General features: G+C 73.5%; 40 protein-coding genes (2 of these 40 only partly in view). 14 read left to right on the forward strand and 26 right to left on the reverse strand.

Annotated features, from left to right (window positions below; all coding sequences use genetic code 11):
• From ACFVUY_RS08400 to ACFVUY_RS08420, 5 genes are all read right to left on the reverse strand, one after another.
• Positions 1 to 1,127, reverse strand: the start of a protein-coding gene (locus tag ACFVUY_RS08400; RefSeq protein WP_387728299.1) for a hypothetical protein. The gene continues 2,140 nt to the left of window position 1, outside the view; 1,127 of the gene's 3,267 nt are visible here — the first part of the coding sequence; it begins with the start codon at positions 1,125 to 1,127; its stop codon lies beyond the left edge, outside the window.
• Between the two features lie 180 nt (positions 1,128 to 1,307).
• Entirely contained in the window at positions 1,308 to 7,568 is a 6,261-nt protein-coding gene (locus tag ACFVUY_RS08405; RefSeq protein WP_387728301.1) for a beta-ketoacyl synthase N-terminal-like domain-containing protein, read from the reverse strand.
• A gap of 279 nt (positions 7,569 to 7,847) precedes the next feature.
• Positions 7,848 to 9,563, reverse strand: a complete 1,716-nt coding sequence (locus tag ACFVUY_RS08410; protein WP_387728303.1) for a SulP family inorganic anion transporter — start codon at positions 9,561 to 9,563, stop codon at positions 7,848 to 7,850.
• Between the two features lie 28 nt (positions 9,564 to 9,591).
• Entirely contained in the window at positions 9,592 to 12,357 is a 2,766-nt protein-coding gene (locus ACFVUY_RS08415; RefSeq protein ID WP_387694139.1) for a cation-translocating P-type ATPase, read from the reverse strand.
• Positions 12,358 to 12,506: 149 nt separating this feature from the next.
• On the reverse strand, positions 12,507 to 13,424 hold the full coding sequence (locus ACFVUY_RS08420) for a polyphosphate kinase 2 family protein (protein WP_387728305.1): 918 nt from the start codon (positions 13,422 to 13,424) through the stop codon (positions 12,507 to 12,509).
• A gap of 312 nt (positions 13,425 to 13,736) precedes the next feature.
• Between ACFVUY_RS08420 and ACFVUY_RS08425 the strand changes: the two genes are divergently transcribed.
• The gene (locus tag ACFVUY_RS08425; RefSeq protein WP_387728307.1) at positions 13,737 to 14,228 is read left to right on the forward strand and encodes a DUF1269 domain-containing protein; all 492 of its coding nucleotides are present in this window, start codon (positions 13,737 to 13,739) and stop codon (positions 14,226 to 14,228) included.
• Between the two features lie 81 nt (positions 14,229 to 14,309).
• Here ACFVUY_RS08425 and ACFVUY_RS08430 read toward each other — a convergent pair whose 3' ends face one another.
• From ACFVUY_RS08430 to ACFVUY_RS08455, 6 genes are all read right to left on the reverse strand, one after another.
• Entirely contained in the window at positions 14,310 to 14,936 is a 627-nt protein-coding gene (locus ACFVUY_RS08430; RefSeq protein WP_387728309.1) for a hypothetical protein, read from the reverse strand.
• A 267-nt stretch (positions 14,937 to 15,203) separates the two neighbouring features.
• On the reverse strand, positions 15,204 to 15,953 hold the full coding sequence (locus tag ACFVUY_RS08435; protein ID WP_387694136.1) for a nicotinamide riboside transporter PnuC: 750 nt from the start codon (positions 15,951 to 15,953) through the stop codon (positions 15,204 to 15,206).
• 213 nt (positions 15,954 to 16,166) lie between these two features.
• A complete protein-coding gene (locus ACFVUY_RS08440; protein ID WP_359898440.1) occupies positions 16,167 to 16,592 on the reverse strand; it encodes a riboflavin kinase in 426 nt (141 codons plus the stop codon).
• A complete protein-coding gene (locus tag ACFVUY_RS08445; protein ID WP_387728311.1) occupies positions 16,585 to 17,160 on the reverse strand; it encodes a flavin reductase family protein in 576 nt (191 codons plus the stop codon). The genes ACFVUY_RS08440 and ACFVUY_RS08445 overlap by 8 nt, the downstream gene beginning before the upstream one ends.
• Before the next feature lie 32 nt (positions 17,161 to 17,192).
• Positions 17,193 to 18,539 (reverse strand): NtaA/DmoA family FMN-dependent monooxygenase, encoded by a 1,347-nt coding sequence (locus ACFVUY_RS08450; protein WP_387694132.1) that lies wholly within the window; start codon positions 18,537 to 18,539, stop codon positions 17,193 to 17,195.
• Positions 18,540 to 18,643: 104 nt separating this feature from the next.
• Complete coding sequence (locus ACFVUY_RS08455) at positions 18,644 to 19,603, reverse strand: ribokinase (RefSeq protein ID WP_387728313.1); 960 nt, start codon at positions 19,601 to 19,603, stop codon at positions 18,644 to 18,646.
• 124 nt (positions 19,604 to 19,727) lie between these two features.
• On the opposite strand from ACFVUY_RS08455, the gene ACFVUY_RS08460 reads away from it, so the two are divergent.
• A complete protein-coding gene (locus ACFVUY_RS08460) occupies positions 19,728 to 20,720 on the forward strand; it encodes a LacI family DNA-binding transcriptional regulator (RefSeq protein ID WP_387694130.1) in 993 nt (330 codons plus the stop codon).
• 119 nt (positions 20,721 to 20,839) lie between these two features.
• Here the strand turns inward: ACFVUY_RS08460 and ACFVUY_RS08465 are convergent, their stop codons facing one another.
• The 7 genes from ACFVUY_RS08465 to ACFVUY_RS08495 form a co-directional block, all read right to left on the reverse strand.
• On the reverse strand, positions 20,840 to 21,871 hold the full coding sequence (locus tag ACFVUY_RS08465; protein ID WP_387728315.1) for an NAD-dependent epimerase/dehydratase family protein: 1,032 nt from the start codon (positions 21,869 to 21,871) through the stop codon (positions 20,840 to 20,842).
• Between the two features lie 16 nt (positions 21,872 to 21,887).
• Positions 21,888 to 22,364, reverse strand: coding sequence for a flavin reductase family protein (locus ACFVUY_RS08470; protein ID WP_387728738.1), 477 nt, complete (start codon positions 22,362 to 22,364; stop codon positions 21,888 to 21,890).
• A 98-nt stretch (positions 22,365 to 22,462) separates the two neighbouring features.
• Entirely contained in the window at positions 22,463 to 22,960 is a 498-nt protein-coding gene (locus tag ACFVUY_RS08475) for an acyl-CoA thioesterase (RefSeq protein ID WP_387694128.1), read from the reverse strand.
• Positions 22,960 to 28,836 (reverse strand): SDR family NAD(P)-dependent oxidoreductase, encoded by a 5,877-nt coding sequence (locus tag ACFVUY_RS08480; RefSeq protein WP_387728317.1) that lies wholly within the window; start codon positions 28,834 to 28,836, stop codon positions 22,960 to 22,962. The genes ACFVUY_RS08475 and ACFVUY_RS08480 overlap by 1 nt, the downstream gene beginning before the upstream one ends.
• A gap of 400 nt (positions 28,837 to 29,236) precedes the next feature.
• Positions 29,237 to 30,298 (reverse strand): carboxymuconolactone decarboxylase family protein, encoded by a 1,062-nt coding sequence (locus tag ACFVUY_RS08485; RefSeq protein ID WP_387694127.1) that lies wholly within the window; start codon positions 30,296 to 30,298, stop codon positions 29,237 to 29,239.
• Positions 30,299 to 30,338: 40 nt separating this feature from the next.
• Positions 30,339 to 31,994, reverse strand: a complete 1,656-nt coding sequence (locus tag ACFVUY_RS08490) for a GMC family oxidoreductase N-terminal domain-containing protein (protein WP_387728319.1) — start codon at positions 31,992 to 31,994, stop codon at positions 30,339 to 30,341.
• Positions 31,991 to 32,521, reverse strand: coding sequence for a DUF5987 family protein (locus tag ACFVUY_RS08495; RefSeq protein ID WP_387694125.1), 531 nt, complete (start codon positions 32,519 to 32,521; stop codon positions 31,991 to 31,993). Before ACFVUY_RS08495 ends, ACFVUY_RS08490 begins: the two co-directional genes overlap by 4 nt.
• Before the next feature lie 451 nt (positions 32,522 to 32,972).
• Here ACFVUY_RS08495 and ACFVUY_RS08500 point away from each other — a divergent pair, with 451 nt between their 5' ends.
• Entirely contained in the window at positions 32,973 to 33,749 is a 777-nt protein-coding gene (locus ACFVUY_RS08500) for a helix-turn-helix transcriptional regulator (RefSeq protein ID WP_387728321.1), read from the forward strand.
• 122 nt (positions 33,750 to 33,871) lie between these two features.
• Here the strand turns inward: ACFVUY_RS08500 and ACFVUY_RS08505 are convergent, their stop codons facing one another.
• The 3 genes from ACFVUY_RS08505 to ACFVUY_RS08515 form a co-directional block, all read right to left on the reverse strand.
• The gene (locus ACFVUY_RS08505) at positions 33,872 to 35,230 is read right to left on the reverse strand and encodes a cytochrome P450 (protein ID WP_387728741.1); all 1,359 of its coding nucleotides are present in this window, start codon (positions 35,228 to 35,230) and stop codon (positions 33,872 to 33,874) included.
• Between the two features lie 2 nt (positions 35,231 to 35,232).
• The gene (locus tag ACFVUY_RS08510) at positions 35,233 to 36,207 is read right to left on the reverse strand and encodes a DUF1702 family protein (RefSeq protein WP_387694123.1); all 975 of its coding nucleotides are present in this window, start codon (positions 36,205 to 36,207) and stop codon (positions 35,233 to 35,235) included.
• Positions 36,208 to 36,298: 91 nt separating this feature from the next.
• Positions 36,299 to 37,315, reverse strand: a complete 1,017-nt coding sequence (locus ACFVUY_RS08515; protein ID WP_387728323.1) for a DUF1702 family protein — start codon at positions 37,313 to 37,315, stop codon at positions 36,299 to 36,301.
• 252 nt (positions 37,316 to 37,567) lie between these two features.
• Between ACFVUY_RS08515 and ACFVUY_RS08520 the strand changes: the two genes are divergently transcribed.
• Positions 37,568 to 38,296 (forward strand): maleylpyruvate isomerase family mycothiol-dependent enzyme, encoded by a 729-nt coding sequence (locus ACFVUY_RS08520; RefSeq protein WP_387728325.1) that lies wholly within the window; start codon positions 37,568 to 37,570, stop codon positions 38,294 to 38,296.
• 114 nt (positions 38,297 to 38,410) lie between these two features.
• On the opposite strand, the gene ACFVUY_RS08525 is transcribed toward ACFVUY_RS08520, so the two are convergent.
• The 4 genes from ACFVUY_RS08525 to ACFVUY_RS08540 form a co-directional block, all read right to left on the reverse strand.
• On the reverse strand, positions 38,411 to 39,427 hold the full coding sequence (locus ACFVUY_RS08525) for an enediyne biosynthesis protein (protein WP_387694120.1): 1,017 nt from the start codon (positions 39,425 to 39,427) through the stop codon (positions 38,411 to 38,413).
• Positions 39,424 to 41,352: a CRTAC1 family protein gene (locus tag ACFVUY_RS08530; RefSeq protein ID WP_387728743.1), complete on the reverse strand. Its 1,929-nt coding sequence runs from the start codon at positions 41,350 to 41,352 to the stop codon at positions 39,424 to 39,426. The genes ACFVUY_RS08525 and ACFVUY_RS08530 overlap by 4 nt, the downstream gene beginning before the upstream one ends.
• A gap of 528 nt (positions 41,353 to 41,880) precedes the next feature.
• The gene (locus ACFVUY_RS08535) at positions 41,881 to 43,257 is read right to left on the reverse strand and encodes an FAD-binding oxidoreductase (protein ID WP_387728327.1); all 1,377 of its coding nucleotides are present in this window, start codon (positions 43,255 to 43,257) and stop codon (positions 41,881 to 41,883) included.
• Positions 43,258 to 43,285: 28 nt separating this feature from the next.
• Positions 43,286 to 44,527, reverse strand: coding sequence for an acyl-CoA dehydrogenase family protein (locus ACFVUY_RS08540; protein WP_387728329.1), 1,242 nt, complete (start codon positions 44,525 to 44,527; stop codon positions 43,286 to 43,288).
• A 192-nt stretch (positions 44,528 to 44,719) separates the two neighbouring features.
• On the opposite strand from ACFVUY_RS08540, the gene ACFVUY_RS08545 reads away from it, so the two are divergent.
• Complete coding sequence (locus tag ACFVUY_RS08545; protein ID WP_387694117.1) at positions 44,720 to 46,108, forward strand: condensation domain-containing protein; 1,389 nt, start codon at positions 44,720 to 44,722, stop codon at positions 46,106 to 46,108.
• Positions 46,109 to 46,162: 54 nt separating this feature from the next.
• On the opposite strand, the gene ACFVUY_RS08550 is transcribed toward ACFVUY_RS08545, so the two are convergent.
• A complete protein-coding gene (locus ACFVUY_RS08550; RefSeq protein WP_387728331.1) occupies positions 46,163 to 47,500 on the reverse strand; it encodes an extracellular solute-binding protein in 1,338 nt (445 codons plus the stop codon).
• A 213-nt stretch (positions 47,501 to 47,713) separates the two neighbouring features.
• Here ACFVUY_RS08550 and ACFVUY_RS08555 point away from each other — a divergent pair, with 213 nt between their 5' ends.
• The 9 genes from ACFVUY_RS08555 to ACFVUY_RS08595 form a co-directional block, all read left to right on the forward strand.
• Positions 47,714 to 49,288: a 4-hydroxyphenylacetate 3-hydroxylase family protein gene (locus ACFVUY_RS08555; protein WP_387694952.1), complete on the forward strand. Its 1,575-nt coding sequence runs from the start codon at positions 47,714 to 47,716 to the stop codon at positions 49,286 to 49,288.
• A 38-nt stretch (positions 49,289 to 49,326) separates the two neighbouring features.
• A complete protein-coding gene (locus tag ACFVUY_RS08560) occupies positions 49,327 to 51,081 on the forward strand; it encodes an amino acid adenylation domain-containing protein (protein WP_387728333.1) in 1,755 nt (584 codons plus the stop codon).
• Positions 51,078 to 51,299: an MbtH family protein gene (locus ACFVUY_RS08565; protein ID WP_387728335.1), complete on the forward strand. Its 222-nt coding sequence runs from the start codon at positions 51,078 to 51,080 to the stop codon at positions 51,297 to 51,299. Before ACFVUY_RS08560 ends, ACFVUY_RS08565 begins: the two co-directional genes overlap by 4 nt.
• 15 nt (positions 51,300 to 51,314) lie before the next feature.
• Positions 51,315 to 52,406 carry a 4-hydroxyphenylpyruvate dioxygenase gene (gene hppD / locus ACFVUY_RS08570; RefSeq protein ID WP_387694955.1) on the forward strand — a complete coding sequence of 364 codons (1,092 nt, stop codon included), beginning with the start codon at positions 51,315 to 51,317 and terminating at the stop codon, positions 52,404 to 52,406.
• A complete protein-coding gene (locus ACFVUY_RS08575; RefSeq protein WP_387728337.1) occupies positions 52,396 to 53,238 on the forward strand; it encodes a hypothetical protein in 843 nt (280 codons plus the stop codon). Before hppD ends, ACFVUY_RS08575 begins: the two co-directional genes overlap by 11 nt.
• Before the next feature lie 107 nt (positions 53,239 to 53,345).
• On the forward strand, positions 53,346 to 54,512 hold the full coding sequence (locus tag ACFVUY_RS08580; protein WP_387728339.1) for an LLM class flavin-dependent oxidoreductase: 1,167 nt from the start codon (positions 53,346 to 53,348) through the stop codon (positions 54,510 to 54,512).
• Between the two features lie 122 nt (positions 54,513 to 54,634).
• On the forward strand, positions 54,635 to 56,188 hold the full coding sequence (locus ACFVUY_RS08585) for an FAD-binding oxidoreductase (RefSeq protein WP_387728341.1): 1,554 nt from the start codon (positions 54,635 to 54,637) through the stop codon (positions 56,186 to 56,188).
• Positions 56,181 to 56,954, forward strand: a complete 774-nt coding sequence (locus ACFVUY_RS08590; protein ID WP_359915586.1) for an SDR family oxidoreductase — start codon at positions 56,181 to 56,183, stop codon at positions 56,952 to 56,954. Before ACFVUY_RS08585 ends, ACFVUY_RS08590 begins: the two co-directional genes overlap by 8 nt.
• Positions 56,955 to 56,988: 34 nt before the next feature.
• Positions 56,989 to 57,671: the 5' portion of a DUF2306 domain-containing protein gene (locus ACFVUY_RS08595; protein WP_387728343.1), read on the forward strand. 34 nt of this gene lie beyond the right edge of the window; only the first 683 of its 717 coding nucleotides appear in the window; it begins with the start codon at positions 56,989 to 56,991; its stop codon lies off the right edge, out of view.

Consider the following 57,671-nt stretch of genomic DNA (forward strand, 5'->3'; position numbering starts at 1 on the left):
CCCCGGTCCCAGGCGTCGGCCACGCGGGTCTCGGCCAGCAGCCCCGGCCGGGCCTCGGCGACCGGCAGCAGGACGAGCGGGGCGACGTCCTCGCTGTCCGCCGCCAACCGGGCCCGCGCCCGCACGTGCCGCTCCTTCGCGGGCAGCACGGCGAGGACGTCGACGGAGTACCAGGAGCGGTACGGCCCGGGCTGCGCCGCCACCTCGTCGTAGAAGGCGGCCCGCCGGGCCGGGGGCAGCTGCCGCAGCAGCGCGAGGTGGCTCCCGTGGTCGCGGTGCGCGAGCGCGGCGAGTCCGTCCGGCCGGGCCGCGGCCAGCCGACGGGCCACGCCGGCGCGCAGCGGCGGCTCGTGGCGGTGCCGGTCGATCGCGAGCAGCAGGCGGACGGTCCGCTCGGCGGAGACGGCGGCGAGGCCGGCGAGCCGGTCGCGCAGCGGGCCGGGCAGGCCCGCCACGGGGTGGCGCTCCAGCAGCTCCAGCATCCGGGCCGGTTCGCGGCCGGCGGCGGCGGCCAGGCCGAGGGCGTGCCGCTGCCAGAAGGCGCTCCTCAAGCCGTAGGGCAGGTCGACGAGTTGACGCTCGGCCTCGTCCAGCACCGCGCCCGGGTGGCGGTGTCCGAGCGAGGTGGAGAAGGCGATCGCGTGGGCCAGCGCGGGCAGTTCGGCGGCGACGACCTCGGCCGAGCAGACCGGCAGCAGCCGAGCCGCCTCGGCGGCGCCCCAGCGCTCGCGGACGATCGGCACCAGCCGCTCGGCCACCGCTGTGCGCCCGGCCCGCAGGACGGCGCGGGCCAGCTCGTCGCGGACCGCCTTCGGGGCGGTGAGCATCGCGGCCTCGAGGTCGCCGTCCGGGAACGGCAGCTCCCCGATCGCCCGGTGCGCGTAGCGCCGCACGACGGGGTCGGGGTCGTCGATCCGGTCGATCAGATGGCGCGCCTGCCGTCCGGCGAGGGCGGCCAGCGCGGCGAGTCGGCGTTCGTACGGGCCGCGGCCGTCCAGCTCGGCGAGCAGGGCCGTCAGGTCGGAGGGGGCGAGGGCGGCGGCGGTACGGGCCGCCTCGCGCAGCCGGAGCGGGTGGGGCAGTGGTTCGACGGCGGCGAGCAGCCGGTCGGCAGTCAGGTGAGGCATCGGCGCCGATTGTGCCCGACGGGTGCGGCCCGGGCATCCGGTTTTTCACGGCGGTGCGCCAGCCGGCGGCCCGGACCGGTCCGGGTCGGGTTCGGGCCGGCCCGGGTTCAGGCCGGCCCGGGTCCGGGTCGGTTCGGCGGGGTCGGTTCGCTCCGGGGCTGCACGCCGACGAGCGTCCGGTCACTCCGGCTCGGTCGGCAGGGTCCGGGCGAGCCACTCCCGGACGGCCTTCGCCGTCGTGCTCACGTGTTCGTCGAGGATGGAGTAGTGGTCTCCCGGCACGTCGCCGACGCGCAGGTGCAGGGTCGGGACGGTCGGCTCCGGCTCCTGGCGGTCGAGGAAGATGCGGGCGTAGGCGCCCATGGCGGCGAGGGCGGGCTCGTCGAGCCTAGTGGCGCTGCGGACGGCCAGTTCGGCGAGCCGGCCCTCGTCGCGGACGGGGTGGGTGTCGAGCAGGACCACCGCCTCGGCGCCGACGCGTTCCGCGACGGCTCGGGCGACCAGCCCGCCGGTGGAGCGGCCCAGGAGCACGACCGGGCGGTCGAGCAGCCCGATCGAGGCGGCGTGCGTCCGGACGAGGCTCTCCACGTCCTCGGGGACGGGACCGCCGTCGTACCCCGGGTGCGGGAGCAGCCACAGGCCGGGCAGGTGCCGGGCGAGGAGGGCGTACTCCCCGGGCGAAGAGGCGAGGGCGGGGAAGCAGACGACGGCCGGGCCTTCGCCGGCGCTGAGCCGCTGCGGGGCGACGGACGGGAGGGTCGCCGCCGACGGCAGCGCCCAGGAGGCGGAGACGAGCAGGTGCATGGCCTCCCGGGGCCGGCCCAGCTCGCACAGTGTGCGGTACAGGTACGTGAGCGTCCCCGGGGCCGGCGGTGGGCGCAGCTGCTTGGCGAGGGCCCTGGGCGTGGCGGCGTCGAACACCACCGTGGCGGGGAGGCGCAGGCCGGTCCGTTCCTCCAGTCGGTTGCGCAGTTCGATGGAGGTCAGTGAGTCGAAGCCGAGGTCGGGGATCGGGGTGTCCGGGTCCACGTCCGGGTAGCTGAGGACGGCGGCGACCTCGGCGCGCACCATCTCCAGGGTGCCGGCCGGCGGGGTCGGTTCCGGTGTGCTCCGCGGTTCCGGTGTGCTCCGCGGCTCCGGTGTGCTCCGCGGCTCCGGTGTGCTCCGCGGTTCCGGACGGTGCGATTGGTGCGGGTGGTGGGGATGCTCGGGCTCGTTCGGACGGTTCGGGTGGTCGAAGGCGATCGGCACCAGGACGGGTTCGTCGGTGCCCAGTGCCGCCTCCAGGAGTGCCAGGCCCTCGGCGGGCGCGAGGGGCAGCAGGCCGGCGGCTGCCGTCCGGTCGGCCATCATGCCGATCGTCCAGGGTCCCCAGGCCAGGGAGAGCGCGGGGAGGCCCAACCGCCGCCGGTGGCGGGCGAGTTCGTCGAGAGAGCTGTTGGCCGCCGCGTAGTTGGCCTGCCCGGCGTGGCCGAGCACACCGGACGCCGAGGAGAACAGCACGAAGGCGTCCAGGTCCCGGTGTGCGGTCAACTCGTGCAGCTGCCAGGCGGCTTCGGCCTTGGGGCGCCACACCGTCGCCAGGCGGGCCGGGGTCATCGATGTCAGGACGCCGTCGTCGAGCACCCCGGCGGTGTGCACGACGGCCCGCAGGTCCTCGATGGAGTCGACCAGTGCGGCCAGCGCCGCCCGGTCGGTGACGTCCAGGCGCGTCTCGCCGCTGCGGCAGGCGACGACGACACGCACTCCCCTGCCCCGCAGGTGCTCGGCGACCGCCCGGCCCAGTGCGCCGCCGCCGGTGACCAGCACGGTGCCGCGCCAGGTGAAGGTGCCGCCCGGCACGGGGACCAGGTCCGCGCGTTCGGCCACCATGTCGGTCTGCCCGTCGCCGAGTTCGGCCAGGGTGAACCGGCCCGGGTGCTCCGTCTGCGCGACCCGCACCAGGCCGGCCACCGCCGCTCCGGCCGGATCTCCCGGCCGTACCAGGACGGTGAGGTGCTCGTGGTCGGCCTGCAGTTCCCGCAGTGCGAGCGCCAGGGCGGCGGGGGCGTCGCCGGGCCGCACCTCGTGGACCCGACCGTGCGTCCGGCCCGGGGTCCGCTGCCACTCCGGGCGGAACAGCGCGCCCCGGCCGGCCCCCGGCACGAGGTGGCCGGTCGGACGCGGTCCGGTCGAGCCGGTACCGAGCGGACCGGTGCCGACCGGAGGGATGCTCGTCGAACGGGGCCCGAGCGCGCGCACGGTGAGTGATTCGACGCAGGCCACCGGCCGGCCCTCGTGGTCGGCGACGGCGATCCGCCCGTCGCGGATGCGGACCCGCAGCCCCGTGGCCCCCCGCGCCAGCAGGTGCACCCCGCGCAGGGCGAACGGCACTCCCCTGCCGAGCAGCCGCGCCGGGTGCAGCGCCGCGTCGAGCAGGGCGGGGTGGAGCGCGAAGCGCCCCGCGTCCGGGAAGTCCCCGCGCACCTCGCCGAAGAGGTCGTCGCCGCGGCGCCACACCCTGGACAGCCCGCGGAACGCCGGTCCGTACTCGGCGTGGTCGACGTCGAGCTCCTCGGCCTCCGGTGGGGGCCACGGGCCGATGTCCACCGGCGGCGCGGGGCGGGAGTCCAGCCGGCCGCTGGCACAGAGGACGCCGTTCGCGTGCACTTCGAACGGCCGTACACCGTCGATCCCGGGACGTACGACGATCTCGGCGCGCCGAGTCTCCGGCAGGCGCATCACCGTGTGCAGGACCAGGTCGTCGACGGTGCAGCAGCCGGCCCGCTCCCCCGCGTACAGCACCAGTTCCAGGATCGCCGTGGCGGGCACGACCGCCGTTCCGTCGACGACGTGGTCGAGCAGCCACACGGGGGTGAGGTCGGCGGTGCACACCACCTCGCCGGAGCCGGGCACGACAACGGTCGACTCGATCAGGGGGTGCTCGGCGGCGCGGTCGAGCCAGTAGCGCCGGCGCTGGAAGGCGCGGGTGCCCCGCAGCCGGGCCGCCGTCCGCTCGGGGTCGGTGGTGGGGATGACACCCTCGATGCCCTCGATGCCCTCCATGCCCTCCAAGTCGCCGACGCCCGGGCCCAGGTCGACGAGGGTGACGCCGTCGACCGCGGCCACCTGCTCGGCGAGGCCGACCGCCTCGTGCCGGCGCCGCACCCAGTGCTCCGGATCGTCGGGGTGGGCGCCGATGACCGGAATGAGCGGCGGGCGGTACGTCAGGCTCCGTGCCGTCTCCGCGAACTCCTCCGGGCCACGGGCGGTGAGCAGCCTCGCCGCGTCGGGCAGGGACAGGACGCCGGCCACGTGAGCCGCCGCGATCTGCCCGGCGCCGTGCCCGATCAGCGCGTCCGGGCGGTACCCCCAGGACTCCAACAGGCTGAACAGCGCCACCTCGTGGGCGAACAGGGCCGCCGGGGCGAGGTCCGTCCGGTGCGCCGGGTCCGGTGTCGTGTTCAGCACCGGATCCAGCCGGGCGCGCGCCTCCTCGAACGCGGCGGCGAACACCGGGTACTCGGCCGCGAGGGCCCGGGTCGTCCCGCGCTGCTGCGCCCCCTGCCCGGGGAACAGGAACGCCACGCGCAACTGCTCGTACTCCTCGACGATCACATGCGCGTTGGTCCCCGAGATCCCGAAGGCCGACACCGCGGCCCGGCGCGGACGGTTCTGCGTCGGCCGGGACGCCGACCGGCCCGTCGGCCAGGGCGTCGGCCAGGGCGTCGGCTCGGTGACCAGACGGACGGCCCCGGGGGACCAGTCGACCTGCGGGCTGAGCTCGTCGACGTGCAGCGTGGCGGGCACGGTGCGGTGCCGCATCGCCATCACGGTCTTGATCACGCCGGCTACCCCGGCGGCCGCCTGGGTGTGCCCGAGGTTGGACTTGACCGTACCGACCAGGAGCGGCGCCGACCGGTCCCGGTCCTGGCCGTAGGTGGCGAGCAGCGCGGCCGCCTCGATCGGGTCGCCCAGGGCGGTGCCGGTTCCGTGGGCCTCGACCACGTCCACGTCGGCGCCGGTCAGCCCGGCATCGGCCAGGGCCTGCTGGATCACGGCCGCCTGGGCGGGGCCGCTGGGCGCCGTGAGGCCGTTCGACGCCCCGTCCTGGTTGACCGCGGAGCCGCGCAGCAGGGCCAGGACCGGGTGACCGTTGCGCAGCGCGTCGGACACCCGCTCCAGGACCAGCAGTCCCACCCCCTCCGACCAGGCGGTGCCGTCGGCGGCGGCGGAGAACGGCTTGACCCGTCCGTCCGGGGCCAGGCCGCGCTGCCGGCTGAACACGACGAAGCTGTCCGGCGTGGCCATGACGGTCGCGCCGCCCGCCAGGGCCAGGTCGCACCGGCCGTCGCGCAGGGAGTCCGCCGCGAGGTGCATGGCGACCAGCGAGGAGGAGCAGGCGGTGTCCAGGGTGAGCGCCGGGCCGTGCAGCCCCAGGTGGTAGGCGATCCGCCCCGAGGCCACGCTGCCCGCCGCGCCCAGCGCGATCTGGGCCTGGAGAGGGTGGGCGCTGCCCCGGAAGCGGCCGGCGTAGTCGTTGTACATCAGGCCGACGAAGACGCCGGTGTTGCTGCCCCGCAGCGATTCCGGCGCGATGCCCGTCCGTTCGAACGCCTCCCAGGCCGTCTCCAGCAGCAGCCGCTGCTGCGGGTCGGTGGCCAGGGCCTCGCGCGGCGACATGCGGAAGAACGCCGCGTCGAAGTCGGCCGCGTCCTGGAGGAAGCCGCCGCGGGTGACGTAGCTGGTGCCGATGTGGTCGGGGTCGGGATGGAACAGCTCGTCCAGGGGCCAGCCCCGGTCGGTGGGGAACTCCGTGATCGTGTCCTGGCCGGCGGCGACCACGCGCCAGAGGTCCTCGGGGCTGCTGATCCCGCCGGGGTAGCGGCAGGCCATGCCCACGATCGCGATCGGCTCGGTGGCCGTGGCCCTGCGGGCGGGCGGTGGCGGGCCGGCGGCCGCGCCGGTGAGGTAGTCGGCCACCGCGCGGGGCGTGGGGTGGTCGAACACCAGGGACGGCGGCAGGGCGACACCCAGGTCCGCGCCCAGCCGGTCCCGCAGCCGTACGGTGCCGAGCGAGTCCAGACCGGCTTCGGCGAACGGCTGGTCCGCCCCGGGCGGCCGGCCGGTGATCCCCGCGGTCTCCCGCCGGACCACGTCGAGCAGGTACTGGTGGCGCAGCCGCCGCCGCGCCGGCTTGCCCGAGGAGGTCTGCGGGATCCGGCTGACGGGGCGGATCTCCTGCGGCACCCGGTGCGGAGGCAGCAGACCGCGGCAGAAGGCCAGGAGCGCCGCCGGATCCGCGTCGCCCACCACGTAGGCGACCGGCACCTCGCCGAGCACCGCGTCGGGCTCTCCCGCCACGGCCACCTCCCGGACGCCGGGATGGCGGGCCACGATCTGCTCGATCTCGGCCGGGTGGACATTCTCCCCGCCCCGGATGATCACGTCGCCCGCCCGCCCGGTCACCACCAGTCGGCCGCCCTCCTCGTGGCCGAGGTCCCCGGTCGCGTGCCACCCGTCGGCGCCGGGCATCCGCAACCACAGCTCGCCGTCGACGAACCGGGTGTCGATCCCCGGCAGCACGACGCCGTCGACGGCGACCTTCCCGGACGCCTCCGTGCTGCCGTAGCCGTCGTGCAGCTCACGCCCGAACGTACGGCGGAACCTGTCCCGCAGCTCCTCCGGCAGCGGGGCGCCGGCGGACAGGCAGCGCGGCGGCAGCGGCGCCCCGGCGTCCAGGAGCTGGGTGAAGACCGTCGGGACGCCGCCCAGGGCCGTGAACGGCGTCCGGCGCAGCAGGGCGGCCGCCCGGTCCGCGGAGAAGCGGTCCATCACGTAGGCGCTCGCGCCCAGGGCCAGCACGCCCACCACGCACATCGAGTGCCCGAACGCGTGGAACAACGGCAGCGGCCAGAGCAGGTGGTCGTCGCCGGACATGCCCAGCAGGCCCCGGTAGGCGAGATCGGCCGACCGCAGCCAGGCCCCCTGCGCCGACAGCACGCCCTTCGGGTCCCCGCCGGTCCCCGACGTGTAGTGCAGCCAGGCGGGCTCGTCCGGTCCGAGGTCGTCCCGTGGCGGCGTACGGGTGGCCCCGAGCAGCTCGTCGACGGTCACCGCGCGGGCGCCGGCCACCCGCCGCACCCGCGCCAGGTGCTCGCGGTCGGTGACCACCAGCTCGGCGCCGCTGTCCGCCACCCGGAACCGGAGGTCGTCCTCGCCGCTTCGCGGGTCGAGCAGGACACCGACCGCGGCCGCGCGGGCGACCCCGAGGGCGGCCGTGACGGCGGGCACCCCGCCGGCCAGGCACAGCGCCACCCGGCCGCCGCGCCCGACCCGGAGGTTGCCCGCCACCCGGGCGGTGCGGCGGGCGAGTTCGCCGTAGTCCACCGAGCCTTCGGCGTCGGCGAAGGCGGTCTTGCCCCCGCGATCCGCTGCGTGACGGAGGATCAGTTCATGCACCTTGCACCCCTGCGGTCGGTCACGTGGCTACTCCGTCACTCGGTAACCCGGTGACGCGGCAACGGTGTTCACCGTAGCGAATTCGGCGCCCTGGTCACTGCGCACGCCGAGCCCGTGTCTCCCGGCGGCCACCGCGACGACATACGGGAAGGCGAAGCCGTCGGCCCCGCGGCCCGATCAGGCCCGCAGGCCCGCGAGTTCGGCCGCGACCGACGGCGCCTCCCGGGCGCCGCTCCGCCCGCGACGGGGCGGACGGGGTCAGGGGGCGCCGCCGGCCGATCAGCCTTCGCCCCGGGCCCAGGTGCGGTAGGCGGCCACCGCCGTGGGCAGGGTGGGGAAGATCCGGTCGGCGCCGACGGATTCGCTCAGGCCGTACGCGTCGAGTTCGTCGCGCAGGTCCTGCTTGACCCGGGCCAGGGCGAACACGATGCCGCGGGCTTCGAGTTCGAGGCGCAGGGCGTCCAGCGAGTCCAGCGCGGTGATGTCCACCTCGACGTTCGCCTCGGTGTTGAGGACGAACCACCGCACCGGCTCCGGCTGTTCGGCCAGGGCGGCGAGCGCCCGGCGGCGCAGGTTTTCCGCGTTGGCGAAGAACAGCGGGGAGTCGTAGCGGTAGACGAGCAGGCCTGGGACGGTCCGCGCCTCGGGGTAGTCGTCGACGTCGTGCATCCCGGCCACGCCCGGTACCAGGCCGAGCACCGCGTCGTGCGGCCGAGCGACCCGGCTGAGCAACTCGATCACCGACAGTCCGACCGCGACCAGGACGCCGTAGAGGATGTCCAGGGTGAGCACGCCGACCATGCAGCCGACCGCCAGCAGCAGTTCGCGGCTCCGGAAGGAGGCCAGCCGGCGGAAGCCGGCGAGGTCGATCATCCGGAGTGCGGCGAACACGACCAGGGCCCCGAGTACGGCGTCCGGGGTGTCGTGCAGCAGCGGGCTGAGGAACAGCAGCACGGCGACCACGCCGAGGCCGGCCGTGAGCGCGTACAGCTGGGTGCGTCCGCCGGCCGATTCGGCGAGCGCGGTACGGCTGGCGCTGCTGCTCACCGGGAAGCCCTGGAAGAAGCCCGCGCCGAGGTTGACCGCGCCGAGGCCCAGCAGTTCCTGGTTGGCGTCCAGCCGCCGTTCCTCCCCCGATCCTTCGAAGGCGCGCGCGGTGAGGATGAAGTCGGTGTAGCCGACCAGGAGGATCCCCAGTGCCGGCAGCAGCAGCCGGTCCAGCTCGGTGAGGTCCGGCAGCACGGGACGGGGCAGCCCGGCCGGGATCTCGCCGATCACCGCGAGGCCGTGGTCCTTGAGCGAGAACGCGGCCGAGACCGCGGTGCCGAGCACGACGGCCAGCAGCGGGCCGGGCAGGCGCGGGAGGAAGCGGGCCACCAGGAGGAGGAAGAGCAGGGTGGCGGCGCTGAAGGCGACCGTCGGCAGGTGGGCCTCGGTGAGGTTCGACGCGAACGACGTCAGCTGCGGGAAGAACCCCTCTCCCCGCACGTCGATCCCGGTGAGTTTGGACAGCTGGTCCACGATCATGATCAGTGCCACGCCTGCGAGGTAGCCGATCAGCACCGGTCGGGAGAGCAGGTCGGCGACGAAGCCGAGCCTGGCCAGCCAGGCCAGCACGCACAGCAGGCCGACCACCACGGCCAGGCTCGCGGCCAGGACGGCGTAGCGGGCGGTGTCGCCGCCGGCCAGCGGGCCGATCACGGTGGCGGTCATCAGCGCCGTGGTCGACTCGGGCCCGACCGACAGCAGCCGGGACGAGCCGACCAGGGCGTACAGCACGATCGCGGGCAGGATCGCCCACAGCCCGGTGACCGGCGGCAGCCCCGCCACGCTCCCGTACGCCATGACCTGGGGCACCAGGTAGGCCACCACCGTGGCGCCGGCCACCAGGTCGCCCCGCAGCCAGTTGCGCCGGTAGGCGCGGAGCACCGCGAGTCCCGGCAGGGCCGGCACGACGCGGTGCCGTCGTCGTTCGGGGGGAGCACCGGCGGCCATGGATCTCCTCAAGGGCTCCGGAACGCCGTCACGGACGCGGGCCGGCCGTCGCGGCGCCGCGGGCGGCCGCCGCCCCGCCGCCGGCGCCGGACACTCTGCGGGCGACGAACTTGCCCAGTTCCCAGAGCAGCAGGAGCGCGACGGCGGCCAGCAGGGCCCAGCCGAACTGCCGGGCGGTGATGTCGGTGGTTCCGAGGAGGCGGTGGAACGCGTCCATCTGGGTGACCAGCACCGCCAGGACGAACTCGCCGAGGGCCGCCCTGTTCATCTGCTTGCTGTCGAAGGTGCTGACGCTCAGCGCGGAGCCGCGCTCGCTGCGGCACTCGAAGGCCGCCACGATCAGGCAGAGCGCGAAGGCGGTGAACGCGATCGAGTTGCCGGTCTGCGCGCTGTGGTAGTGCGCCTCGCCCAGCTTGGTCAGCCCGAGCAGGGCGACCGTGACGGCCAGCCCGGCGAGTCCTACGGTGATCATCACCGGTCGGGTCAGCACCGTCTCGCCGCGCGGGCGCGGGGTGCGCCGCATCAGGCCGGGGCTCTCCTGGTCGAAGCCCAGGGCGAAGCCGAAGGGGGCGTTGACCACGAAGTGGACCCACAGGACCTGCGCCGGGGTGAACGGCTCGCCGGCGGCGATGTTCAGGAGCGCGGCGCCGAGGAAGGTCAGCACGAACGTCACCAGCAGCACCAGGACGAACCGGATGTACTTGGTGAGGTTGTCGTAGAGCTTCCGGCCCTCCTCGACGGCGTACACGATGGTGGCGAAGTTGTCGTCGGCGAGGACCATGCGGCTCGCGTTCTTCGCCGCGTCGGTGCCGCTGCCCATGGCGATGCCGATGTCGGCGGCCTTGATCGCCGGCGCGTCGTTGACGCCGTCGCCGGTCATGGCGACCACGTCGCCCTTGCGCTTGAGCGTGGCGGCGAGCAGCACCTTGTGCTCGGGCGCGACCCGGCCGAGGACTCCGATGCCGTCGATCCGGGACAGCCGCTCCTGCTCCGGCAGGGCGGCGAAGTCGGCGCCGAGGACGGCCTCCCCGTCGATGCCGAGCTGGCGGGCGATGGCCGCTCCGGTGGTGACGTCGTCGCCCGTCACCATGCGGACCCGGATGTGGGCGGCCTGCGCGCTGGCGATGGCGGCCCGTGACTCCTCGCGCGGCGGGTCGACCATGGCCACCAGGCTGGTCATCCGCAGGTCCTCGACGAACGCCAGCAGGTCGCCGTCCGGGTCGAAGTCCGCCGGGTCCAGGTCGCGGACGGCCCCGGCCATCACCCGCAGCCCTTCGCCGCCCATCCGCTCGGTCTGCGCCCGGGCGCGTCCGCCGAGCTCCGCGTCCCAGGGGACGACCACGCCGTTCGAGTCGGCCGAGGAGGCCCGGGCCATGACCGCGGGGGCCGCGCCCTTGACGAAGCACCGCACCACCGCCCGGCCGTCCGCGTCCTTCGCCTCGTTGAAGCTGGCCATCAGCTTGTAGGTGGGGTCGAACGGCAGTGTGGCGAGCCGGGGGAAGCGCTCCCGGGTGGCCTCGATGTCCAGCCCGGCCTTGTGGCAGAGGACGAGCAGCGCGCCCTCGGTCGGGTCGCCGACGACCTCGCCGTCGACCAGTTTCGCGTCGTTGGCGACCAGGTGGGGCAGGACGGCGTCCTCGATGCTCGGGGCGGAGCCCGCGGCGTGGTGGATCCGCCCGTCGAGGCGGTAGCCGGTGCCGGAGACGGTGTAGCGGTCGGCGGGGGTGAGCACCTCGACGACCGTCATCTGGTTCATCGTGAGGGTGCCGGTCTTGTCGGAGTTGATGGCCGAGGTGAAACCGAGGGTCTCGACGGACGGCAGTTCCTTGACGATCGCGTGCCGTTTGGCCAGGTTGAGGCTGCCGACGGAGAGGATGACCTGGCTGACCGTCGGCAGCGCCTCCGGGATCGCCGCGATGGCCAGTGAGACCGCGCTGACGAAGAGGGCGTCCCACGCCTGGTCGCGGCTGCGGCCGAGCGCGAACATCACGACCATGGTCAGGCCGGCCGCCGCCGCGATCCACAGCGTCAGCGTGTTCAGCTCCTTGGTGAGCGGCGACTGCTCCTTCTCGGTGGCCGACAGCATCCCGGAGATCTTGCCCAGTTCGGTGCCGGAGCCCGTCGCGGTGATGACGAGCAGTCCGCTGCCGTGGGTGACCGGGGTGTCCATGAACGCCATGTTGGTCTGGTCGCCCGGGCTCAGCGCCCCGGCCGGCAGGGTGCCGGTGTCCTTGGCGGCGGGGACGCTCTCGCCGGTCAGCGCCGACTCGTCGATCTGCAGCGCGCTGGCCTCGACGATCCGTCCGTCCGCCGGGACCTCGTCGCCCGCCCTGACGAGCACCACGTCGCCCACGACCAGCTGTTCGGCCGGGATCTGCGCCTCCGTCCCGTCCCGCCGCACCCGCGCGGTGGCCTTCATCATCGACCTCAGCGCGTTCATCGCGCTCTCGGCCTTGCCCTCCTGCCGCAGGCCGACCACGGCGTTGAGCAGCGTCAGGACGATCAGCAGGATCCCGGTGGTCCACTCCTTGATCGCCAGGGAGACCACCGCCGCCGCCAGCAGGATGATCTGCATGTAGCTGCGGTACTGGTCGAGGAAGCGCAGCCAGTCGGGCCTCGACTTCTCCTCGGGCAACGCGTTCGGCCCGTTCGCGGCGAGCAGTTCGGCCGCCCGGGCGGCGCTGAGCCCGGTCGCCGGGTCCACCCCGAGCGAGGACGCGACCTCGCGGGGAGGTCGCGCGTACCACGGGTCCGGGGACTCCTGCGGGCCGGACGGCCCAGCCTGCTCCGCCATTCTTCACTCCTCGGGATCCGGGAACGTCCCCCCTTGGACGTCGGACGGTCCGACGCGTCGACACGGACGGGTCACGCCCGGACGGGTCACGCCCGGACGGGTCGCGTCCGGACGGGCCACACGCGAACGGGTCACGCGCGGCCGCCGGATCACGTACGGCCGCCCCGGGGGGCCTCCGCCTCCAGCAGGCGCTTGGCCGTGCGCAGGTCCTTGCGGATCCGCTCGTCGACCGTGGGGAACTGCGGATCGATCCCGATCAGCGTGTGCGCGAGCACCGCCGCCGCGCAGATGCGCGCGAACCACTTGCGGTCGGCCGGTACGACGTACCAGGGCGCCCACGGCGTGCTCGTGGCCGACAGCATGTCGGAGAACGCCTCCTGGTAGTCGTCCCAGCGCTCGCGCTCGCGGATGTCCGCCTCGGAGAACTTCCAGTTCTTCTCGGGCAGGTCGATCCGCGCCAGGAAGCGCTTGCGCTGCTCCTCCTTGGAGAGGTTCAGGAAGATCTTCACCACCTTGAACCCGTTGTCGGTGAGGTAGCGCTCCCAGTCGTTGATCTCCCGGTACCGGCGGTGCCAGACCCCGGGGCCCTTCGCCTCCTCCGGCAGCTTCTGCCGGTCCAGGTTCTCCGGGTGGACGCGCACCACGAGGACCTCCTCGTAGTGCGAACGGTTGAAGATCCCGATGTCCCCGCGCGCCGGGAGCCGCTGCGCGTACCGCCACAGGAAGTCGTGGTCGAGCTCCTCCGAGGAGGGCACCTTGAAGCTGCTCACGTGGACGCCCTGCGGGTTCACCCCGCTCATGACGTGACGGATCGTTCCGTCCTTGCCGCCGGCGTCGAGCGCCTGGAGGCAGAGCAGCACGCCGTAGGTGTCCTGGGCCGCCAGCCGGGCCTGGTACTCCGAGAGCAGCGACACGCCGGTGCGCAGCAGTTCGACGCCCTCGCGCTTCTTCATGCCCGCCTTGTACCGGGGGTCGAAGTCCTCCGCGAGGTCCACCCGCGACCCCGGTTTCACCCGCAGCGGCTTGATGAACTTCGCAATGCGCCTGGCCGACCGTCCGTCCGACATCGCCTGCTCCTCTCGGGTCCGGCGGGCATCGGGAGGCCTGCCGTGCGTCCCGTCCGCGCGGGCGTCCTCGACGCGGCGCGGACCGGGACCGACCAGCACGGAAGAGTGCTACCTGCCACGCTGTGGCCGCCGGTCGGCCGTGTCAATCCGACGGTGTCCTTCCGGGGCGGGCCCACCCGCGCCGCCCGGCCGGGGCGGCCGGCCGGGACGCTTGCGGCCGGTTCGCCCGTCCGGCGTCCGCGTGTGGCAGCGCCCGCGGCCCGTGCCGACGATGGGGCTGCCGGTGCAGTACCCCCGCGATCGGAGGCCGTGATGGCGACCCTGACGGTATGGCGCTTTCCCACCGCGAACGGAGCCGACGAGGCGCTCGCCACACTGAGGAGGCTGGGGCGCCAGGAGCTGATCAAGGTCCAGGACGGAGCGGTGGTCACCTGGCCGGAAGGGGCCAGGAAGCCGAGGACCCGCCATCTGAGCGACATGACCGGCATGGGTGCCGTGGGCGGCGCCTTCTGGGGCTTCTTCCTCGGCATGGTCTTCTTCGTGCCCGTGCTCGGCGCGGCCCTGGGCGCGGCCGGCGGCGCGCTGGGAGGCCACCTCGCCCATGTCGGCATCGACGAGGACTTCGTCAAACGGCTGCGGGAGAAGGTCACTCCCGGCACCTCGGCCCTGTTCGTGCTCAGCTCCGACGCCGTGCTCGACCCGGTCAGGTCGGCGTTCGAGGGCCTGCACGCAGAGCTGCTGGAGACGAACCTCTCCGCGGACGAGGAGGCCCGGCTGCGCGAGGCGTTCACCGAGGGCGAGTGAAACGGTTGGCGCGCCTTCGGGAACGGCCCTGACCACTCGGAGAATCGAGCAGACCTGTCCCCGCGGCCGTGACCGGCCCGGTCAGCCGTTCCAGGAGCCGGCCGTGGTGGTCGTCCCGGAGGTGCCGGTGGTCCGGCTCGCGCCTCCGGTGCCGGTGACCCGGCCGCCCGGGGCGGCGGCGGGCCGCAGGAAGTCCGCCCCGGCGCCCGAGGTGGTCGTCCGTACGCCCGGCGACGAGTTGCCGGTGGTGCTCGTGGTGCCGCTCGCCGGACCGGCCGAGGTGCGCGGCGCCGAGCCGGCCGGGACCGCCGGAGCGAGGTGCGCCGCGGTGGTCCGGCGCGCGGCCGGGGCGGCGGGGGCGGCCGACGGGTCGTCACCGGCCGGCGAGACCCGCTCGATCCGCAGCACCAGGTTGCGGTCCTGCCGGTCGCCGGCCAGGTCGCGGTTGCGGCTGTGCACGACCTGCGTCAGCACGCCCCGGATCTCCTGCCACCGCCCTTGCACCGCACGGATGTTGGGGCACCACTCGCCCTGGTCCCGGTGCTCCAGGTCGAGCTGCCAGCGCTCCGCCTCGACGTGGTGGACGGCGCCGACCTCGCAGGGGATCTCCACCGGAGCGGCGCCCCGGACGGTCACCACCGCCCGCTGCGGAAACCTTCCCTCCACCGCCGTCACCGTGATCCGGCTCGACCCCTGGTACCAGGCCATCGCTGTCCTCCCTCGTCCGTGCTCCGGGCCGGCTGCCGACCGTCCTCACCGGTAGCACGGACGGCGCACCCTCCGGGGTTCGATCCGCCCGTGTGCGGCCTGAACCCGGCGGCCCGCGCCTTCCGTTCAGCGGGGCGGGTCCTGGCCCGGGCACCGCCGCGGCTCCGGCCTCCGGAAACCGGCGCGGGCCGGCCCCCGGGGTGGGGCCGGCCCGCGGACGGGGCGGGGTGCGGACGGGGGGCGGGGTACGGCGCGGTGGTCCGACGGTCAGTCGGCGGCCCCGACCCGCGGGGCGGAGCCGCCCGGGCGGGCGTCGTCCCGGCCCTCGACCCGGCTCTCGTCCCGGCCCTCCACCAGGACGGCGGGCTCCAGCGGCGAGGCGATCTCCTGCGGCTTGCTGCGGGACGCCCAGTCGCGGATGCCGAGCAGCACCATCACGAAGAAGATCCCGTAGACGATGCCGGAGAAGTACAGCTCGGAGTGGACGGCGAGCGGCACGCCCACCAGGTCGACGGCCAGCCAGACGAACCAGAACTCCACGTAGCGGCGGGCCTGGCTGTACATGGCGAGGATCGAGCCGACGAAGATCCAGGCGTCCGCGAGGACCATCCACCACGGCGCTCCGGGGTAGAACGAGGCGTCCGTCCCCTTCAGCACCGCGCCGAACGCGGCCGTCCCCGCCACCATCGCGGCGACCAGCACGGCGCGTTCCCGCCCAGACGCCCAGCGGACGTTGATGGTGCCTTCCTGCTCGCGGCTGCGCTTCCAGGTCGCCCAGCCCCAGGACGCCGAGACGATGATCACGATCTGTCGGGCGGCGTTGCCGCCGAGGTGCACGTTCAGGCTGGCGATCAGCAGCAGCACCGAGCCGAGGATCTGCACCGGCCAGGCCACCAGGGACCGCCGCAGGGCCAGCCAGACGGTGGCGAGCGCCAGGATGTTGCCCAGGAAGTCGGACCAGTAGACGGGGAGACCGAAGAAGTCGAACTGCTCGTTCAACCAGTGGAACGCGCTCATGACTCACACCTTTGTTCGTGCGGAGCGAGGTGGGGGAAGGGGCGGTCGGCCCCGCCGAAGCGGGGGGTGCGGGGCCGACCGGGCTCGGGGCGCAGGGCGCGCGGCCGCGTGGGGAGCGGGTGTGCGCGCCGGCAGGTGAGGGCGGTGCCGGTGGATCGGGAGGGGGGAACGGCCGTGCCGGTGGATCGGGAGGGGAACGGCAGTGCCGGTGGGTCAGGAGAGGGCGGCCAGGACGTGCCGTCCGTGCGCGGAGTCCAGCAGGGCCTCGGAGCGGCGGACGTCCTCCCGGGCGGCGAGCAGCAGCTCGTCGACGGAGGCGAACCTCTCGGTGTCCCGGATACGGGCGACGAACCACAGGTCGACGCGCTCGCCGTACAGGTCGCCCGGGGCGTCGTGGCAGTACACCTCGGTGTGGATCTCGGAGGTGTCGCAGAAGGTGGGGTTGGTGCCGATGCTGATCGTCGCGCGGTGCACGGTGCCGGTCGCGCGGCGGGCCAGCCAGCCGCTGTAGATCGCGGGCGGCGGGACGGGCGTGCCGGGCTCGGCGGCGATGTTGGCGGTGGGGAAGCCCAGCCCCCGCCCCCGGCCGGCACCGTGCACCACGGTGCCGGACAGGGGGGTCGTCGGAGCGTCAGCCATGGGGGGTGAGCTCACGGAACTGGCTGGTGTGGAAGACCAGCGGCTCCACCCCGGGGAACAGCTCGACGGTGAGCAGCTCCATCAGGACGATCTCGTGGTCGCCGCCGTCGTACACCGCGCTCACCCGGGCGGTCAGCCACAGCGCCGCGTCGTGGATCAGCACCGCGCCCTCCGGCGCGGCCTGCCACCCGGTGCCGTCGAAGCGGTCGCCCTCGCGGGAGGCGAGCCGCCGGCAGAGCGCGCCCTGGCCGCGGCTGAGCACGCTCAGCCCGAGTTCCGGTGCCTGTGTCAGCCTGGGCCAGGTGGTCGAGGTGCGGGCCACGCTGACCGCGACCATCGGCGGCTCCAGCGAGATCGACACGAAGGAGCTCACCGCGAGCCCGACCGGTTCGCCGTCGCGCAGCGCGCCGAGCGCGACCACTCCGGTCGGGTAGGCCCCGAACGCCTGGCGCAGCGCCGCGGCGTTGGGCTCCGCCCCGGTCGGCCGCTCGGTGTGCGGCCGCCCCGCGGTCGGCGGCTGCGCGGACGCGGCGGCGGGCGGGTTCGGGTGGTGGGCGGGAGTGACCATGGTCGTCGCCGTCCTCTCGTCGCGAGTGTGGTTCAGTGCCGGTACTGCGCGGCCGGGTGGCTGGCCGGCAGGGCCCGGTCGGACGCGCCGGTGAGCCGCTCGCGCAGCGACTCGCCGTCCGCGTACGCGCCGCGGAAGACGCCGCGGGCGCGCAGGATCGGCAGCACCGACTCGACGAACTCCGTGGTGGAGGCCGGCTGGACGGTCGGCGAGAGCAGGAAGCCGTCCAGGTCGGCGCCCTGCGCCAGGGCGCAGATCTCGTCGGCGATCTCCTCGGCGGTGCCGACCACCGGGCGGGCGCCGACGCCGTGGGTGTGCCAGTCGGCGAGCACGTCGCCGACGGTCCGGCCGGCGAACCGGGCGACCTGGGTCTGGGACATCTCGGTGGACAGCTCCGACATCGGGGTGTCCGGCGCGTACGAGGACAGGTCGAGGCCGGTGAACATGGCGTAGCTGGCGACGGTGACCTCCGGGCGCTGGGCGTCCAGGACGCGCTGCCAGCGGCGCTCGGCGTCCGCGGTGGTGGCGCCGACCACGCAGGAGAACGCCGACATCACCTTGACCTCGTCGGCGCGGCGGCCCGCCCGTACGGCCTCCTCGCGGATCGCCGCGGTGTGCCCGGCGAGCTGTTGCACCGAGCCGCTGCCGACGAACATGCACTCGCCGTGCCGCCCGCCGACCCGCCGCCCGGCCGGGGAGGCGCCGGCCTGGAACAGCACCGGGGTGCCCTGCGGGGAGCGGGCGGTGTTGCCGTAGCCGTGCGAGCGGAAGTACGGGCCCTCGTGCTCGACCGGGTGCACCTTGGCCGGGTCGGCGAAGCGGCCGCCCTTGTCCTTCTCCAGGGCGTCCGGCTCCCAGGCGCCCTCCCAGTACTTGTAGACCAGGTCGAGGAAGTCCTCGGCCATCTTGTACCGGTCGTCGTGCGCCACCATGTCCATGCCGAAGGCCTTGACCGCGGTGTCGGCGGTGCCCGTGGTCACGATGTTCCAGCCGAGCCGGCCGCCGGACAGCTGGTCCAGGGTGGCCAGCCGGCGGGCGAAGGCGTACGGCGGCTCCACCAGCACCGAGCCGGTCACCACCAGGCCCAGGTCGGTGGTGCTCGCCAGCAGCGCCGAGGCGATCACGAACGGGTCCAGGCGCGGCAGGTCCAGGGTCTCCTCGGTGGCGATCGGCGGGCGCACCCCGTCGATCTCCGACCAGCCCCAGGCGTCGGCCAGGAACAGGAAGTCGAGCTTGGCGTCCTCGCAGACCTGCGCGATCTCGCGCCAGTACCCGAGGGTGTCGAACAGGTGCCGGCGGCTGTCGGGGTGGCGCCAGGTGGCGGTGCCGCTCGCGTTGGTCTGGGCGTTCTCGAACAGGCCGAGCTTGAGGTTGCGCATGGGGTGTTCTCCGTTGAACTGGTGATGCGGGGGGGTGGGGGGACCTGGGGGTCCGTCACAGCACGGGGGAACGCGGGGGGAACAGGGGGACGGCGAGGGGTCCGTCAGGATGCCGCGGGGACGGCGGGGGTGTCGAGGACCGCGGTGGGGGCGTCGAGGACCGCGGCGTCCGCGTCGAGCTGCGCCGCGGAGGGCATGGAGGACTGGGCGCCGAGTCCGGTCACGGCCAGCGAGGCCGCGCGGACGGCGCGTCGGGCGGCGGCGAGCAGGTCGGCGCCCCGGGCGAGGGAGTCGGCGAGGGCCCCGCAGAAGGTGTCGCCGGCGCCGACGGTGTCGACGGCGTCCACGACGGGGGCGGGCAGGTGCACGGCCGGGCGGCCGGGCTGTTTGACCAGCGCCCCGTCCGCGCCGAGCGTCACCACGACCGCCCGGCAGGGCAGCGCGGCCCGCTCCAGCAGCTCGCGCGCGCCGTCCGGGCCGTCCGGCGGCTCCGCGCCGAGCAGGGCGGCGAGTTCACCGAGGTTGGGCACCAGGACGTCGACGGCGGACAGCACCTCCGGGGCGACCGGCCGGGCCGGCGCCGGGTTGAGGACGACCGTGCCGCCCTGTTCCCGGGCCCGCAGCACGGCGGCGGCGACCACCTCGGCGGCGATCTCGTGCTGCACCAGGACCACCTCGCCGGCCGAGCGGGCCAGCCGCTGCGGCAGGTCCGCGACCGTCAGCGCGGCGTTGGCTCCCGGGTTGACCACGATGGTGTTCTCGCCGGCCCGGTCGACCACCACGGAGGCGATCCCGGTGGTGCTCTCCGGCGCCGGGCGCACCGCCCCGACGTCCACCCCTTCGGCGGCGAGCGCCCGCAGGATGGGGGCGGCGTCCGTACCGACCCGGGCGACCAGACGCACCCGCGAGCCGAGCCGGGCGGCCGCGACGGCCTGGTTGGCGCCCTTGCCGCCGACGCCCTCCACGAAGCCCCGCGCGAGCACGGTCTCGCCGGGTCGCGGCAGGTCCCCGACGGTCAGGACGAGGTCGCGGTTGATCGAACCGACGACGGTGATGAGCGGCATCCGCACTCCTTGGGAGATCGATCTCCCACACTGTGGACCAGCCCCCGGAAACCGTCAAGTACCCTCGTGCTGCGCATTGCGCCAGCTCAGCCGAGCCCTCTCCGACCGCGAAGGACCACCCCACGTGACTGCGCCCCGACTCCTCGACGTGGCCGCGGCCGCGGGCGTCTCCCGCGCGACCGCCTCACGCGTCCTGGCCGGCACCCCGCGCAACGTCGACCCCGAACTCGCCCGCCGCGTCGAGGAGGCCGCCCAGCGCCTCGGCTACCGCATCAACCACTCCGCGCGGGCGCTGCGCACCGGCACCACGGGCACCATCGGCGTGGTCGTCCCCTCGCTCGCCAACCCCTACTTCGTCCAGCTCGCCGACGCGCTCGCCCAGCAAGTCCGCGCCGCCGGAGGGCAGTTGGTGGTCTCCGACGCCGCCAACGACACCGCCGTCGAGGCCGAGCAGATCGAGACCCTGCTCGGCGGCCGGGTCGACGGACTGCTCGTCGTCCCCGTCTCCGCCGGCGCCTCCGGCCCCGCCGTCCGGGCCGCCGCCGAACGCACCCCCGTCGTCCTCTTCGACCGCTGGGCCACCGGCTCCGGCACCGTGGCCGTCACCCTCGACAACACCGCCGCGATGCGGCTGCTCCTCGACCACCTCGAAGGCCTCGGCCGCCACCGGATCGCCCTGGTCGCCGCCGACCAGGCCTCCTCCTCCGGCGCGGAACGCCTCGCCGCCTTCACCGAGGCCCGCGGCGCCGACGCCACCACCGTCCTGCTGCCCAGCTTCACCACCGACGCCGGCCGCACCGCGGGCCGGCGCATCGCCGAGCGGCACACCGGGATCGACGCCGTCGTCTGCGGCGCGGACGTCCTCGCGGTCGGCCTCGTCAGCACGCTGCAGCGCTCGGCGGTCCCCGTCCCCGGGCGGATCGCCGTCACCGGCTTCGACGACACCGAGATGCTCGAACTCCTCGACCCGCCCATCACCTCCATCCGCCACCCGCTCACCGCCATGGCCGAACGTGCCCTGACCCTCCTTCAGGCCCCCGCCCGCGAACGGACGGAGCGCGTGGAGCGCTTCGCCCCGCAGCTGGTGGTCCGCTCCTCCACCGACGCCGACGCCTGACGCCGTCGCCCGACCCCTGACACCTGCACACCTGATGCCCGGCGCCGGGAATCCGGGAACGGCCGACGGCCGGCCCCGGGCGGACCTGAGTCCGCCCGGGGCCGGCCGTCGGGTACGGCTCAGCGCTCCTTGTCCACCGCCGGCAGCCCGGCCTGACCGGCGGTCAGCCGGCCCTCGGCGTACAGCCAGCGCACCGTGTCCGCCATGGTCTCGGCGGTCGGCCTCGGCGTCAGCCCCCCGGTGCTCGCCGCGGGGTCGACCGGGGTCGCACAGGCGCAGGTGTAGACGGCGCCGTACTCGGCGGGGATGTGCCAGGGCCATCCGCGCTGGAGCAGGGTGGCCAGGGCGCCGACCGGCAGCATGGCCCGGGCGGGGAGGAAGGCCGCGGGCAGCCGCCTCCCGGTGACCTCCCGCAGGGTCCGCACGTACTGCCGGGTGGGCAGGTGGTGGCCGGGTCCGAAGTGCCGATCGGAGCCCGCCCTCGGCGTGGTCAGCAGCCGGGCGTGCAGCTGCGCGGTGTCCCTGACGTCGCCGACCGGGAAGCCGCCCAGCGGCCAGATCGGCATCAGTCCGCGCAGGGTGTTGCGCAGCCGGGCGTTCTGGTCGCCCAGCCCCGGGTCCTGCGGGCCGAGCAGCGCGGGCGGGTAGCTGATGACCACCGGCGCGCCGTCCCGCTGGTGGCCCCGCGCGATCCGCTCGGCCGCCGCCTTGGTCGCCATGTACGTGTCCCGGGGACGGCCGACCGGGGAGTGCTCCCCGAGCGGCCGTCCGGGGGACGGCAGCAGCGCGACGATGCTGGAGACGTGGACGACCGGGTCGGCGCCCGACCGTCGGGCGGCGGCCAGCACCAGTTCGGTTCCCCGCTCGTTGGTCCGGCGCATCTGCGCGTTGCGCCGGCTGTCGAAGGAGTACACCGCGGCCGCGTGCAGCACGGCGTCGGCGCCGCGCACCGTGCGGGCCGCGTCGCCCTCGTCGGTCACGTCCCCGACGACCAGGTCGACGGCGCCCGGGTCCACCTCCAGCAGGCCCAGGACCCGCCCCGCGGCGGCCGGGTCGCGGACCAGCATCCGCACCCGGTGGCCGCCGCGGACCAGCGCCGCGACCGAGTGGATGCCGACGAATCCGGTGCCGCCGGTCACGCTCACCAACATCGGACCATCCCCCCGCTCAGCCGATCTCTTCCGGTTTCCCGCCGATGCCCCGGTGGAAGGAACCGCCGTAGAACAGCAGCGCCTCCCGGTGGTCGGCCCAGTCCGAGGCGAGCACCTCGCCGAGGAAGATGGAGTGGTCGCCGCCGTCGTACTGCTCGGCGAGCTTGCACTCCAGCCAGGCCAGCGAGCCCGCCAGCAGCGGCGCCCCGGTGAACGGGCCGGGCTGCCAGTCGAGGCCGTCGAACTGGGCGGCCCCGCGCGGCCTGCTCCTGTTCGCGAAGTACCGTGCCAGGTGCTCCTGTTCGGAGCCGAGCACGGAGACCGCGAAGGACCTGGTCGCGGCGATCGCCTCGTGCATCGTCGCGGAGCGGGCCACGCAGCACAGCACCATCGGCGGTTCCAGGGAGACCGAGCTGAACGCGTTGGCGGTCATCCCGTGGACGTTCTCGCCGCCGGTGGTCAGGACAGTGACCCCGGTGGCGAAACGGGCCATCGTCTCGCGCAGGGCGCCCGGCAGGACGGCGCGGTTCGCCGCGGCCGCCGACGTCGCGCCCGGCGCCTGGGCGGGGGCCGGGGACCGGCCGTTGCCGGTCACAGCGCCCGCCCCGTACCGACCGGCCCGCCGGGCAGGGCCTGGGCGGCGAGGGCCCGCGCGACGGCCGGCCCCTCGGCGTACGGCACCAGCGCCAGGCGCAGCTCCTCGGGCACCCGGGCGGGGACGGTGGCCGTGTTCGGCCCGCGCATGCACGCGATCCGCTGCCGGCCGCGGGCGACCAGGTTCTCCTGCTCGCCGTCGATCCGCAGGTAGTCGAAGCTGAACTGGATCTGGGTCTGGGTCAGCTCCTCCAACCGCATCCGGACCGACAGCTCGTCGAACGAGGTGATCTCGGCGAAGAAGTCGCACTCCACCTTGAGGGTGAACAGCTTCAGGTCGTCCCGCAGCTCGGCGAGCACCCCCGGCGCCTTGTCCTTGAGGAACATCTCCCGGCAACGCCCCTGCCAGCGCAGGTAGTTCACGTAGTAGACGTTGCCGACGAGGTTGGTCTCCTCGAAGCCCACGGTGTGCCGGATCTCGTAGTAGGCCGACATCAGTTCTCCTTCCCGACGAGCACCGCGAACAGCACCGGCTCCGTCCGGTCGTTGACGGTGGTGACCCAGGTGGCGACGGCCGCGTCGCCGGCGGACAGGACGACCCAACCGCCCGGGTGGACGCGGTCGAGCGTCAGCGCCTGGGTGGTCGCACCGGACTTGCGCAGGCACTCCAGCGCGCTCCAGACCCTGGTGCCGGCCACCGCCGGGCTGCAGCCCGCCTCGGCCACCAGCAGGTCCCGCAGGGCGAGTTGACCGGCGCCCAGCAGGGCGTCCCAGTCCTCGGCGCTCCGCTCCAGGACGGTCTCGACGTCGCAGGCGAGCCGCCCGGGTCCGGCCACCGCCAGGGTCAGGCCGGGGCCGTGCGAGGCCGAGACCGTGATCCCGTCGAGTCCGGGCCCACCGGCGAGTTCGGGCTTGCCGTCCGGCCGGTGGCGCAGGTCCGCCGGCCGTCCCAGCGCCCGGCCGAGAGCGGTCGCGGTGCGGGCCCGGCGGTCCCCGTCGGCGGACTCCGCGGTGGAGTCCGCGGCGGGCTTCGCCGCGGGCTCGACGACCACCGCGCGGCTGCCGCCCAGCACCCGCTCCAGGCCGCGTTCCAGGTACGAACCGAGCATCGCGGGCACCCACGGCCCGGCTCCGTCGCGCTTGCGGACGGCGACCAGGGTCAGCCCCTCCCAGCGCTCGACGACCTTTCCGGCCGGGGTGCGCACGTCGAGGTCGTAGACGTAGCTGTCCCCGTCCTGGGAGCGCTCCCTGGCGTCGAGCACCACGTACTCGGCGTCCTGGTCCGCCGGGTCGGCCAGCCAGAGCCGCTCGATGCTCTGCGGCAGCAGGGTGGCGTCCGGCACGCAGCACTGGATGGCGTGCATCATCGCGTCCCGGGTGCCGGGGTCGGCCAGTTGCTGGTCCTGCGGCAGGAAGGCCGCGAACCACGGCGCCGGGGCGGTGGTGGAGATCTCCGCCAGCGCGTGCCGGGCGCTCGCCCGCCGGTACTCCAGCAGGCGCTGGAACCGCTTGCCCTGGAAGAGCACGCTGCCGTACAGCTCGGTCACCGGGTCCACCGGTACCGCCGGCAGGCCGAACTCGACCGGCACCGGCGTCCCGGGCAGCTCGGGCCGCGGGTAGCGCAGCCGGGCCCGGAAGTGGTCGGCCGCGAACTCGGTGCCCTCGCTGCGCAGCACCACGTCCACCGTCCCGGGCTCCCGGACCAGCGCCGCGATCCGGATGGTGGTCGAGCCGCCCGGCCGGACCACCACGGGCCGGCGGAACTCGACGTCCTCCAGCAGCGGCGGACCCTGGTGCCCGCTCACCGCGGCGGCGACCTGGGCCATCGCCTCCATGCCGAGCACGGCCGGGAAGAGCAGGTCGTCCTGGAGCCGGTGGTCGGTCAGATAGGGGTCGCCGCCCTCGGTCAGCTCGGTCTCGGTGATCAGCTCGATGCCCGGGTGGTGCGCGACCACCCGCTCGACGAACCTGGTCAGCGGAAGCTCGCGCCGCTCGGTGGTGAGGGTGGGCAGGCCGCCGGCCCGCCCGCTGACCACCAGGACGGGGCCGGCCGAGGGGTCCGCGAGCACCTCGCGGAGCACCTGGATGCCGTTCTCGGTGGAGATCGGCGTGATGCCCTCCCGGATCAGCGCCTCGACGACGCCGAGCCGTTCGCCCATGCCCGCGCCCGACCAGACCGACCACTCCAGCGCGACGGCCCGGGCCCGCGGGTACCGGTCCTGGAAGCGGAGGGTCAGCTCGGTCATCCAGTCGTTGGCGGTGGCGTAGTGCGCCTCGCCGCGCAGTCCGGCCCGGCCGATGATCGAGCCGAAGGTGATCAGCAGCTTCAGGCGTTCCGGTTCGACGGCCGCCAGGACCGCCTCCAGGCCGTCGGTCTTGGGCGCCAGGGTCCGGCGGAAGTCCTCGGCGCTCAGCGCCTCCAGGGCGGCCGGCTGGTTGAAGCCCGCGCCGTGCAGCACGGCGGTGACCGGGCCGAGGCCGTCCTCCAGCAGGGCCACCGCGGCGGCGATCTGCTCGGCCGAGGTCACGTCGGCGCGGGCGTAGCGGTGGCGCAGGCCCGCGGCCTCCATCCGGGCGAGGTTCCCGGCGAGTTCGGGGTCGGTGGCCGGATCGGCGCGGCCGATCAGGGCCAGGGCCGCCCCGGAGTCCTGGGCCATCGCGATGGCGCACTCGGCGGTGATGCCCTTGCCGCCGCCGGTGACCAGGAGGACGTCCCCGGCGTCGAGCGGGGACCCGCCCTCGGTCGCGGGACGCAGCTGCAGCGGCCGGAGCACCGGGACGGTCCGGCGGCCGTCCGGCTGGTAGCGGACCTCCGCGAAGCCGGCCGTGGCGGCGGTCTCGGCGACCACGCGGGCCACCGCCTCGTCACGGGCCGCGCCCTCGGGGGCGGTGTCGGCCAGCTCGACCACCGTGACCGGGACCGACGGGTGCTCCAGGTGCAGGGTCTTCGCCAGGCCGGAGGCCCCCAGCCGGTGCTGAACCACGACCAGCCGGGTGCCCTCGGGGGCGGCCAGGACGGCCCGCCCGGCGGTCAGGAAGAGCTCCGCCTCCTGCGGTCCGCACGCGTCGGGGAGGCAGAGCAGCACGCCGTCCCCGAGGCCCGCCGCGGCGAGCGCGGTGCCCAGCGGTTCGGCGAGCGGGTGGCCGGGGGTGCTGTGCACCGTCCAGCGCCCGGCGGGGGCGGGGTCCTCGGCGGGCCGCGGCCGGGCCGGCAGGACGGCCTCCCGGTGCTCGACCGCGAAGGGCCGCACCCACGGGGCCACACCGGCGACCTCGCCCGCCGACTGGCCGCCGTCCTGCGCGGTGTCCGCCAGCTGGTCGATCAGTTCGGCGATCCCGCCCAGGTTGACGGTCGCGTAGTTGGGCGTCGCGGCGAGCACGGGCCGGCCGAGCGCCCGGGTGACGTCGTTGACGATCTGGCCGATGGTGATTGAGCTCAGGTGCAGGTCGTCCATCGGGTGGGTCTGCGCGGTGACGGAGTCCAGCGGCAGTTCGACCCGCTCGGCCGCGAGCCTGCGCAGCAGTTCCAGGGTGGAGTCCGTGCCCTCGCCGGTGTCCGCGGACACCGCCGCGCCGGCCCGCTCGTCCCGGCCCGGCCCGCCGTCCGCCGCCAGCTCCGCGTCGATGGCCGGGGCCGCCTCGCAGGGGTTGGCCAGGAAGGTCATCGCACCGTCCGCCGGCAGCTGCCGGATCAGGCGGTCGCCGAACAGGGCCGCGGTCCGCAGCGGTACGCCGAGCACGAACGCGGCGCCGGCGACCCTGAGCAGCGGGCCGAGCGAGGCGCTGTCGGTGTCCACCGCCAGGGTGGTGAGGTTCGGGGCGATCTCCGCCAGCAGGCCGGACAGCACCCGGCCGGGGCCGACCTCCACGACCAGGTCGGCGTCGGCGACCGCCACGGCGGCGGCCTCCTGGAACCGGACCGGGAGCAGGACCTGTCCGCGCAGCACCTCGCGCAGGTCGGCGGACGGGTCCAGGAGCCGTCCGGTGACCGTGGAGGCGATCGGGCGGACGGGTTCCTGGAAGTCGAACCGCGCGAGCTCGGCGGCCATCGCGACCGCGGCCGGCTCGACCAGCGGCGAGTGGAAGGCGTGCGACACGTTCAGCCGGGTCGCCGTGACGCCCTCGCCCGCGGCCCGGCGGCAGACCTCGTCGACCGCCTCGGCGGGGCCGGAGAGCACGGTCTGCCGGGGCCCGTTGTAGCCCGCGATCACCACGTCCTGTCCGGCGGAAAGCCGGGTGGCCTGCTCCGGGGTCGCCGCCAGTCCGGCCATCGCGCCGCCGCCGTGGCTGGCCTGGGCCATCACCCGGCCGCGGATCGTGGCGAGGCGCACCACCTGTTCCTCGGTCATCGCGCCCGCCCAGTGCAGGGCGGTGAGCTCCCCGAGGCTGTGGCCGACGGCGGTGTCGGCCCGGATGCCGACCGCGTCCAGCACCCGCAGGGCGGCCAGGGAGCCGGTGACGATGCGCGGCTGGGCGACCTGGGTGGCGACCTGGTCGTCGCCGGTGGGCAGGGCGGCGGCGCGGAACACCTCCTCCGCCGCGGCGAACCGGCGCCGGATCGCGCCGACGGCGCCGCGGCCGGAGCCCTGGCCCGGGAAGAGGTAGGCGATCCGGGGGGCGGTCCGGGCGTGGCCGAGGAAGATCCCCTCACCGGCCGAGGACACCTCCCGCGCTCCGGAGTCGAGCAGGGCGAGCAGCCGTTCGAGGCCGCGCACGGCGTCGTCCGGGCCGGTCGCCACCACGGCGGCCCGCACCGGGCCGTCGGCGAGCCGGTCGGCCAGGGTGCCGGCCAGGTCCGCGAGTTCGGCCTGGGCCAGCTTGGGCACCAGGTCGAGCAGCCGGGTCAGCTCCGCGCGCAGCGCGGCCGTGTCCGCCGCGTCCAGCAGCAGGAGTTCGGCGTCCTGGCGGCCGGCGACCAGCCGGGTGGTGCGCGCGTCGAGCGCCTCGCGCCGGGTGCTGCCGGGTGCCTCGGCGAGGGTGACGTGGGTGTTGATCCCGCCGAAGCCCATGGCCGACACCCCGGCCCGGACCGGGTGGCCGGCCGGCCAGAGTTCGGCCTGGCGCGGGACGTACATCGCCGCCTCGTCACCGAGCAGACCCGGATGCGGGTCGACGTGGCCGGTGGCCGGGGGGATCACCTGGTGGTGCACGGCGAGGGTCGCCTTGATCAGGCCGGCCACGCCCGCGGCGGCCTTGGTGTGCCCGAAGTTCCCCTTGACCGTCCCGAGCGCGGCCGGACGGGCCGTCGGGTCCGCGGCGCGGCGGGCGGTGGACAGCGCCTCGATCTCGGTCGCGTCGCCGAGGGCCGTGCCGGTGCCGTGGCCCTCGAAGTACGAGACCGTCTCGACGCCGTAGCCGGCCCGCCGGTAGGCGCGGGTCAGTGCCAGCCGGTGGCCGCTCGCCTCGGGCCGGGTGATGCCGCCCTTGCCGTCCGAGGAGACGCCCCAGCCGCTGATGCTCGCGTAGATCCGCCGCCCCTGCGCCAGCGCGTCCCGCTCGCGCATCAGCACGAGCATGCCGGAGCCCTCGCCGGGCCAGAAGCCGTTGGAGTCCCGGTCGTAGACCTTCATCTCGCCGGTGGCCAGCGCGCCCGTCTTGGCGAAGCCGATCACCTCGAACGGGTCGATGGACAGGTCGACGCCTCCGGCGACGGCCACGTCCAGTTCGCCGTCGGCCAGTGCCTTCGCCGCCGTGACGACGGACAGCAGGGAGGAGGAGCAGGCCCCGTCGACCGTGTAGCCGCCGCCGCGCAGGTCGAAGTGGTTGCAGATGCGGCCGGCGATGGTGTTGGCGAGGCCGCCGGCCAGCGAGTCCTCGTCGATGGCCGGGAAGGGCGCCTTGTACTGCGGCTCCAGCTCCTGGAGGAGCTTCGCGACGTCCTCCTCGGACCAGCCCTGGCCGGTGAGCGCGGCGGCCACCGTGCGGCGCACGTAGGGCCACCGCAGCCGCATGATGTTGGCCCGCGAGAATTCCCCGGTGAGGCTGTTTCCGACCACCACGCCGGTGCTCTGGTGGGGAAGTCCCGAGCCGTCCGGGAATCCGGCGTCGGCAAGTGCCTCGGCGGCCACGTCGAGGGCCAGCCAGTGCGTCAGGTCGGTCGCCCGGTACGTGCTTCCGGCGACGCTGTATTTGATGCGGTCGAACGCGTAGTCCCGCAGGACCGCGGCCTTTTTCGTGTAGTGCCGGTCCGGCGCACTCCGGTCCTCCGACCAGTAGTCCGCCTGGTTCATCCGCTCGTCCGGCAATCGCCGGAAGGCTCGACGGCCGCCCAGTACGTTGTCCCACAGTTCGCTCGCCGAATTGGCGTCCGGATAACGGAGGCCAATTCCTACGATAGCGATCCGCTCACTGCTCACGTATTCACCACCCATGGAGATGAATTGACGGCGAATCTCCTCGCCGACTCGACTCGCCTGCACTGTCGTCAAGAATGCATCTGCGGCCGCCCCGATGTCTTCTCCGAGTTTGCTTTCCGCCTGGTGGGGGGCGCTGCTTTTCCATAACGGTGTGATTTCTCGGCGTCGCTGTTCAATAACGCCGTCATTTCCGGAACGGGCCGCGCCCGTACGGGCGGCCGTACGGACGACCGTGCCGGTGGACGTGCCGGTGGACGTGCCGATGCCCGTGCGGACGGTCGTGCGGGCGGTCGTGCGGACGGCTGGGCGGGCAACCGTGCCGACGCCCGTGCCGATGCCCGTGCGGGCGGCCGGGAACGTGCCGAGGCTCCCGCCGGTCGGCGGGAGCCTCGGTCGTGCGGGGCCGTGCGCGGGGTCAGCCGTCGGCGGCCTTGGGTAGGCGGGCACCGAGCCGGGCGCCCAGCTCCCGGGCCGCCGTCAGGGCGGCCCAGGAGGTGAGCTCGATCAGCGCGGTGTCGCCGGGCCGGTCGCTGCGGAACTCGGCGACGAGGCCGTCGTCGACCTGATAGGAGGCCTGGGCGGTCAGCAGGGCCAGCCGGCCCGCCGCACGCTGGTCCCCGGGCAGGGCCGACACCGCGTCCTCGACCCAGGCGCGGCTGATCCCCGGCGGTCGGCCGTCCCACCCGGCCAGCCGGTCCGTCACCAGGGCGCGGACGCCGTCCGGCACCGACCGGGCCCCCGCCGCGTCGATCGCGGCGGCCGCCCGGGCGAACGCGCCGGCGACGCTGGGGGTGCCCGCCGCCCAGCTCAGGTCCCCGGGCAGCGGCGCGGAGGGCAGCAGGTCGAGGGAGGTCCCGGCCGGCGGGGCGAGGCGCGCGCTGCGGCGCATCAGCCGGCCGAGGACCGCTCTCGCCGCCGACCGCGCGGCCGGCGGCAGACCGGCCGGCAGCGGGCTCTGCGCGAGGAACAGGTTGACCATGCGGTTCAGGTAGTGGAAGGTGACGGCCACCCCGACCAGCTCGGGCGCCGCCTGCGCGGGGAACGGCGGCCCGTCGTCCGGCGCCTGCCCCCGGTCGCCGTCCGACCGGAACCAGTCGGCCCACCCCTCGGCCGTCGCGCGGGCCGTGCCCGGGGCGGCGGCCCCGGGCAGCAGCGCGGCCAGCGCCGTGCCGTGCACCTCCACGCAGTACGGGCAGGCGTTGGCGGCCGAGACCGCCGCGGCCACCGCCTCCTTGGTCGCGCGGTCGACCCGCCCGCCGGCCACCAGGGTCTCCCGCAGCATCACCCAGGAGGCGGCGAGCACCTCCGGCGCGGCGGCGTGCAGCCCGATCGGCGGGGCGAGCATGCCGAACTCCCGCTCGACCTCGGCGAAGACGCCGGCCACCTCCTCCCCCGCGTCCGCCGGCCGCACCGCGGCGACCCGGCGGATCTGCGCCATCGACCTCCGCAGGGCCGGCCGCAGGAACGGTGTCGTCATGTTCCCCCTCCTCGATGGCTCGATCCGGTGCCGGGTCCGGCTACCGGCGCATCAGGCCGGGCAGCTGCACCTGCACGCCGCGCCGTCCGCTGGTCGCACCGTCCGGCGCGGGAGCGCCGTAGACGACGTCCACGCCGCGCTCCCGCGCGGCCCGCACGATGCCGGGGATCGCGCGTTCGGCGAGCGCGGAGATGGTCAGCGCGGGGTTGACCGTGAGCGCTCCCGGGACGGCGGAGCCGTCGGTGACGAAGATGCCCGGGTGGTTGCGGAGTTCCTGCCGGTCGTCGAGCGCCGAGGTCTGCGGGTCGTCGCCGATCCGGCAGGACGCCAGCGGGTGCACGGTGTAGGCGCCCACCAGGTCGTTGGTCCACGGCATGACGCGGGCGAGTCCGTCGCGCTCCAGGATGTCCTTCACCACGGCGTCCGAATCGGCCCAGGCGCGCAGGGTGTTGGCGGTCGGCCGGTACGAGATCGACCCGCGCCCGAGCATCTGCTGGGAGATCCGGACGGCGTTGCCGGTGGGCGGCGGCGGCCCGAAGACGCCCTCGTTGTCGTCCTCGATCATGGTGAAGACGGTCAGCCAGGACTGCCACTGCCGGACCAGTTCCTTCTTCTCCACGCCGAACCAGCTGGGCCCGGTCGCGTCGGGCACCTGCGCCAGGATGGTGCCGAAGCCCGGCGGGAAGTAGAGCTGCTCCAGGGAGAACCGGGAGTGTTCCGGCAGCGATCCGTCGAGGTTGTCCCAGCTCGCCACGACCGGGCCCTTGCCGATCTGGTTGGCCTTGAACGCCCGGCCGTCGGAGCGCTTGAGCCCCAGCAGGTCGCGGGCCTTCTCCTCGTCCACGATGGCCGTGTTGAGGCGTTCGCCGTTGCCGGAGAAGTAGCGGCCCACGGCGTGCGGCATGGTGCCCAGGGTCGCCTCGGAGCGCTGGAGGATGACCGGGGTGGCGCCGGCGCCGGCGGCGAGCACGACGATCTTCGCGTCGATGGTGCCGCTGTCGACGTGCACCCGGTAGTCCACGTCGTCGACGACGTCGTAGTGCACCCGGTAGCCGCCGTCGTCCGTCCGGGACAGCTGCTGCACCTCGTGCAGCGGCCGGATCTCGGCGCCGTGCGCGAGGGCCGCCGGAAGGTAGTTCAGCAGCAGGGACCGCTTGGCGTCGAAGCGGCAACCGGACATCATCCAGTTGCAGTTGGTGCACTTCGCCCGGTCGATGGCGGCCGGGACGGGGTTGGCGGTGCGTCCCGCGTGCTCGCAGGCGGCGGCGAACAGCCCGCCCGCGTACGTGACGTCGTTCCAGTCCTGCTGGGTGATGGGCAGCGCCTCGGCCACCCGGTCGTACCAGGGGTCGAGGACGTCCCGGTCGATGGCGGCCGGCCACATCCGGCGGCCGATGCTGCCGCGGCGCTCGAAGACGAACTTCGGGGCGCGCGGCATCGCGGCGAAGTACACCACGCTGCCGCCGCCGACGCAGTTGCCGCCGAGCAGGCTCATGCCGTCGCCCACCACGAAGTCGAAGATCCGGGTGTACGAGGAGCCGAGCAGGAAGTCGTGGTCGAAGTCGTCCGCCTTCAGCCACGGGCCGCGCTCCAGGATGGTGACCTTCGCGCCGCCGGCCGCCAGGTGGTACGCCGCGATCGCGCCGCCGAAGCCGCTGCCCACGATCAGGACGTCGGTGCTCTCGGTACTCGTCATGCGGGACTCCCTGAAGGCGTGGTGTCCGGGTGGGGGTCTGCCAGTTGCTTGCCGTACGAGAAGTCGGGGAACCGCCACAGGCCGTCCTCGTCGGGCTTCATGAACCCCATCGCCGTGAGGCCCGGGTGGCCCGACGCGAGCGCGTCCGCGGTGGGCATGTGGGCGGCGGTGTCGAAGGCCATGTTGGCGAACAGCGCCAGCAGGACCCACAGTTCCCGTTCCTGGTGCTCCGTTCCGGTCAACTCCTGCACCAGCCTGGTCCGGTCCGCGAACGGCAGGGCGACGAACGGCGGCACCGAGTCGTCGAGCCGCAGGCCGTGCTCGTCCGCGTACGTGCTCGCGTGGCGGTTGAGTGCCTGCTGGTAGTCGTCCAGGGCGTCCGACAGTCCGGTCGCGGGGGTTTCGAGCAGTTCGATGGCGCCCGCCTGGACGGCCCCGCCGCCGGTCGAGGCGCCGGCGACCGCCCGGTCGTCGGGCGAGCGTTTCTCGCCCGGGACGATCGTGTCCGCGAAGGCTTCGAGTGTCATGGTCCGGTCATGGTTTCGATCTGAGGCAGGCGATCCCACCGGCATCTCCTCAGCTACTTGTCGAAAAGCGGGGACGGCGCACACCGGCCGATCCCGATTCGCATACGCGACTGTGGCATCGTGCGCCCAATGCGCTCCCGCCCGCATCTCTCGCGTTGCTGAGCGCCCCCACCGCCATTCAAACCCGACTTCCGGGATGTCTCACCGCTCGGACATGCCAACGGCACGTGCCGCCCGGCCCATTGCGGCTGTCATGTGCCTGCTGCTACGGTCGTCACTTGCTATGGCGGCGACACTTTTCAGCTTCGCCTTCCGAAGGGGGTTCTCCCTTCGCTTGCCCTGGCGCCTTCGACAGTCGGCCTGTCACCGCGGCCGTGACTTTCGTTCCCGATCATCGCAAGGGTGGAATTCTGTTCATCCGCAGGTGCGGCGGAGAAGCTGGAGTCTAAAGATGACATCTGCCATCGAGCAGGCTGTTTCCCGGGCCATCGAGACCATGCACGACAACATCGGCGAGTTACTGACCATCGACGATATGGCGCAGGCGGCCATGTACAGCAAGTTCCACTTCTCCCGGGAATTCCAGCGGATGACCGGGGTGTCACCACGGCGGTTCCTCTCCGCCCTCCGGCTCGAAACGGCCAAGCGCCTCCTCGTCGAGACCTCGTTCACGGTGACCGAGATCAGCCACCGCGTCGGGTACAACAGCGTCGGCACCTTCAGCTCACGGTTCGCCAACAGCGTCGGCGTGCCCCCCACCACCTACCGTCAACTCGGGGGCTTCACTCCCCGGATCGAGATCGACGCGCGCGGCCTGGCCCGGAGCACCGAGCTCTCGAGCTTCCGCGGCGAGGTCCGGGCCCCGGTCGCGGGGCACCTCGGCCTCGTGTACATCGGACTGTTCCCGACCCGGGTCCCCGAGGGCCGGCCCGCCGCGTGTACCGTCCTCCCCCGCCCCGGCGTCTTCTTATTCGACCAGGTGCCGGCCGGCACCTGGTACCTGCTGGCGCACTCCGTCCCGGCCGCCTTCGACGAGGTGCTGACGGGTGACCACCCCGTCTCGGTGGGATCGGTCGGACCGATCGAGGTGCGGCCGGACGTGCCGCTGCTGCCGATCGAACTGCGCCTGCGCCCGGCCCGCGTCCTCGACCCGCCGGTCCTGCTGGCGCTGCTGGACGCGCGGACGATCGCGCAGACCGTGCGGACCCCGATCACCGACACCGCCTGATCAGGCCCGGGCCCCGGCGGCGGGCCACAACGACAGGGGCCTCCGCCGCGGCGGAGGCCCTCCGCACGAAGCCCCCGCGACGTCGTCGCGGGGGCTCTGCCGTGTGCCGGGCGGGTGGCCGCTCAGCCGGCGGAGTGCACCGTCATCGGCAGGCCGCCGCGCACCCGCAGCGACAGCATCGGCTCGGCCACCACCCGGTACCCGGGCACCTTCCTCAGCCGCAGGTCCCGGGCGACCATGGCGATCGTGAACGTGGCCTCCAGCAGCCCGAGGTGGTTGCCGATGCAGAAGCGCGGACCCGCCCCGAACGGGATGTAGGCGTAGCGCGGCCGGTCCGTGGCGCGGTCCCGGTCGAAGCGCTCCGGGTCGAACTGCTCCGGGTCGTCCCAGAACCGGGAGTGGCGGTGCAGGGTGTACGGGCAGATCAGGACGTCGGAGCCGGCCGGGACGTGGTACCCGCCGACCTCGTCGTCCGCCTGGGCCTGCCGCGGCAGGATCCACACCGGCGGGTAGAGCCGCATGACCTCCTCGACCACCATCGAGGTGTACCGCAGCCGGTGCAGGTCCTCGAACTCGGGCAGGCGGTCGCCGAGCACCTCGACGGCCTCGGCGTGCAGCCGGTCCATCACCTCGGGGTGCCGGTCGGCCAGGTAGAAGGTCCAGCCCAGGGTGCTCGCCGTGGTCTCGTGGCCGGCCAGCAGCAGGGTGACCAGTTCGTCGCGCATCCGCTGGCGGGCGACCTTGTGGTCGGGCTCCTGCCGGGTGGCGACGATCAGACGGGACAGCGCGTCCTCCCCCACGATCTCCCCGGCGTCGCGGGAGACCCGCTCCGCCACCAGCCGGTCGACCACCCCTTGCAGGTCCTGCCGGGCCTGCCGGAAGCGGAGCTGCTTGGACAGCGGCACCCAGCCGGGCACCATGCCCATGGTGACCATGTCGAACATCGCCTGGTCCTGCACGGCCTCGAAGTCGTGGCCGACCGCCTCGAAGGCGCTGAGGTCGACGTCGAGCAGGGTGCGGCCGAGCACCCCGAGGGTGAGGGCCGTGACCTCCTTGGTCACGTCGACCGGCGCGCCGCCCTCGTGCGCCCGCAGCCGGCCGACCAGCTTGGCCGCCTCCTCCGCGACGGCACCTGCCTGTTGGACGATCCGCTTGTGCTGGAAGGCGGGCTGGATCTGCCGGCGCTGCTTGCGCCAGAGCTCCCCCTCGCTGGTCAGCAGGCCGTTGCCGAGGGCCCGCCGGGCCTGGGCCAGACCGATCCCCTTGTGGTAGTTGGCGGCGTTGTCCGCGAGCACGTGCTTGGCGTGGTCGGGGTGGTTGAAGAAGTAGAGCGTCTTGGGGCCCATCGAGATCCGGACCGCGTCGCCGTACTCCGCCGCGGCGGAGCGCATCATTTCGAGCCGGTCTCCCACCAGCCTGCGCAGCAGGACGGGGGCGGCCCGGCGCGGCGGGCCCGGCGGCACCCGGCGGGTGGCGGCCACGGTCAGCACCCCCCGACGGTGGCGAAGCGGTCGGCGATGGCCTGGCGCCACACCTCGTACGCGGGCAGCGCGCCGGGCACCGGCCCGCCGGGCCGCACCTCCTGGGTGACCGCGGCGGCCTGATCGGGCGTCATGCCGCAGAAGACCCGGGTGGCCAGCTCGGTGTGCGGCACCAGCAGTCCGGCCCGGATCCGGGCCTCGGCGGCGAACGCGCTGCCCTGGGCGACCATCGGCGCGTGGATGCCGGCCCGGTCGCGGAACGCGCACAGCTCCGACTCGTCCTCGCCGCCGGCGTAGGTGGCGGCCAGTCCGGCGCCGCCGTAGAGGTCGGACCGCCGGGACTCCGGGAACTTCTCGATCATGGTCGCGACCAGTTCGGCGTCGGTGCCGCCGACGAACCACAGGGCCCGGCCGATGCCCTGGTCGATCGCGCGGCCGGCGTACGACGGGGAGTCGTGGGCCGGCCAGGGGAAGGCCGGGTCCCGGTACTGCTGGTGGACGTACCGTTCGGTGCGGAAGTACGCCTGGTGGAAGCCGTACCCGTCGAGCACCAGCCAGCGCAGCAGCGGGTCGAGCTTGTCGATGTCGGGCCAGCAGAACCTCGGCAGCCGGGCCATCGCCCAGCCGATGCCGACGTAGACCATGTAGACGTGGTCGGCGCCCCGGCCGGTGAGGCAGCGGGCCACCGAGTCGCGGCCGGACAGCCGCAGCCCGTCGAGCATGGCGAACCCCATTCCTGCGCCCTCGTAGGCGAAGCCGCGGAACCGGTCCGGGATTTCCTCCAGCGGGTATTCCGCCTCCGCCGGGTTCCGGGCCTCCACGGCGTGGGCGTAGCCCTCCAGGAACCGCGCGCCGACCGTCTCCAGGAGGTCCTGGGCGGCCGGCGACTTCCGGTGGAAACCACGCGTTTCCAAGAGCGTTTCAGAGGTGCTCGGAGTGAGAACTCGACGTCGGAGCGTCCGCCATGCACTGGACACGCCATACTCCTCTCGGGTTTCCCGCGGGGCGGCCGGTCCGCCCCGCGGATGACTTCGCACCGGTCCGGCCCGGGGCTCGTCGGGAAAGCACTCAGGCCGCCGGCCCCGGCGCGGGCCGGGGCGAGGGCCCGGCCTCGCGGAAGTGCTCGCGCACGTTCGCCCGCCAGAGCTCGTACGGGGGCGGCCCGCCGGCGGCGCCCGGGGTGCGGTCGTCCACCGCGCAGGCGTCGGCCACCTTCGCCGCCGCCTCCACCGACAGGCCGGTCAGGCCCGTCGAGGCGACCTCGGAGTGCGCGGGCACGAAACCCGCGTACGCACGGGCCTTGGAGGCGAACACCGACCCCTGGGCGAGCTCCGCCCGGTGCGGGCCCGCCGCGTCGCGCAGCCCGGCCAGGCCCTCGGCCGTGCCGCCGCCCGCGAAGGTCGAGGCCAGTCCCACGCCGCTCCACAGGTCGCCCTGCCGGTCCGGGCCGAACCTGCGCACCGCGGCCGCGACGTTCGCCGGCGATCCGCCGTGGATGAACCACAGCGCCCGTCCGACGCCCTGGTCGACGGCTCGCTGGAAGTACTCGGGCGCGCCCTGCCACGGGTACGGCTTGGGCCTGCGCTGCCCGTCCACCCAGCGCCGGGTGTGGAAGTAGGCGAGGTCGAAGCCGTAGCCGTCGACGGCCAGCCAGCTCATCGTCGGGTGGTAGGGCGTCCCGGTGAGGTCCGGCAGCACCTTGGGCCACAGCGACCTCGGCAGCCGCGCCATGGCGAAGCCGATGCCGATGTACGCCAGGAAGATGTGCGGCTGCCCGGACCCGGCCAGCAGGTCACGGGTGCGGTGGCCGCGGCCCATCGCGTCCAGGACGGTGAAGGCCATGGTGGCGCCCTCGTACGCGAATCCGCGCTGTTCGGGTTCGACCAGGCCGAGTCGGCGCTCGACCTCCCACTGGCTCCGGGCGTCGATCCCCCACTCGAAGCCGCAGACCACCGCCTGGGGCACCGCCTCCAGCCGTTCGGTGCTCTCCGTCGGTGTCACCGGGAAGCCGCGTCCGGCGAAGGTCACCGAGGCCAGTGACGGTGTCAGTACCAGTCGGCGCAGCGATCCGAAGGTCGTCGGCACGATCCCTCCCAGGCTCACGTCCCGCAATTGACGGTCCTCCCCATGGTCCTGAGGCGGCGTCACGGCCCGCATCTCCACGGTTGCGTTTCTGAACCCGCCCGGCCGCCGGGCGTCTTCGGGCGTGCTCCGCCCGCCGTCCCGCCGGCCGTCGCCCGGAACCCGGGCGCCACAATGGAACCGGCCCGCGCGAGACCGGGGTTCCGGCACCGTCGGTCCGTCCCCGCAACGTCGTCCAACCGAAGGAGAGCCCGTATGAGCACGTATCAGCGGAACGCCGAGGCCACGACCGGGTCGCTCTGGGACCGCTCACCGGACCATCTCGCCTACCGCGGCTCCCGGGAGAACATCACCGGGCTGCTGGGCGGCCGGCCCGCGGTGGCCGACGTCCCCGTGCCGGCCTGTCCGGGGTGGACGGTCCTGGACCTGGTCGGCCATCTGCTGGAGGTCTGCCGCACGGTGGCCGCCGACGCGCCGGGCAACCTGTGGGAGGTGCCGCACGCCGACTCCGGCGACGGCCTCGCCGGTCTGCTCACCGAGTGGTCACGGCTGGACGGCGGGGTGGAACGGGTGCTCACCGAGTCCCCGCAACTGCGGCACACCATGCTGATGATGGACGCGTTCACCCATGAGATCGACCTCCGGGTCGCGCTGGGGGAACCGGTGCTCCCGGACCACCCGTCCTACCCCTCGTCGCTGGACCTGGTCGTCCGGGGCTTCTCCGCCGCGGTGCGCACGCTGGGGCTTCCGGCGCTGCGCATCGAGACGCCGGGCGCCGAGTGGCGGGCCGGTGACGGCGAGCCGGCCGCCGTCGTCCGCGGGCACCGGCACGACCTCCTCCGCTCGCTCACCGGCCGGCGCTCGCCGGGGCAGATCGCCGGACTGGACTGGAGCGCCGCGCCCGAGGCCTGGCTGCCCGCCTTCACCTGGGGCCCGTTCCGGCCGCCGGCGCAGCCCGTCGAGGACGCGGCCGCCGGGCGGTAGGCCCCGGGCCCGACCGGTCCTCGGCGGGCCGGGAAACGGCGCTGTGGCGCTGCCCCGAGCGGGCAGCGCCACAGCGCCGTTGCGGTGTCGTGCGCGGTGTCGCACGCGGGTGCCTCAGGCCGCGACCGCCCCGACCTGCTGCGGCTGCGCGGCCGTCCCGTCCGGGGCGCCCGCCCCGGCGGAGTCCGCCTGCCGGGACCGCTTGATCAGGTGCGCGACCCACCATCCGATCCCGCGCAGGGCGCAGACGATGGTGGTGGCGTAGAAGAGCGTGTAGACCACGTTGAACACCATCAGGACCGCGTAGACCATGGCGACCGAGGAGCCGAACATGAACTGGGCCTTGGCCTTCATCGGCGTCGTTCCCGGGTCGCTGATCATGTAGTTGGTGAACAGCACGAAGGCGACGCCGGTCATCGCGCCGAGCGCGGAGTACAGCGAGACGTCCCAGATCCAGTGCCGGACGAACGCCTGGATGGCGAACGCGCCGAGCCAGCCGACGATCAGCGGCGTCCGCTTGGTGAGCAGCGCGTTGATCACCGTTCCCGCGGTGGCGATGATCAGCGGGATCATCACCCGGAAGAAGGTGTTCGCGTTCTCCGTGAACTGGTACGGCGGCGCGATGCTGAACCAGGACCCGAAGCACACCAGCGACATCGTGATCCCGAAGTTGGACGGGTTCATGTAGTGCCGCATCCGGCCGGCGATCGGCGCCTGCAGGGCGTGCTTGCCGCCGACGCCGATGACCACTCCGAAGAACATCGGCAGCAGCTGGTTGTTCCCGTAGGTCAGCATGTTGACCGCGAGCGCCGTGATGTGGGCGGGCAGCAGGAACTCGTAGACCCCGCGCACCCCGTTGCCCAGGAAGCGCGGCGGGCGCCGCTGGGCCCAGCCGCTGACCAGCTCGAAGCAGATCTCGCAGGTGTAGGCGGTGATCACCGCGATGAACGGCCACAGCCAGGGCTGTTCGAAGCCGAGCAGGGTGTAGCCGAAGGTGTTGAACACGCTGATGGAGATCGCGAAGTTGCGCAGGGCGAGGTAGCGCGGATCCTTGGGCTTCGCGGGGGCGGCGGGCGCGGAGGGCGCGGCGGCCGGGGCGCCGCCGGGGCGGGACTGCGCGGTGGCGCTCATCGGTTCGGGACCTCCTGGGCGTCGCTGGTCAGCATCAGGGTGTGCGTACCGGCGGTGAGCTGCTCGGTCTTCTTGTGCATCCCGCCGTTCGCGTCCCGCCACCGCAGCTCGACGGTGACCGGACCCTGGTGGGAGCCGAGGCCGAAGCGCGTGTCGAAGCTGCGGAAGCCGCCGTGGCCGCCGCCGCCGTCGAGCTGGGAGATCTGGGTGCCGTCCGGGGTCATCACGCACACGGTGGCGCCGTACGCCGGCGACCCGGAGTTCACCAGGCCCTCGCCCGCCCCGCCCTCGGCGGTCGGCCGGTAGAGCCGCAGGTTCAGCTGGTTGCCCAGGTTGGGCGAGGTGTTGGCGTAGAAGGCGGGCGGGCCCCACTGGCGGGCCACCGCGAAGTCCAGCCGGCCGGTCCCGGTGGTGTCGCCGGTGGCGAGGCCGCGGGTCGGGGTGGGCACGGCGATGCCCAGTTGCTCGCTGATGTTGACGTACGGGCCGTCGGGGGTCTTGGCGTAGAAGGCGATCGCCTCGTCCCCGGCGATGTCGTCACCGGGCTGGACGTTGGGCCACATCGCGGGGTTGGACAGCAGGTCGTCGTTGGTCATGGCCATCTCCTGCAGCCACGGCCAGCGGTTGATCTTGCCCTTCACGAAGCCGGTGGCCTGGAGGACGTTGAGGTCGCCGCTGTTGAGGAAGTCGCCCATCTTGGCGTCCCAGCCCCAGCCGGTCCAGGCCATGCCGTGCTCCTGGGCCTCCTGGGTGAACGGCGCGATGCCGGCGTCGAGCTTGTTCCGCATGTCGGCTTCGTCCTTGGCCTTGTTGATCCAGACGAAGTTGCTCTCCTCCAGGCCCCAGGCGACGGTGATGTTGCTGACCATCATGTCGAACTTGCCGTCGTGGCCGAGGTCGCCGAAGTCGACGCCCATGCCCTTGAAGGAACCGTTGCCGAGCACGAAGGACTTGGGCGTGGTCGGGGTGCGCTCGCCCTTGGCCTCGGTGAGCTCGATGTGCCCGGGCGTCGACCGGTTGTACAGCAGGTGCCCGTGGCCGAAGTCGTTGGCGACGTACAGCTCGGGCAGTCCGTCACCGGTCAGGTCGGCGCCGGAGATCGCCAGGGTCCATCCGGTCGACGCGTCGAAGGGGATGGCGCCCTTCTCCTCCACGTACGACGCCGTGGGCTCGGGCCCCGAGGTGCTCTGCTGCCAGCGCAGGACGTGGTCGCCGCCGGCGTTCTTGGCACTGGACAGCGAGTCGTTCATCACGACGTTCTTCAGACCGTTGGGGTCGAGGACGTCGGAGTCGGGGAAGTAGTTGCCGATCACGATCGACGGGTGTCCGCTGCCGTCGAGGTCGCCGACGTAGTCCGCGTCGGTGTTCCAGCGCGGGCCGTGGTACTTCCCGTCCAGCGACTCCGAGGGCACCAGCTCGCGCGGCACGTAGGAGCTCGCGGCGGGGGTCGTCGCGTCCGACTTGGCCATGAACAGGATGGGCGTGCGGCCCCAGTACGTGACCAGGAGGTCCATCCGGCCGTCGCTGTTGAAGTCGCCGGGTGTGCAGCCGGTGGGCGCCATGGTGTCGTCCATCGGCAGCGGCTTGCCGTCCAGCACGAAGGGCGTGAACCGGTCGGCCTCCCGGGCGGTCGGCGTGTACGTCACGACGACGCTGTCGGTCCTGGTGTCGACGATGCACATGCTGTTGGCCACACCGTGCCCGGTGAGGTCGTTGATCGCGATGCTGGCCCCGACCGAGGAGATCCACGAACGGATCTTCTGGTAGGCCGGGTTCACCTTCCGGACCGTATTCATCGGCTGCTGGTCGTAGCCGGGCGGCATCGCGATGGGCATTTCCTTGAAGCCGTACTGCTTCGCGACCCCTTCCGCCCCGGCCACCGCGACCGAGCTCCGCGCCGCGAAGAACAGCGAGGCGGCCACCATGATCACCACCAGGCCCGGTACCAGTCTGCGGAATCGTTCACGGTTTGTCACCGAAATTCCCCTCTCGGCAGATCGCGTACGACCCTGCTTTCGCATCGAGTGCACTCCCGCGGCCGACTCCTGCGGGCCGAAAAGGCCCGGGGTCCTGGTGCCGCGGTCCCGAAATGCGACGGTGAATCCCACTTCACTCGCAGGTCTACTGCACGAGCATGAACGCCGGACGCCCGCAAAGGCATCTCTCACATTGCTCACCGGCCGGGAACGGCTTTTGCCAATTGTTTTCTCGCCGAAATAATCTCCGGCGGCGTGATCGGAAACGGGTGATCCGCCGTCCGCGATCGGCGAGTGGCGGACGGCGGACGGCGGTCGGCGGTCGGCGGTCGGCGGGCAGCGGGCGCCGGCCGGCCGGGAACACGCCGAAGCGCCCTCCGAACGGACGACGGAGGGCGCTTCGACAGCAGGTGGTTCGACGGCGGGCGCCCGGGCGGGCGCGCCCTGGACCGCCGGGCGGCGCGCGCCCGGCGGCGGTCAGTAGCGGGCGGAGGCCCCCGGTGGCACGTCGTGGCGCAGCCACCCGGCGGGGTCCACCCGGCGGCGCACCCGGTCCACCCGTTCGACGTCGGCCGCGGACAGGTGCCGCTGCGGCTGCTCCAGCCGCTCGACCAGGGTCGGCGCGGTGCGGCCGGTGTCCCAGGGCGTCAGGGCGGAGCGGACCTCGGCGCAGTGCGCCCGGGCCGCCGCCGTCGCGGCCGGGTCGAGCGCCAGGCCGCCGGCGGTGAAGGCGAAGGCGGCGTCGAGGTGGCTCAGAGCCCCGCCGTCCGGATCCGGAACCGCGAGCGCGCCGCCGAGCTGCCGGAGTTCGGCGTTGACCAGTGGCGATCCCGAGCCCTCGCCGAGCACCCGGAGGAACGCCTCCGCGCCGTCCGCGCCGAGGTCGGAGAGCAGCATGTGGTCCCCCACCACCGGCACCGGATCGGTCGGGTCCATGTGGGTGCGGACCACGGCCGGCGGGGTGGTGGTCTCCCAGGTGTCCAGCACCGGCTCGGCCACCGAGCGGAACCGGCCGAGCAGGTCGGCGGCCTGGCGTTCGGCGGTCGCCAGGCCGTCCTCGGTCGGACTGAGCACCACCCCGGCCAGGCACAGCACCGGACCGCCGGTCAGGACCGGCGGGATCTCCGGCACGGCCGGCAGGTTCATCACCCGGAACACGGTGGTGACGGCCTCCGGGGCGTCCCGGGTCCAGCCCAGCCAGCGGGACAGCAGCTCGGGGCCGTACGCGGCGGGCCAGAAGGCGGCGCCGGTGACCACCCGGGCCGCCGGGAAGAGCGCGATCTCGATCGCGGTGACGACGCCGAGTCCGCCGCCGCCCCCGCGCAGGGCCCAGAACAGCTCGGGGTCGGCGGTCGCCGAGACGCGGCGGAACTCGCCGTCCGGGGTGACGAGTTCGATCGCCCGGACGCTGTTCACGGCGAGCCCGGCGCGGCGGCCGTAGAAGCTGATCCCGCCGCGCAGCAGGTAGCCGACCACGCCGACCGTGGGCGAGGTGCCGTGCGGCGCGGCCAGCCCGTACCCGGCGGCGGCCTCGACCACCGCGCCCCAGCGCGTTCCCGCCGGGACGCGGGCGGTGCGGGCCACCGGGTCGATCACGACCGGGCCCGCGGGCTCGGTGCGGATGAGCAGGGATTCGTCCATCGGGCGGGCCGAGCCGGAGGCGTGCCCGGTGGTGTGCACCCGGACCCACCGGCCCGCGCGCTGGGCGTGGCGCAGCGCCGACTGGACCTGTCCGACGGTGCCGACCGTCACCGCCGCCGACGGCCGCACCGGCGCGGCCAGGTTGAACACGGCGGTCGCGGCGGCGAAGGCGCGCTCCCCGGGCAGCGCGACGGCGTGCTCGGTCTCGGTCATGGCAGGAGCTCCTCGGCTCGTCGACGGGTCACTTGACACCGAACCGGGCACGGGCCAGCTCCCGGGTGGTCACCGCGGACAGGAAGACCCCGATCCCGGAGTGGCTGTGCAGGGTGGACAGGTCGCGCCAGACCCGCTCGATCCGCTCCCCCTGCCGCACCGCGCTCGAACCGGCCGTCGGGAAGAGCTGCCCCTCCACGGCGTGCCAGCACAGCCGGATCACCTCGCGGCAGATGGTGGCCAGGCGCAGGTCGTGCTCCCGGGTGAAGGCGCCCGGCCCTGCGGCGCACAGCTCCTGCCACTGGGTGATCGCCTGCAGCACGGCCGCCTCGGCCGTGGCGATCATGCCGGCCGCCTCGCCGTACCAGAACTGGTAGTCCGGGTCCTCGGCGCGGGTGACCACGGGCGGGAACAGCGTCGTGCGGGAGAGCATCAGCTCCTCGTAGGCGTCCAGCGCGCCCTGGGCCATGCCCACGGCGAGCGAGGCCACCTCCAGCACCATGAAGCTGAGCGAGCCGCCGCCGTACTCCGGGTTGCCGTGCAGCCGGTAGCCGGGCGTGCCCCCGTCGACGACGACCTCGCTCATGTGCGTCCGCGGGAGCGTCAGGTGGTCCGGGACCCGGCCGTCCTCGATCACGATGCTGTGCGAGCCGCTGCCCTTGAGGCCCAGCTGGCCGCCCCAGTCGTCGAGCCGGCGGAACTCGGCGCGCGGGGCGACGAAGAGCATCGGCGCGGGCGGTTCGCCGTCCTCGCCGGGCACCGGGACGTGACCCATGAAGTGCGTCGCGTACGGCGAGCCCGAGCAGTAGTTCCAGGTGCCGTCGATCCGCCAGCCGCCGTCCTCGGCGCGCTCGGCCTTCCCGTTCGGCACGATGGTGGCCGGGCAGATGAAGTCGCCGCCGGCGAAGAGCTCGGCCTGCGCCCGCTCGTCGAACAGCGAGGCCGCGGGCAGGGCGTGGGTGGCGCCGAGGCAGTACATCCACCCGGTCGACGGGCAGCCGCGGGCCAGCGTCATCGCGACCCGCAGGAAGGTGTCGATGCCGAACTCGTAGCCGCCGTAGCGCTTGGGCACGAGAATCCGGTAGAAGCCGGCCCCGGCGAACGCCTCGTGGGTGTCCTGGGCGTAGTAGGTGCGCTGTTCGGTCTCGGCTTGCCGGGGCACCAGGAGCGGCGCGATGGCCTCGGCCCTGGCGATGATCTCCCCGGGTGTCAGACCGGGCTCGGGCGGCTGCGGCGAGCCGGACCCTGCGGCGTTCATGGCGACCGTCATTGCGGCGCAGCTCCTCTACGGTTCGGGCGGGCGTTCCACCGAAGCTGGATGGACTTTCCCGGCCAGCCTGGCCCGCGGCCCGGCCGGTGCGCATCTCCCGGATTGCCAGCACGATCGAAGAACCCACGGCCGCGGGGCCGTTGCTACGGTTCCGGGGCGAATTCGCCCCGGACTCCGTGAGAGGAATTCCCCATGAGCCCCAATGGAAAGCCGCAGTCGAACGCGCCGGCGAACAGGACGCCACTCTCCTTCAACCAGGAATTCCTCTGCGGCTTCGACCGCGGGGACGACGAGGGGCCGTTCGGCCCGAGGTTCCACATCGTGCACGGCTGGCGCCTGCGCGGGAAGGTCGACGCCGCGACGCTGCAACTGGCCCTGGACGACGTGGTGGTGCGGCACGAGGCCCTGCGCACGGCCATCGTCCGGGGCGAGGGCGAGCGGTACCAGGAGATCCATCCGCCGACCCCGGTCCGGCTGGAGCTGCGGGAGCTGGCCGGGGCGGATCCGGCGGCGCGCGAGCGGGCGGTGGAGGACCTGATCACCGAGGTGGAGTCGGGCACCATCAGCGCGCGGGAACTCCCGCTGCTGAAGGCCACCCTGCTCCGCTTCGACGAGGAGGACGCGGTCCTGGCCCTCGTCGTGCACCACACGGCGGCCGACGGCTGGTCGGTGCGGCTGATCATCCGCGATCTCGCCGTCCGCTACGCCGAGCGCCGCGGGCACACTCAGCCGGAGCTGCCGGTGGCCCTGCCGTACCACGAGTTCTCGGCGTGGCAGCGGGAGTACGCGGCGGATCCGGCACTGGAGGAGTCGCGCGCCTTCTGGCGGGAGCAGCTGGCCGGCGCCGAGATCTACTCGGTGGCCACCGACCGGCCGAAGTCGGCCGGCCTGCCGGAGTCCACCGCCATCCACCGCTTCACCGTCGACGCCGAACTGACCGCGCGGGCGGTGGAGATCGGCCGGGCGCTGCGCAGCACGCCGTTCATGGTGCTGATGGGCGCGTTCGCGGTGATGGTCGCGCGCTCCTCCGGAACGACCCGGGTGGTGGTGCCGACCTTCTCGCCGGGCCGCGGCGAGGACCGCTTCCACCACACGGTCGGGCCGTTCTTCAACTTCCTCCCGCTGTGCACCGAGCTCGCCGGGTCCCGCGACTTCGCCGAGGTGGTCGCCCGGATCCGCACCACCAGCCTGGAGGCGTACGCCCACGACATCCCGTTCGGGCAGATCCTCGCCCAGGCACCGGAGTTGATGCTGCCGACGCTGGAGGACGGCCGGGCGGCCTGTGTCTTCCAGGTCTTCCCGTTCCCGTTCCTGCTGGACGGGGAGCTGATCGGGGACCTGGAGTACACGGAGGTGCGGCGCCGGCTCACCTCGCAGCCGGTGGGCTCGGACGTGCCCAACGGCGCGCTGTGGACGCTCAACCTCGACCCGGCCGGGGACGTGGTCGCGGGCATCCAGTACAACAGCAACCTCTACGACGAGAGCTCGGTGGCGGAGCAGGTGGACCGCTTCCGCGCGGTGCTGCGGGAGCTGGTCGGCGCGCCGGACGCGCCCCTGGACCTCCGTACCGGGCGTTCCTGAACCACTGGGGCCGACGGTCCCCGCCGCGTGCGGCGGGGACCGTCGGCCCCGTCGTCAGCCGACCCTGATCGGGCCGCGGGGGCGCAGGCCCCGGCAGGCGTCGTTGTAGTGGTCCAGCAGCAGCTGCGCCTCGGCGTTCGCCTGTGCGAAGCGGACCCGCGGTTCCACGTCGGTGACCAGCACGTCGTGCATGGCGGTGGTCAGGATGTCCTGGATCCCGGCGAACTCCCCGAGCAGCGCGCCCCGGGCGGCCGGCGAACCGGAGTTGGCGGCGAGCTGGTCCAGCGCCGTGCGGAAGTGCGGGTTGCGCTCGAACCAGCCCTCCTGCTCCAGCAGGTCGATCGCCCCGCCGGTGACCGGGATGAAGCCGGTCTCCCGGTGCCGCTCGGCGGCGGTGCGCGGAGTGTTCAGGTACTGCATGAAGGCCAGGGCGCCGTCCTGGGTCTCCTGGTCCAGGCCGGCGGCCAGCCAGAGCGCGTCGCCGCCGATCACGTTGCCCGCGTAGGGCACCCGGTCGTTGTACGGCATCCGGCAGGCCTGGACGACGAAGCCGCCGTCCAGGCCGGCCTGTGCCATCCGGGCCGCCTCGACCGAGGTGGTGAGCACGAAGGCGACCTCCTGTCCGGCGAAGGCGCGGAAGTTGCCGTCCCAGTCGACCTCGGTGTTCACCCGGCTCGGGTGGTAGCGGTACAGGCCCGCCCGGTGCAGCCCCCGCCACCACTCGACGTAGGCGAGCATCGCGTCCGAGTCGAGGTACACCTTCTCCGCGCGACCGGAGCGGCCGTTGTCGTGGTCGGCCAGCAGCGCCCCCTGCTGGGCCACCGACTGCTGGAACCACCAGCCGTGGTTGGGCCAGGTGATCGCGTGGGCCGGCCCGTCCGGAAGCGCGGCGACGGCCCGGCAGGCGGCCTCGATCCCGGCCCAGGTCTGCGGGACCTCGGTGATCCCGGCCCGCTCCAGCAGGGTGGTGTTGGCGTAGAGCAGCGTGGTCGAGGTGAGCGGCGGCATGGCCGCCACGGCGCCGTCGTGGGTGTAGTAGTGCCGCGCGGCGGGCGCCACGTCGCCGAGGACGACCGGCTCGCCGAGGATCTCGGTGCGGCCCGCGATCGCCCGCTCGACCGAGGTGAACAGCGGCGAGCCGTCGGGCCGCCGGGCGTCGAGGGCGTCCCGGGTCGACGTGTAGAAGTACTGCGCGATGGTCGGCGCTCCGCCCTGCTGGACGGCGTCGTGGACCGTCTGCGGCACCGACAGCCAGTCGGCGCCGCTGACCCTGATCCGGTACTCGGGGTGGTTGGCCGTGAACTTCTCCGCCAACTCCCTGGTCCGGTCGAGAAAGTACGGCATGAACGGGTAGAGCGGCACCACGATGTCGATGTCGATTCGCTTGCTCATTCCGGAGTCCCTCCTGCGCAGGCCTGGCAAATCCAGATGCTCATGCTCCGGGGGCGGCGGACCGCGGGCATCTCCGCTCGTGCTGAGTCCGGGCCGTGCCGGCGGCGCGGGCCGCCCGGGTCCGCAAGCGGCGCACGTCGGGAGAAGCCACCGCCGCTCCCGGGCTGTCAGTCTCGATCCGTCCGGTGAACTGGCAGCAAGGAGAGGCGTCTGATGGCCGAAGCCCAGGAAACCACCGCCGGAAGTGCGCGCGGAACTCGCCCGCTGACCGGGGCGGAGTACATCGAGAGCCTGCGCGACGACCGGGAGATCTACCTCTACGGCGATCGGGTCAAGGACGTCACCGCCCACCCGGCGTTCCACAATCCGGTCCGGATGACGGCACGGCTCTACGACGCCCTGCACGACCCCCGGCACCGGCCCGTGCTGACCGCGCCGGTCGACAGCGGCGGCGAGGGCTACACCCACCGCTTCTTCACCACCCCGCGCAGCGCGGAGGACCTGGTCGGCGACCAGCAGGCGATCGCCGCCTGGGCGCGGATGAGCTACGGCTGGATGGGCCGCAGCCCCGACTACAAGGCCTCCTTCCTCGGCACCCTGGGCGCCAACGCGGACTTCTACGAGCCGTTCGCGGACAACGCCCGGCGCTGGTACGCCGAGTCGCAGGAGAAGGTGCTGTACTGGAACCACGCGATCGTGCACCCGCCGGTCGACCGCTCCCTGCCGCCGGACCAGGTGAAGGACGTCTTCATCCACGCCGAGCGGGAGACCGACGCCGGCCTGGTGGTGTCCGGCGCGAAGGTGGTCGCCACCGGCTCCGCGCTGACGCACTACAACTTCATCGCGCACTACGGCCTGCCGATCAAGGACCGCACCTTCGCGCTGGTGGCCACCGTGCCGATGAACGCGCCGGGGATGAAGCTGATCTGCCGCCCGTCCTACACCGCGACGGCCGCGGCGATGGGCAGCCCGTTCGACTATCCGCTCTCCTCCCGGCTGGACGAGAACGACACCATCCTGGTGCTCGACAAGGTGCTCATCCCGTGGGAGAACGTCTTCGTCTACGGGCAGCCGGAGAAGATCCGGATGTTCACCGGCCAGTCCGGCTTCATCGAGCGGTTCACCTTCCACGGCTGCACCCGGCTCGCGGTGAAGCTGGAGTTCATCGCCGGCCTGCTGGCCAAGGCCCTGGACATCACCGGCACCGGGGACTTCCGCGGGGTGCAGAGCCGGCTCGGCGAGGTGCTGGCCTGGCGCAACCTGTTCTGGGGGCTGTCCGACGCGGCCGCCCGCAACCCGGTCGCCTGGCGCAACGGCGCGGTGCTGCCCAACTCCCAGTACGGCCTGGCCTACCGGTGGTTCATGCAGACGGGCTACCCGCGGATCAGGGAGATCGTCCTCCAGGACGTGGCCAGCGGGCTGGTCTACGTCAACTCCAGTGCCAAGGACTTCGGCAATCCGGAGATCCGGCCCTACCTGGACCGGTTCCTGCGCGGCTCCGGCGGCGTGGACGCGGTCGAGCGGGTCAAGGTGATGAAACTGCTCTGGGACGCCGTCGGCAGCGAGTTCGGCGGTCGCCACGAGCTCTACGAGCGCAACTACGCGGGCAGTCACGAGAACACCCGGATCGAACTGCTCTTCGCCCAGCTCGCCAACGGCCAGCTGGACTCCTACAAGGGCCTGGTCGACGAGTGCCTGGCGGAGTACGACCTGAACGGATGGACGGTACCCGATCTGTCCTCCTTCGCCGACCTGAGCGACTCCGTCCACGGGCTGCTCGACAGCTGATCCGGGCACCGACAACCAATCGACGATGATCGGAGGGCATGGTGGCTTCCCCTTCCCTTCAGGGGCATTTCACGGAACAGGCGCTCAGGACACCGCACGCGATCGCCGTGTCGTCCGGCGGAGTACGGCTCAGCTACCGCGAGTTGGACGAGCGGGCGAACCGGCTGGCGCACCGGCTGGGCGAACTCGGCGTGGGGGCCGAGTCGCCGGTCGCGGTGCTGATGGAGCGGTCGGCGGACCTGGTGGTGGCGATCCTGGCCGTGCTCAAGGCCGGCGGGTGCTACCTCCCGCTGCACAGCGCCCACCCGCTGCCGCGCAAGCAGTGGATCGTGGACCACTGCGCGGCACCGGTGCTGCTGACCGACGAGCCGATGAGCCGGCAGGGCCTGCCGGAGGTCGCCGAGGTGGTCGTCGTCGAGGGCGAGAAGGGTCTCGCGGGCTACCCCGCGACGGACCCGGCCGTCCCCACCGGCCCGGACGCCCTCGCCTACGTGATCCACACCTCGGGCTCCACCGGGGTGCCGAAGGGCGTCGCGATCGCCCACCGGGACGCGCTCGGCCTGGCCCTGGACTCGATCTGGGCGGACGGCCGGCACGAGCGGGTGCTGATGGTGGCGCCGTACGCCTTCAACGTCTCCACGTACGAGTTCTGGGTGCCGCTGCTGCACGGCGGGCGGACCGTGGTGGCCCCGCCGGGCGACCTCGACGTGCACACCCTGCGCCGGCTGATCGCCGAGGAGCGGATCACCGGCATCCACCTGACCGCCGGACTGTTCCGGGTGCTGGCCGAGGAGGACCCGGGCTGCCTCGCCGGTGTGCGCGAGGTGCTCACCGGCGGCGACGTCATCGCCCCCTCGGCCGTCCAGCGGGTGCTGGAGCACAACCCCGCCCTGGTGGTGCGGGCGATGTACGGCGCCACCGAGGCGACGCTGTTCAGCACCAGCGCGCCGATGACCGCCCCCTACCTCGCCACGGGCCCGGTGGGCGTCGGCCGGCCGATGGACGACGTCCGGCTGCACGTCCTGGACGCCGGGCTGCGGCCCGTGCCGGTCGGCGGGGTGGGCGAGCTCCACATCGCCGGACGCGGCCTGGCCCGCGGCTACTTCAACCGGCCCGATCTGACGGCCGAGCGCTTCGTGGCCAACCCCTTCGACGGGCCGGGCGAGCGGATGTACCGCACCGGGGACCTGGTCCGGGTCGACCGGGACGGCCTGCTGGAGTACCTCGGCCGGGCCAACGACCAGCTCAAGGTGATGGGCTTCCGGGTGGAGCCCGCCGAGGTGGAGGCGGCACTGGCGCGCCATCCCGGCCTGGCCCATGTCGCCGTCGTGGCACGGGAGTCGGATTCCGGGGAGAAGCGCCTGGTGGCGTACTACGTCCCGGAGTCCGACGGGATCGAGGCGGGTGCGCTGCGGGCGCACGCGGTGGAGCAGCTGCCGGCGTACATGGTGCCGACGGCCTTCGTGAGCGTGCCGGCCCTCCCGCTGACCCCCAACGGCAAGCTCGACCGGCGGGCGCTGCCCGAGCCGGTGACCGGTTCGACCCGCCGGGCGCCGTCGACCGAGCGGCAGCGGCAGCTGTGCGCCCTGTTCGCCGAGGTGCTGGAGGTGCCGGAGATCGGGGTCGACGACAGCTTCTTCGAGCTCGGCGGCCAGTCCCTGGCCGCGATGCGGCTGGTCAGCCGGATCCGGGCCGAGCTGAAGATCCCGCTCACCGTCACGCAGTTCTTCGACGTTCCCTCGGTGGCGGCCCTGGAGGGCCTGCTGGACCGGCCGGAAGGAGAGCGGGAATGAGCAGCCCCTTCGACGCCGACGACGGCGAGTTCACGGTCCTGGTCAACGCGCGCGGCCAGTTCTCGCTCTGGCCGGCCGACGCCTCGGTACCGGCGGGCTGGACGCCCGAGCACGGGCCGTCCGACCGGACCGCCGCCCTCGCCTACGTGAACGAGCACTGGACGGATCTGGGGCCGTACGGCCTCACCGGGCGCTCCGCTGGGCAGCCCGACGACTGACGAGGAGTCCGGAACATGAGCCTCGACGCGGGTCAGGAGACCTTCGGCGGCATGCTCGTCGACCACATCACCTGCTACGTCGCCGACTTGGCGGTCACCACCGAGTGGCTGGTCCGCGGGTACGGCCTGGAAGTGTACGCGAGCTCGCCCCCGCGGGCGCGGGAGCTGAGCTCGGTGGCGCTGGGCGCCAACGGCATCCGGCTGCTGCTCAGCCAGCCGGTGGTGGGCGACCACCCGGGAGCGGCCTACGTCGAGAAGCACGGCGACGGGGTGGCCGACATCGCCCTGCGCGTCCCGGACGCCCGGGCGGCCTTCGCCACGGCGGTGCGCCGCGGCGCCCGGCCGGTGTCAGCGCCGGTCGCGCACGGCGACGTGGTCACCGCCACGATCATGGGCGTCGGCGACATCGCCCACACCTTCGTCGAGCGCCCGGCGGGCGGCGACGAGCGGCTGCTGCCGGGGCTGTCCCCGGCCGAGGCCGGCCCGGCCGGGGCGGCCGGGCCGGGCTGCGGTCTGCGGGAGGTCGACCACTTCGCGATCTGCGTCGAGCCGGGGCAGATGGACTCGACGGTCGCCTTCTACCGCGAGGTCCTCGACTTCGAACCGATCTTCACGGAGCGGATCGAGGTCAACGGCCAGGTAATGATCACCAATGTGGTGCAGGGCGGCACGGTCACCTTCACCCTGATCACCCCCGACCCGTCCGAGGTCTCCGGCCACCTGGACGCCTTCCTGAAGGACCACGGCGGTCCGGGCGTGCAGCACATCGCCTTCACCACGGACGACATCGTGCGCTCGGTCGACGCGATCGCCGCCCGGGGCGTGGAGTTCCTGGGCACCCCCCCGGCGTACTACCGGCTGCTGCCGGACCGGCTCACCCCGCTGCGGCACTCGGTGGCGGAGCTGGAGCGGCTGAACCTGCTGATCGACCAGGACCACGACGGGCAGCTGTTCCAGATCTTCGCCAAGTCCGTGCACCCCCGCAACACCCTCTTCCTGGAGGTCATCGAGCGGATGGGCGCCCGCTCCTTCGGCAGCGGCAACATCAAGGCGCTCTACCAGGCCATCGAGCACCAGCAGGGCAGGGGCACCGACGATGACGCGTGACACGATCCCCGACGAGCGCTTCCGGAGCGCGGTCGAGCGGCTGCGGGTGCCGGGCATGGGAACGGAGGTGGTGGCGCCGCTGCTCTCCCAGCTGATCCACCTGGTCCGGCCCCACCGGGTGCTGGAGGTCGGCATGGGCTACACCACCCCGTTCCTGGCGAAGGCCCTGGCCGAGGCCGAGACCCTGGCCGGGGCCGAGGCCGAGGCCCTGGTCCGCAAGACCCGGCCGTACCTCGCGGACGGCCGGGAGCTGGACGAGGCGTGGATCGACAGCGAGCCCGCGCTGCTGCTCCCGGGCAACTACCGCGAGCCGTACCGGCCGCGGTTCGTGGCGGTCGACGACCTCTCGGACAGCGGCTCCTCGGCCCCGCTGGTGACGGAGGTGCTGGCCGACCTCGGCCTCGCCGAGCGCGTCACCGTCGTCAACTCCGACATGCGCGGGGCCGTCGGACGCCTCCCCGAGGAGTTCCGGCCGATCGACTTCGCCTGGGTCGACGCCTGGGACTGCCTCTACTTCTTCGAGAACTTCTGGGAGTTGATCGACCCGGACGGCGGGATCGTGGTCATGCACTACCTGATGACGTACCCCGAGGGCGAGGCGATCCTGGAATACATCGCCGACACCCAGCGGATGGCCCCCGGCGAGTTCGAGGTGCTCAACCTGCTGGAGAGCCGCAAGCTGCGCCAGAACAGCATGACCGTGCTGCGCCGCACCGGCGGCAGCCGGCCCCGGCAGTACTCCGACACCGGTCAGCGCCCCCGCCTGGGCGGGCGGGTGCGTGCCGACGCCGCCGCGCTGGCCGAGTCGTTGGAGGCCCCGGGCACGGTCTGAAACCGGCCCGGACCGCACGCGCATTCTGGAAGATGGCGGCCTCCGGTCGCCTGGCTAGATTGATTCACATCCACTGCGAGCCTTGCGAACAGAGGGGAACCACCGGCATGAGCACACTCTCCGAGGACCCGAACAGCGTCAAGTTCGTCTACTGGGACAACCTCACCTACGCGCCGTCGGGATCGCGCTCGCCGGAGGAGTGGGACCCGGTGCTCGGGGCCCGCCTCTACGAGACCTACCTCGACCACTGTGTCGAGGCGGAGCGCCTCGGCTACGCGGGCCTCAGCCTGCCGGAGCACTTCGGCCCGTCGTCGATCTCCCCGCACCCGAACGTCATGCTGGCCGCGATCGCCGCGCGGACGACCCGGGCCCGGCTGGTCTCCGGGGTGAACCTGGCCCTGCTGCACCACCCCCTGCACCTCGCCGAGCAGTTCAACATGATCGACGTGCTCTCCTCCGGGCGGCTGGAGATCGGCCTCGGCCGGCGCGGCGACCGGGCCGCCTTCGAGCACAACGCCGACCTCATCGACGGCGCCGTCAACCGGATCGACCACCCGGTGGCGAAGGACGACCTGACCCCCGCGTACACCGCGTTCCTCCAGGACGCCGAGGTCGCGAAGGTCACCGTCTGGCCCCGGCCGGTCCAGCCGAGCGTGCCGCTGTGGGTGGCCGCGGAGACGGACGAGTCCCTCGCCATGGCGGCCCGCCGCGGCTGGAACGTCTTCACCGGGCTGAACCTCGACCCGGCGGCCGGCGGCATGTCCAAGATCAGCGTGGAGGAGATGGTCGCGCGCCTGCACCGCTACCTGGAGGTCGGCAAGGAGCACGGGCACGAGCTCTCCATGGCGAACGTCGCGGCGAGCTGCTTCACCGTGATCGCCGACACCGACCGCGAGGCCGCGGAGCTCGTCCGCGACGGCTTCGTCTCGCACATCGAGACCGCCGGCGGGGTGCTGGCGCGGATGGCCGGTGCCGACCCCGCCGACAGCCCGCTGTCCTCGCTGGCGAAGGAGGGTGACACCGGCGTGCAGGGCGTGTTCGAGGCCCCCGCGGAGTCCTACCTCCGCAACCCCTTCGCCCTGGTCGGATCGGTCGAGACGGTCCGGGCCAAGCTGGAGGCGCTGACGTCCGCCGGCTTCCGGCGCTTCGTGCTGCTCTGCGGCGGTGTCGGCACCACGCACGAGGTCGCCTGGCAGTCGGCCCGGGCGATGGCCGAGGACGTCGCCCCCGAACTGTTCGCCGCCACGTCCGGCTCCGGCGCGGTGGCCAGCTAGCCGGACCTCCCCGCCCGGGGGCCGCGCCGCTGGGGCGGGGCGCGGTCCCCGGGCCCCGCCCGGGACTCCGGGACCCGACCGCCGGCGCCGCGCGCGCCCGGCCCGTGGAAGGACGAACGAGCATGACCGACAGCACCGTTGATCCGACCGGGCCGGTGGTGATCAGGCCCGGGGACCCGCGGTACGAGAACCTCGTCCAGGGCTACAACCACCGCTTCGTCGGACGGCCCGACCAGGTGCACGTGGTGACCGGCACCGAGGAGGTGGTGGCGGCCGTCGACGAAGCGGTGGCGACCGGCCGGCGGATCGCGGTCCGCAGCGGCGGGCACTGCTTCGAGGACTTCACCGCCTCCCCCGACGTCCAGGTCCTGCTGGACGTGTCCCAGCTGAACGGCATCTCCTACGACCTCGACCGGCGCGCGATCGAGGTCGGCTCCGGCGCCCTGCTCGGGGACGTCTACCGGACCCTCTTCAAGCGCTGGGGCGTGACGGTCCCGGCCGGCACCTGCCTGGACGTCGGCGTCGGCGGCCACTTCACGGCCGGCGGCTACGGCCACCTCTCGCGCCGCGACGGCCTGGTCGTCGACCACCTCCACGCCGTCGAGGTGGTGGTCGTCGACGAGGCCGGCCGGGCCCGCGCCGTGGTGGCGAGCGCCGACCCCGAGGACCCGCACCACGACCTCTGGTGGGCCCACACCGGCGGTGGCGGCGGCAACTTCGGCGTGGTGACCAGGTTCTGGCTGCGCACCCCGGGGGCCGACTCGGCCGACCCGGCCCGACTGCTGCCCCGGGCTCCGGCCCGGGTGTGGAAGCGGACGGTCATGTGGCCCTGGGAGGGCATGACCGAGGAGGCCCTCGCCACCCTGCTGCGCAACTACTGCACCTGGTACGAGGAGCACGACGACGCCGACGCGCCGGCGGCCGGCCTGTGGAGCAACCTGATCGTCACCCACCGGAACTCCGGGGCCTTCGGGATGGTCGTGGTGATCGACCACGAGGGGCCGGACGCCGAGAAGGTGCTGGCCGAGCACTTCGAGGCGGTCAGCGCCGGGGTCGGGGTGGAACCGTCGGTGCACGTCACCGAGGTCGTGCCCTGGCTGAGCTCCTGGCTGCCCTCGTACAGCTTCCCGAACGACCCCAAGGGGCGCTACAAGGACAAGGCCGCCTACCTGCGCAAGGGTTTCACCGACCACCAGCTCGGGGTGGTCTGGCGCTACCTGAGCGATCCGGAGCACATCAACCCGATGTCGTGCCTGGTGGTCGCCGGCTTCGGCGGCAGGGTCAACACCGTCGCCCCCGACGCCACCGCCACGGTCCAGCGGGACTCGATCCTCAAGGTCCTCTACAGCGGCGGCTTCTGGCTGTCCGCGGACCAGGACGAGGCCTGCATCTCCTGGGTCCGGGAGTTCTACCGCGAGGTCCACGCCGGGACCGGCGGGGTCCCCGTCCCCGACGGGTTCACCGACGGCGCCTACATCGGCTACCCCGACCGCGACCTGGCCGACCCCGCCCTCAACACCTCGGGGGTGCCCTGGTCGGTGCTCTACTACGGCGGCAACTACCCGCGCCTGCAGCGGGTCAAGCGGGCGTACGACCCCCGGAACGTGTTCCGCCACGCACTGTCGATCGAACCAACCGACGCACAGCCGGACTTGCTGGAGGATCAGGATGCTTGAGAACAAGGTCGTCGTGGTCTCGGGGGTCGGCCCCGGCCTGGGCCGGGCCATCGCCCTGCGCGCCGCGCAGTCCGGGGCGGACGTGGTGCTCGCCGCCCGGACCGCCTCCCGGCTCGCCGAGATCGCCGCGGAGGTCGAGCGCACCGGACGCCGGGCACTGGCCGTACCGACCGACATCACCGACGACGAGTCGGCCGCCGCCCTGGTCAAGACGGCGACGGAGGCCTTCGGCCGGATCGACGCCCTGGTCAACAACGCCTTCGCGGTGCCCCCGCTGGTCGACCTCGGCGAGGTCGAATTCGCGGACGTGCGCGCCGGGTTCGAGACCAACGTCTACGCCGCGCTGCGGCTCACCCGGCTGTTCGCCCCCGCCCTGGCCGAGAACCGGGGCTCGGTCGTCATGATCAACTCCGCGGTGATTCGGCACTCCAAGCGGCTGTTCGGCGCCTACAAGATGAGCAAGGCCGCCCTGCTGTCGCTGGCCCAGAGCCTGGCCACCGAGCTCGGCCCGCAGGGCATCCGGGTGAACACCGTCGCCCCCGGCTACATCTGGGCGGACGCCCTGCGCGAGGGCTTCGGCCACTGGGCCGCGCAGCGCGGCGTCACCGTGCAGGACATCTACGACGAGATCGCGGCCACCCTCGACCTCGGCCGGCTCCCCGAGCCCGACGAGATCGCCGACGCCGTGCTGTTCCTGATGTCCCCGCTCTCCCGCGCCGTCACCGGCCACTGCCTGGACGCCAACGCCGGCGAGTACCACCACTGAACCACCCGGACCCAACGGAAGTCGAGGATCAGCGGTGACACGGAACACGAAGCCGTCCGGGGCCCTGGCCGCCGGACCGGAACGCACAAGACCCGGCACCGGAGCGGGCACGACCGCACCGAGCTGGTGGCAGAGCCCATGGGTGACGGCGCTGGCCGTCCTCGTGGTCTTCAATCTGGTGTACGCCTTCCCCCGGTACCTGACCGGCGGCCCGGGCCAGGCCAGGATCCCCCTGGACCCGTCCTTCCCGGCGCACTACGCCGTCCTGGTGGGGCACGTCGTCTTCGGCAACATCTCGATGGTGACGGTCTTCCTCCAGGTCCTGCCGTGGATACGCCGCAACCACCCGGCGGTGCACCGGATCAGCGGCCGGGTGTACATCTTCGCCGGGGCCCTGCCCGGCGGCCTGCTGGCCCTGGTGCTGCTGCCCTACTCCACGGCCCCGAGCGGCAAGATCGGCCTGGCCATGATGGGCGGGCTGTGGCTGCTCACCACCGTGCTCGGGCTGCGGGCCGCCCTGCAGCGCCGGTTCGTCGACCACCGGCGCTGGATGGTCTACAGCTTCGCGATGGCCCTCGGCACCAGTTGGGGCCGGGTGGTGGTCGAGCTGATGGGGTACATCCCCGGTTTCAAGCTCGACCTCCCGGTGCTCCTGGAGGTGGCCAACTGGGCGGGCTGGGTGGTCAATCTGCTGGTCGCCCACTGGTGGCTGGAGCG

This window comes from Kitasatospora sp. NPDC058063, assembly GCF_042885395.1.
Lineage (GTDB): Bacteria > Actinomycetota > Actinomycetes > Streptomycetales > Streptomycetaceae > Kitasatospora > Kitasatospora lactacystinica.

Coding starts and splice junctions, on each gene's coding strand:
- ACFVUY_RS08410 (WP_387728303.1), bottom strand. CDS start 9,563: ATGGCCGCCGGTGCTCCCCCCGAACGACGACGGCACCGCGTCGTGCCG.
- ACFVUY_RS08415 (WP_387694139.1), bottom strand. CDS start 12,357: ATGGCGGAGCAGGCTGGGCCGTCCGGCCCGCAGGAGTCCCCGGACCCG.
- ACFVUY_RS08420 (WP_387728305.1), bottom strand. CDS start 13,424: ATGTCGGACGGACGGTCGGCCAGGCGCATTGCGAAGTTCATCAAGCCG.
- ACFVUY_RS08425 (WP_387728307.1), top strand. CDS start 13,737: ATGGCGACCCTGACGGTATGGCGCTTTCCCACCGCGAACGGAGCCGAC.
- ACFVUY_RS08430 (WP_387728309.1), bottom strand. CDS start 14,936: ATGGCCTGGTACCAGGGGTCGAGCCGGATCACGGTGACGGCGGTGGAG.
- ACFVUY_RS08435 (WP_387694136.1), bottom strand. CDS start 15,953: ATGAGCGCGTTCCACTGGTTGAACGAGCAGTTCGACTTCTTCGGTCTC.
- ACFVUY_RS08440 (WP_359898440.1), bottom strand. CDS start 16,592: ATGGCTGACGCTCCGACGACCCCCCTGTCCGGCACCGTGGTGCACGGT.
- ACFVUY_RS08445 (WP_387728311.1), bottom strand. CDS start 17,160: ATGGTCACTCCCGCCCACCACCCGAACCCGCCCGCCGCCGCGTCCGCG.
- ACFVUY_RS08450 (WP_387694132.1), bottom strand. CDS start 18,539: ATGCGCAACCTCAAGCTCGGCCTGTTCGAGAACGCCCAGACCAACGCG.
- ACFVUY_RS08455 (WP_387728313.1), bottom strand. CDS start 19,603: ATGCCGCTCATCACCGTCGTCGGTTCGATCAACCGCGACCTCGTCCTG.
- ACFVUY_RS08465 (WP_387728315.1), bottom strand. CDS start 21,871: ATGTTGGTGAGCGTGACCGGCGGCACCGGATTCGTCGGCATCCACTCG.
- ACFVUY_RS08470 (WP_387728738.1), bottom strand. CDS start 22,364: ATGGCCCGTTTCGCCACCGGGGTCACTGTCCTGACCACCGGCGGCGAG.
- ACFVUY_RS08475 (WP_387694128.1), bottom strand. CDS start 22,960: ATGTCGGCCTACTACGAGATCCGGCACACCGTGGGCTTCGAGGAGACC.
- ACFVUY_RS08480 (WP_387728317.1), bottom strand. CDS start 28,836: ATGGGTGGTGAATACGTGAGCAGTGAGCGGATCGCTATCGTAGGAATT.
- ACFVUY_RS08485 (WP_387694127.1), bottom strand. CDS start 30,298: ATGACGACACCGTTCCTGCGGCCGGCCCTGCGGAGGTCGATGGCGCAG.
- ACFVUY_RS08490 (WP_387728319.1), bottom strand. CDS start 31,994: ATGACGAGTACCGAGAGCACCGACGTCCTGATCGTGGGCAGCGGCTTC.
- ACFVUY_RS08495 (WP_387694125.1), bottom strand. CDS start 32,521: ATGACACTCGAAGCCTTCGCGGACACGATCGTCCCGGGCGAGAAACGC.
- ACFVUY_RS08500 (WP_387728321.1), top strand. CDS start 32,973: ATGACATCTGCCATCGAGCAGGCTGTTTCCCGGGCCATCGAGACCATG.
- ACFVUY_RS08520 (WP_387728325.1), top strand. CDS start 37,568: ATGAGCACGTATCAGCGGAACGCCGAGGCCACGACCGGGTCGCTCTGG.
- ACFVUY_RS08525 (WP_387694120.1), bottom strand. CDS start 39,427: ATGAGCGCCACCGCGCAGTCCCGCCCCGGCGGCGCCCCGGCCGCCGCG.
- ACFVUY_RS08530 (WP_387728743.1), bottom strand. CDS start 41,352: ATGGTGGCCGCCTCGCTGTTCTTCGCGGCGCGGAGCTCGGTCGCGGTG.
- ACFVUY_RS08535 (WP_387728327.1), bottom strand. CDS start 43,257: ATGACCGAGACCGAGCACGCCGTCGCGCTGCCCGGGGAGCGCGCCTTC.
- ACFVUY_RS08540 (WP_387728329.1), bottom strand. CDS start 44,527: ATGACGGTCGCCATGAACGCCGCAGGGTCCGGCTCGCCGCAGCCGCCC.
- ACFVUY_RS08545 (WP_387694117.1), top strand. CDS start 44,720: ATGAGCCCCAATGGAAAGCCGCAGTCGAACGCGCCGGCGAACAGGACG.
- ACFVUY_RS08550 (WP_387728331.1), bottom strand. CDS start 47,500: ATGAGCAAGCGAATCGACATCGACATCGTGGTGCCGCTCTACCCGTTC.
- ACFVUY_RS08555 (WP_387694952.1), top strand. CDS start 47,714: ATGGCCGAAGCCCAGGAAACCACCGCCGGAAGTGCGCGCGGAACTCGC.
- ACFVUY_RS08560 (WP_387728333.1), top strand. CDS start 49,327: ATGGTGGCTTCCCCTTCCCTTCAGGGGCATTTCACGGAACAGGCGCTC.
- ACFVUY_RS08565 (WP_387728335.1), top strand. CDS start 51,078: ATGAGCAGCCCCTTCGACGCCGACGACGGCGAGTTCACGGTCCTGGTC.
- hppD (WP_387694955.1), top strand. CDS start 51,315: ATGAGCCTCGACGCGGGTCAGGAGACCTTCGGCGGCATGCTCGTCGAC.
- ACFVUY_RS08575 (WP_387728337.1), top strand. CDS start 52,396: ATGACGCGTGACACGATCCCCGACGAGCGCTTCCGGAGCGCGGTCGAG.
- ACFVUY_RS08580 (WP_387728339.1), top strand. CDS start 53,346: ATGAGCACACTCTCCGAGGACCCGAACAGCGTCAAGTTCGTCTACTGG.
- ACFVUY_RS08585 (WP_387728341.1), top strand. CDS start 54,635: ATGACCGACAGCACCGTTGATCCGACCGGGCCGGTGGTGATCAGGCCC.
- ACFVUY_RS08590 (WP_359915586.1), top strand. CDS start 56,181: ATGCTTGAGAACAAGGTCGTCGTGGTCTCGGGGGTCGGCCCCGGCCTG.